Here is a 57,671-nt window from a genome sequence, read left to right as displayed (position 1 = left end):
TAATCTGGCAATAGCGTCTTGGCTCCCCTTGCTGCTGGGGTAGCCGGCTGGCTAAACAGGCGCGCATCGGATCGCGAGGGGTGGGAACAGATGGCAGACACAGCGGTCATGGTCACGGGCGCAGCAGGCTTCATCGGCTATCATGTCGCCCGGGCGCTGCTGGACGCGGGACGCACGGTCGTCGGCCTCGATAGCCTCAACCACTATTATGATCCGGCCCTGAAGCAGGCCCGGCTCGATCTGCTGGCACCGTATCCAGGTTTCAGCTTTGTTCGTGCCGATCTGTCCGACCGGACGGCGATTGCGGACCTGTTCGCAAAACACCGCTTTCCGGTCGTGATCCACCTCGCTGCCCAGGCTGGGGTCCGGCATTCGCTCAGCCATCCGCACGATTATGTCGACAGCAATCTCGAGGGCTTCCTCAACGTGCTGGAAGGGTGCCGGCACAATGGTTGCGAGCATTTGATCTATGCGTCGTCGTCGTCGGTCTATGGCGCCAACACCAAGCTGCCGTTCGCGGTGGACGATCCGACAGACCACCCGATCAGCCTGTATGCGGCGACCAAGAAGGCCAACGAGCTGATGGCGCACTGCTACAGCCATCTGTACCGGCTACCGACCACCGGCCTGCGCTTCTTCACCATCTATGGCCCGTGGTACCGACCTGACATGGCGCTGTATTTGTTCGCCAGGGCGATCACCGAGGGCCGTCCGATCAAGCTGTTCAATCATGGCCAGATGCAGCGGGATTTCACCTATATCGACGATGTCACGCAGGTGGTGTCGCGGCTGATCGATCTGGTTCCGCCTGGCCACGCTCGGGCGGCGGGGGCGCCTGCCCAAATCTACAATGTCGGCAATCACAGTCCGGAACAGCTGATGCACGTGGTGGCGCTGCTCGAGACCGAACTGGGGCGCCCGGCCATCAAGGAGATGCTGCCGATGCAGCCAGGGGATGTGCCGGCGACCTTTGCGGATGTGGACGGGCTGATGCGAGACGTCGGCTTTCGGCCCTCGACTCCGATCGCGGACGGAATCCGCGCCTTCGCCACCTGGTTTCGCAGCTACCACGGCGCATAGCTTCCTGCGTCTAATTCGCGTCTTGGTTGTTTGGTGTAATCAATTGAATCAAAACGTGTTTGGGAAAGTTTCCCGAACGTTCGCCACATCTGTGGCCGCATGGTAGGAAGCCGCACCTTCAATTTCCCAAGGCGCGATGCCATGACGTCCAGCACAGAACCGTCCAAAACTCCCTCGCTCCGAATCGGCGTGATTGGCGCTGGGGTGATGGGCACGAACCATGGGCGTGTGCTTGCTGGGCTACCGGGCGTTTCGCTGGTCGGGATCGTCGATCCGCTGCCCGAGCACCGCGACCGCGCGGTCGAGCTGATCGGCTGTAAGACCTTCGCAACGCTCGACGAATTGCTGCTGGCCGGGGTCGACGCGGTGACCATCGCGGCGCCCACGCATCTGCATCACGACGTGGCGCTGACCTGCATCGGTCGCGGTATCCATGTGTTGGTCGAAAAGCCGATCGCCTCGACGGTGGCCGAAGGCCGCGAGATCGTCGCCGCCGCCAAAAAGGCCGGCGTCACCTTGATGGTCGGCCATGTCGAACGCTTCAATCCGGCGGTCGCGGCGATCAAGCAGGCGATTCGCGACGAGGACATCCTGTCGATCGGCATCACCCGGGTCGGCCCGTTCCCGCCGCGGATGTCGAATGTCGGCGTGGTGATCGACCTCGCCGTCCACGACATCGACCTGATCCGCTGGTTCACCGACTCGGAAATCACCGAGGTGCAGCCGCAGCTCTCGAGCGCGATCGCCGAGCGCGAGGACATCGCGCTGCTGCAGTTCCGCACCGCTTCGGGCGTGCTCGCCCACATCAACACCAATTGGCTGACCCCGTTCAAGGCGCGCACCGTGACGGTCGCGACCCGCGGCAAATACGTGATGGGCGACCTCTTGACCCGTCAGGTCACCGAGTGCTTCGGCTTCAAGGCCGACGGCAGCTATTCGATGCGGCATCTGCCGGTCGGTCACGACGAGCCGCTGCGCGCCGAGCTGATCGCCTTCGTCAATGCGGTGAGCAGCAACGGCACTCCCGCCGTGACCGGCGAGGAGGGCGTCGCCAGCCTCGAAATCGCGATTCAGTGTCTCGATCAGCCCGCACGGCCCGCGGCGACCGCCGCTGCGCCCCGCCGCGCAGCCGGCTAGACCGAAAACGCCACCGATCTACAGCGTATTCCCGTCATCCGAACCCGGCAAGGCCCCATGAATCAGCATCTCCGCAACGACCCGGTGCCCTTCATCGATGTCGGCGCCCAGCGCCGCAGGTTGGGGGCCGGTATCGACGAGGCGGTCGGCAAGGTGCTGAACCACTGCCAGTTCCTCAACGGTCCGGAAGTGATCGAGCTGGAGGCCAAGCTCGCCGCTTTCGCCGGCGCCCGCCACGTCGTGACCTGCTCCAGCGGCACCGATGCGCTGTTGATGGTGCTGATGGCCAAGGGCATCGGCCCCGGCGACGCGGTGCTGTGTCCCTCGTTCACCTTCTGCGCGACTGGCGAGGCGGTGGCGCTGACCGGTGCGACGCCGCTGTTTGTCGATGTCGACGAGGTCACGTTCAACATCGACATCGCCTCGCTGAAGCGCGGCATCGGCACCGCCAAGAAGCTCGGCCTCAAGCCGCGCGCGATCATTCCAGTCGATCTGTTCGGCCAGGCCGCCGATCACACCGCGGTCGGCGCCGTTGCGGCGGATGAAGGGCTGTTCGTGCTCGACGACGCGGCGCAGGGCTTCGGCGCCAGCCACCGTGGCCAAAAGCTCGGCAGCTTCGGCCTCGCCACCGCCACCAGCTTCTTCCCGGCCAAGCCCCTCGGCTGCTTCGGCGACGGCGGCGCGATCTTCACCGACGATTCCGAGTTTGCCGAGGCACTCAAGAGCGTGCGCGTCCACGGCCAGGGCAGCGACAAATACGACAACGTCCGCCTCGGCCTCACCGGCCGGCTCGACACCATCCAGGCGGCGATCCTGCTGCAGAAGCTGGCGATCTTCGAAGACGAGATCGCCGCGCGCAACGTGGTGGCCGAGCGCTATTCGGCAGCGCTCGCCGATGTCGTGACGGTGCCGCGGCTTGCCGAGGACTGCACCTCGGTGTGGGCGCAGTACACCATCCGGCTGCCGCACGGTGTCGATCGCGACGGTTTTGCCGCGGCGCTGAAGGCGCAAGGCATCCCGACCGCGATCTACTATCCAAAGTCGATGCATCAGCAGACCGCGTATCGCGGTTTTCCGGTCGCCGACGGCGGCCTGCCGGTGTGCGAGCGGCTGTCGCGCGACGTCATCGCCCTGCCGATGCACGCTTATCTCGACGCGCCGACGCAGGATCGTGTGATCCAGGCCGTGCGCGGCGCGGTGGGGCGCTGAGCCTCCCCGTCATTCCGGGGCGCTCGCGATAGCGAGCGAACCCGGAATCTCTGCCTTCACCCCATCGGGATTCCGGGTTCGCGCCCCGACGGGCGCGCCCCGGAATGACTCCCCTGTGAGGGGACTGTAGCCAGCCATTCCTGTTTTGCGGTCTCGCCACTTCCTGTAGAAGCGGGCCATGCTCAAGCGCATTTTCACCGTCGGCGGCTTCACTTTGCTGTCGCGCCTGACTGGGTTTGCCCGCGACATCATGCTGGCGGCCATCCTCGGCGCCGGTCCGGTGGCGGATGCGTTCTTCGTCGCGTTGCGGCTGCCCAACCATTTCCGGGCGATCTTCGCCGAGGGTGCGTTCAACGCTGCCTTCGTCCCGGCCTATGCGCATGTCGGCGGCGAGAAGGGCGAGGCGTCGGCGAAGCTGTTCGCCGATCGCATCTTTACGCTGCTGTTCGTCTCGCAGCTCGTGCTGCTCGCGGTGGCGCTGGTGTTCATGCCGCAGGTGATCAGCATTCTGGCGCCGGGCTTTGCCCAGGAGCCGGAACAACGCTCGCTGGCGATCGAACTGACCCGGATCACCTTCCCGTATCTCTTGCTGATCACGCTGGTGACGCTGTATGGCGGCATCCTCAACGTGATGCAGCGCTTCGCGGCTGCCGCGGCGGCGTCGATCTTCCTCAACATCTCGATGATGGCGACGCTAGCGCTCGCCGCATTCTTCCCGACCGCCGGCCACGCCGCGGCGTGGGGTGTGCTGATCTCCGGCTTTCTGCAGTATTTCCTGCTCGCGGGCGACCTGTCGCTGCACGGCGGGCTGCCGCGGTTCGCGAGGCCAAGGCTCGACGAGGACGTTCGCGGATTTTTTCGCGCGCTGGGCCCGGCGACGATCGGCTCGATGGGCACCCAGATCGCGATGTTCGCCGATACCATCATCGCGACGTTTCTGCCCGTCGGCGCGCTGTCGGCGCTGTACTATGCCGACCGGCTGTACCAATTGCCGATCGGCGTCATCGGGATCGCGATCGGCACCGTGCTGCTGCCGGAGATGTCGCGGCAGCTCACGGCCGGTGACGATGCCGGCGCCAAGGCTTCGCAGCGCCGTGCCTTCGAGTTCGTGTTGTTGTTCTCGGTGCCGTTCGTCGCCGCGTTCCTCACCGTGCCGGACGTGATCATGCGCGCGCTGTTCGCGCGCGGCGCATTCTCCAGTGCCGACGCGCTGGCGGCCGGCGCGACGCTGGCGGCCTATACGGTGGCGCTGGTGCCGGCGGTGATGATCCGCAGCGCGGTGGCGCCGTTCTACGCCCGTAAAGACACCGCGACCCCGGTGAAGGCGTCGCTGATCGGCATCGGCGCCAATGTGGTGTTGAAATTCCTGCTGATGGCGCCGCTCGCGCAGGTCGGCCTCGCGCTCGCCACGGCGGCCGGCACCTGGATCAACCTGTTGCTGGTGATGTTCTTCTCGGTCCGCGCCGGCTACTTCGCGTTCGATCGCGAACTGGTGTGGGCGATCATCAAGTTCCTGCTGGTCGGCGTCGTGCTCGGCGCGGCACTGTGGCTGACGGCGCATTTCGCCGCGCCGTACCTCGCGCAACTACCGATGCTGCACAGCGAGGCGGCGCTGGCGCTGCTCATTGTGGTCGGCGCCGTAATCTACGGCGCCGCGATCCTGGTCCTGTTCGGTCCGCGCTGGATCAAGGCACTGCTGCGCGGCTGATCACGCCGCGGTGGTCGAGCGCACCAGGCTGGTGACGTCGGAATACACCTGCAGCACCGGATTGATGAAACGGTGCGCCTTGTTCTTCGACACGATGGTGTCGTGCATCACCAGATGATCGATGCCGGTGGTGAGGAAGCAGGCCATCGCGTCGCGCGGCGTCTCGACGATCGGCTCGCCTTTGATGTTGAACGAGGTGTTGACCAGCACCGGGACGCCGGTCAGTGCCTCGAACTCCTTGAGGATGTAATACAGGTCAGGCGCGGTCTCTTCGTCCACCGTCTGGACGCGGGCCGAGCCGTCGACGTGGACCACGGCCGGAATCTTGTCGCGCCAGGCCGGCGCCACCGGTTTGGCCATCAGCATGAACGGCGAGTCGCCCTTGCCCTCGAAGATCTCGTCGGCGCGCTCCTTCAGCACGATCGGCGCGAACGGGCGGAACGGCTGGCGGTGCTTCACCCGGCTGTTGAGGATGTCCTTCATCTCGGCTTTGCGTGGGTCGGCCAGCAGGCTGCGATGGCCGAGCGCGCGCGGGCCGAATTCGGAGCGGCTCTGGAACCAGCCGATCACCTTCTGGTCGGCGAGTAGCCGCGCGGTCTCCTTGTAGACTTCGCTGGAGCGGACGATGTTGATCTGCGGCTTGACGAAGAAACGCTGCGTCGCTTCCTCGACCTCGGCGTCCGAATACGGCCGGCCGATATAGGCGTGCTTCATTTCGAAGCCGCGCGGCTTCTGCTGGATCACCAGATGGCCGTAATAGGCACAGCCGATCGCGATGCCGTCGTCGCCGGCGGCCGGCTGGATCCACACGTTCTCGAAGCCGGCTTCGCGCGCGATCCGGCCATTGGCGACGCAGTTCAGCGCGACGCCGCCTGCGATGCACAGGTTCTTGGCCCCGGTGGTCTCGCGCAGCCAGCGCGCGCGCTCCAGCAGCACCCGCTCGGTGTCGTCTTGCACCCGCCAGGCGAGATCTTCCCAATGCCGCATCGACGGGTTGTCTTCCCACTTGCCGGGGCTGTCCATGATGTAGGGCTGGTTCAGTTCCGGCGTCCAGCGCGGCACGGTGAGCTCGTTGTTTTCGAACTGCAGCATCGGCGGGATCGCACCGGGTCGGCCGTAAGGCGCCAGCCCCATCAGCTCGCCGCATTTGTTCCAGTCGCCGAACACGTAGGTCGAGGCGCGGCTGTAATACGCGCCTAAGCCCGGCATGTTGTAGAACTCGTCGCTGAGGAAGCCGCGCTCCGGCTCCATCCACACCTTCTTCAGGCATTCCAACTTGGTGCCGCTGAATTTGTAGTAGCTCTCGGATTCGCGGGCGAGCGGCGAGGCGTCGTCGCCGGGGAAGGCTTCCTGGACGTCGGCCCGGTAGCTGCCGACGCCGTCGACGATCATCACGACGCCTTCCTCGAACGGGCACGGCGCGAACGCGCTGTAGGCATGCGCGAGGTGATGCGAGATCGTCGCCACCTTGTCGGTGTGATTGCGGAACAGCGGGTGCTTGCCGGCTTCGCCGCGCTCGTGCTCGGGCAGGAAGCCGGGCATGTCCTGGAAGATCAGCCGGTCTTCCATCTCCGGCACCGGCAGGATGTAGCAGTTGCGCACCACCAGATCGACGTCGGCCATGGTGATGCCTTCGGCGTCCAGGCAGTAGTCGATGACCTCCTTGTAGAAACCGGACGCGTGCTTCTCGCGGGTGATGCGCTCCTTGGCGATGCCGAAAGCGATCTCGCCGTCACGCAGCAGGCAGGCGCTGACGTCGTGGTCGTAGGTGTTGAGGCCGAGAATGTAGGTGTGCTGACGGGGCATGGGCTACTTTTCTGAAGGTGTGGCGTCACCGCGGACAAGGCGAAGGGCGTCTCTTCTGGCTGTCGGCTTGCAACGGAATGCGGTTCACTTGAATTGCAGTATAGCCTGCACGCGAAACTTGGACATGGCGAGGCACTCGCCTCGATATTGCGGCGCATCTGCGGATATCGTCGATGCCGCACTGCACGCGCAGCCGCGAATGCACCCTTCGCTCCGTCAAGGAACGACTCGTTCGGTTGCTCGTTGGAGTGCGTCGAGTCCAATCGCGGCTTGACCAAAACCGTAGCTTGATCATAAGCTTGACAGCAGGGGCCGATCAACGGGGGCGCATTGACCCCGTGCATTTGAACCGTCTTCCGCCACAACCTCACCAACAACGGGTACGACGGTGACCTGCTCAACGACCGGGAGAACAATCCATATGGCTCAAACTGCTTCCAAGGCCCGTAAGGGATGGACCACGCGCATTCTCGCCGCAGTCACGCTGACCGCAATCTACTGCTTCAGCCTCGTCGGCACGTCGGCGCTGTTCCTCACGGCCAGCACCAGCAAGGCCGAAGCCCAGCGGGGCCGTGGTCGCGGCCGTGGCCGTGGCTATTACGGCCGCGGACGTGGCCGGGGCTACTATCGCGGCCGTGGTCGCGGTTACTATCGCGGCTATGGCGGTTGCGTGTTCAACCCGGTGTATGGCCGGGTGATCTGCTACTGACGCCGTTTCGGTCGGGCGACAGCGCCCGATAGAAAAGAACCAAGGGTGCATCGGGCGACCGGTGCACCTTTTTTATTCTCGGCTTGTTATTTTTGGACCTGGTTGTTCTCGGTTGAGTAACGGTGCCGGGTGCCGCCGCCAGGTCAACTCAGGCCGCGCCCCGCCGCCGGACCTTGCGGCGCTTGGCCTCGAGCAGGTTCATATTTCGGTGTTCCATCGCGATCAGACGGCCGGCGTGTTTGCTCCGGTCATCGATCCGCTGCAAGATGACGCCAACTCGTATCGGAGGTCACGACCCTATGGCTCCAACCAAGTTGGCTCCCACGAAGTTCGGCGTTGGCCAGAGTGTGCTGCGCAAGGAGGACGATCCCCTGATTCGCGGCAAGGGGCGCTACACCGACGACTACGCGCCGCAATCATCAGTGCAGGCCCTGGTGCTGCGATCCCCACATGCACACGCTACCTTCGAGCTGGATGCCACCGCGGCGCGCGCATTGCCCGGTGTGCTGACGATCCTGACCGCGGACGACGTCGCGGACATCGGCGGGTTACCGTGTCTGTTCAACCTGCCGGACAAGCCATTCAAGAGCCCGGACTATCCGATCCTGGCGCGCGACGAGGTTCGCCATGTCGGCGATGCGATCGCGTTCGTGGTCGCCGATACGCTGGCTCATGCCCGTGATGCGCTGGAGGCGATCGAGGTGGAGTGGACGCCGCTGCCGGCGGCGATCGGCGCCGCCCATGCGGTGAAGCCCGGCGCGCCGCAGGTCTGGCCGGATCACGTCGGCAACGTGCTGTTTGATGCCGGGATCGGCGACAAGAAGGCGACCGAGGAGGCGTTTGCCAAAGCGCACGCGATTGCCGAGATCAGTATCGTCAATCCGCGCGTCGTCACCAACTATATGGAAACCCGTGCCGCGGTTTGTGAGTACGACGCCAAACACGATCACTTCACGCTGACGGTCGGCAGCCAGGGCAGCCATCGGCTGCGCGACATCCTGTGCCAGACTTTGCTGAAGATCCCGACCGACAAGATGCGGGTGATCTGTCCGGATGTCGGTGGCGGCTTCGGCACCAAGCTGTTTCCGTATCGCGAATACGCGCTGCTCGCGGTCGCCGCCAAGAAGCTGCGCAAGACCGTGAAGTGGACCGCCGACCGCGGTGATCACTTCGTCGGCGACTCGCAGGGGCGCGACAATGTCACCACCGCGCGGATGGCACTGGCCGAGGACGGCAGGTTTCTCGGCATGGACGTTGATCTGATCGCCGATCTCGGCGGTTATCTGTCGACGTTCGGCCCGTATGTCCCCTATGGCGGCGTCGGCATGCTGCCGGGGCTGTACGACATCCAGGCCTTCCACTGCCGCATCCGCACCGTGTTCACCCACACCGTCCCGGTCGATGCCTATCGTGGTGCCGGACGCCCCGAAGCGGCCTATGTGGTCGAACGTCTGGTCGACGCCTGCGCGCGCAAACTGTCGATGTCGCCGGATGCGATCCGGCGCAAGAACTTCATTCCGCCGCGCAAGTTCCCCTACACGACTGCGACCGGCAAAGTGTACGACTCCGGCGACTTCGCCGCGCATCTGAAGCGCGCCATGGAGATCGGCGACTGGAAGGAGTTCGGCAAGCGCGCCAAGGCGGCCAAGAAACAGGGGCTGGTACGCGGCATCGGCCTCGCCTCCTATGTCGAGGTCTGCGGCACCATGGGCGAGGAAACCGCCAAGGTGGTGCTGGATCCGGACGGCGACATCACCGTGCTGATCGGCACCCAGTCGAGCGGGCAGGGCCATCAGACCGCGTATGCGCAGATCGTCGCCGAGCAGTTCGGCGTGCCGCAGGAGCGGGTGCGGGTGGTGCAAGGCGACACCGACCGGATCGCCACCGGCCTCGGCACCGGCGGCTCGGCCTCGATCCCGTCCGGCGGCGTCAGCGTGCAGCGCGCCACCCATCAGCTCGGCGAGCAACTCCGCGACATCGCGGCCGATGCGCTGGAGACCAGCGCTGCCGACCTCGAAATCAGCGACGGCATGATCCGGATCGCCGGCACCGACCGTTCGATCTCGTTCACCGACCTCGCCAAGCGGCCCGGCGTCGATCCGGCCAAGCTGAACGCCAGCGCGACGTTTTCCAGCGCCGACGGCACTTTTCCGAACGGCACGCATCTGGTCGAGATCGAGCTCGATCCGGCGACCGGCAAGATCAGGATCGTCAACTACGTCATCGTCGATGATTTCGGCGTGACGCTGAACCCGCTGCTCCTCGCCGGCCAGGTTCATGGCGGCACCATTCAGGGCATCGGCCAGGCGTTGATGGAGCAGGCGGTCTACAACGCCGAGGATGGCCAGCTCGTCACCGGCTCGTTGATGGACTACGCGCTGCCGCGCGCAGCCGATGGCGCTCCGATCACGTTCGAGACTCACAACGTGCCGTGCGCCACCAACCCGATGGGCGTCAAAGGGGCTGGTGAGGCGGGCGCGATCGGCTCGTGTCCGGCGGTGATGAATGCGATCATCGATGCGCTGTGGCGAGAATACCGGATCGACCACATCGACATGCCGGCGACGCCGGAGCGGGTGTGGATGGCGATCCGAGAACACGAACGCCGCCACCGGCTTTAGGCCGGAAGGCGGGGAGGCGACAGACGAAGCGTCAGGATGCGGCACCAAGCCGCCCCTGTGATCAGCCGCGGAACTGGCGGCGCTCGACCAAGTTCAAACACCAGCGGGAGGAATGCCTATGTTGCGAACTGTGATCGTGGCCGGAGCCTTGGTGCTGACGGCGAGCGCCGTGATGGCGCAACAGGACGTGGTCGATAAGACCCAGAAGGTGATGAAGGACAACGGCCGGAACATGATGGTGCTCGGCGCCATGGTCAAGGGCGACAAGCCCTACGATCAGGCCGCGGTCGATGCGGCGCTGAAGCAGTTCGACGAAACCGCCAAGGAGCTGCCCAAGCTGTTTCCGGACAGCGCCAAGGGGCTGAAGCCGTTCGACAGCAAGTACAGCGCTTCGCCGAAGATCTGGACCGAGCGCGCCAAGTTCGATGCGGAGATCGCCGACTTCGCCAAGGCGGTCGACGGCGCCAAGGGCAAGATCAAGGATGTCGACACGCTGAAGGCGGCGATGCAGCCGATCGGCAAAGCCTGCGGCAGCTGCCATGAGACCTTCCGTCAGAAGGATGGTTAGCGCGCGCGGATAAGTGCGCCGCCGGCAGCGGAGATCGCCGTGGCCAGGACAATCGGAGCCGTGCTTCTAGTCGCGGCGCTCATCGGCGGCGCCGCCTTCTGGCTGCTGACGATGCCCGCCACTATATCGGCGGATCGGCTGCCGGCGCGTGCCGCCGATCTCGAGAACGGCCGCACCGTGTTCTACGCCGGCGGCTGCGCCGAATGCCACGCGACGCCCAAGCAGGACGATCGCACGCGGCTCGGCGGTGGGCTCGCGCTCAAATCTGAGTTCGGCACGTTCTACGTGCCGAACATCTCGCCTGATCCGAACGACGGCATCGGCAAATGGACCGAGGCCGAATTCGTCAGCGCGGTGATGCGCGGCACCGCCCCCGGCGGCGTGCATTTGTATCCGGCATTTCCATATCCGTCCTACGCGCACGCGCGGCTCGACGACGTCCGCGATCTGTTCGCCTACATCAAGACGCTGCCGGCGGTGGCCGGCCGGGCGCCGCCGAACGAGGTGCCGTTCCCGTTCAACATCCGCCGCGCGGTCGGGATGTGGAAGCTGCTGTTCTTCGACGACGCGACCTTCACGCCGGATCCGGCGCAATCGGCGCAGTGGAATCGCGGGGCGTATCTGGTGAACAGCTTCGGCCATTGTGCCGAGTGCCACAGCCCGCGCAATGCGCTCGGCGGCATCGTGGCGTCGCAGCGTTTCGCCGGCGGGCCCGATCCCGAAGGCAAGGGCTGGGTGCCGAACATCACCCAGAAGGGACTCGCCGATTGGAGCGCCGGCGACATCGCCTATTTCCTCGAAACCGGCATGACGCCGGAAGGCGACAGCGCCGGCGGTTCGATGGCGCAGGTGATCCGCAACACCTCGCAGCTCGGCAAGGCCGACCGCGAGGCGATCGCCGCCTACATCAAGTCGCTGCCGCCGGTGCAGGGGCCGGTCCGGCCGCCGCGCAAGGCCGAGGCCGGCTGATCGGCGATCACTTCGGGCCGAACGCCTTGAAAGTGATGATGGTGTGGGTGTCCTTGATGCCGGGCACGACCTGGACCTTTTCGGCGACGAAATGGCCGATGTCGGTCGAGCGGTCGACGTAGAACTTCACCAGCAGGTCGTAATCGCCGGCGGTGGAATAGATCTCCGAGGCGATCTCGGCTTCGGCGATCGCGTTGGCGACGGCATAGGACTGGCCGAGCTGGCATTTGATCTGAACGAAAAACGGCACCATCGCGGGTCTCTCCGGCAGCTTGATTTGCGCCATCAAGCCCAAAACACCCTGTCGGCGCAAGCTCTTGCCGCTGCGGTGCGGGCGCGCTACGACCGCGATAGGCTGCTGCGTCCGCAGCTTTGTCAATCGAGCACGTTGATGGCCATTCCGATCGCACTCACCATCGCCGGCTCCGACTCCGGAGGCGGCGCCGGCATTCAGGCCGATCTCAAATCGTTTTCCGCCAACCGCGTCTATGGTGCTTCGGTGATCACGGCGCTGACCGCGCAGAACACCCGCGGCGTCACCGCGATCCACGACGTGCCGGCCGAGTTCGTCACCGCGCAGATCGATGCGGTGTTCAGCGATCTCGCGGTCGCCGCCACCAAGATCGGCATGGTGGCACAGCGCAGCGTGATCGCCGCGATCGCCGAAGGGCTGGACCGCTGGCACGCCGCCAATGTCGTGCTCGATCCGGTGATGGTCGCGACCTCGGGGGATCGGCTGATCGCCGACGACTGCGTCGAGGCGCTGCGCTCGGCGCTGATCCCGCGCGCCCGGATCATCACGCCGAACCTGCCGGAAGCCGCCGCGCTGCTCGACGAAAAGCTCGCCGACGAGCCGGCCGCAATCGAAAGCCAGGGCCGGCGTCTGCTCGCGCTCGGCTGCGAAGCGGTGCTGATCAAAGGTGGCCACGGCACCGGGCCGACCAGCACCGATTACCTGTTTGTTGGAACCGAGGTGCAGGCGCTCGCCGCGCCGCGGATCATCACCGACAACACCCACGGCACCGGCTGCTCGCTGTCCTCCGCGATCGCCGCCAATCTCGCCAAAGGCCAGTCGTTGCAGGCCTCGGTGGCGGCGGCCAAGCAATGGGTGAGTGCCGCGATCGCCGCGGCGGATCGGTTGTCGGTCGGGCACGGTCACGGCCCGATCCATCATTTCCACGCCTTCGACTAAGGCCCAAACCGGGCGACCGTGCGTTGTCGTCCAGTCGTCGTACTCGGCTGATAATCCGAATTCGTAAGTAATTTACGATTCGAACGGAACCGATGACGCCCGACCTCGACAAGTCCCTGATTGAAACCGCCTACGCTCGCTGGGCTCCGATCTACGACGCGGTATGCGGGCCGGTGATGGTGAAGGGACGGCGTGCGGCGGCGGCCGAAGCGCGCGCGCACGGCGGCAAGATTCTCGAAGTCGGTGTTGGTACCGGACTGTCGTTCGACGATTACGACGCCACGACCGAAATCACCGGTATCGACCTGTGCGAGCCGATGCTCGAGAAGGCACGCGCCAAGATGGCGTCGGGCCGCTATCCGTGGGTCAAGGACGTGCGCCAGATGGATGCGCACGCGATGGAGTTCGAAGACGCGACGTTCGATTGCGTCGTCGCGCAATTCGTCATCACGCTGGTGGCTAATCCCGAGCAGGTGCTGTCGGAGTGCCATCGCGTGGTGAAGCCCGGCGGTCGCATCATCCTGGTCAATCATTTGTACTCTGAAGTTGGCGTTGCGGCTGCGGTCGAGCGCTGGGCTGCGCAGAAGACCCGCGCGCTGGGGCTGCGTCCGGAATTTCCGTTCGCCCGGCTGCAGGCCTGGGCGCAGGGCACCTCCGACGCAATTCTGGTCGAGCGGCGCAAGCTGAAGCCGTTCGGTATTTACACGCTGGTGTGTTTCGAGCGGACTGGCACGCCGATGGCGGCCTGAGCCGGGCTTGAAACGTCGCCGCCTGCGGGCGGCCTTGGATGGGACAAGACCGATGAGCGACGACGGTCCGGAACGACGCTTTCGCACCCTGTTCATCTCCGACGTGCATCTCGGCGCGCGAGGATCGCAGGCCAATCTGCTGCTCGACTTCCTCCGCGTCCACGATGCCGACACGATCTATCTGGTCGGCGACATCGTCGACGGCTGGGCGCTGAAATCGAGCTGGTACTGGCCGCAGTCGCACAACGATTTCGTGCAGAAGATGCTACGCAAGGTCCGCAAGGGCGCGCGGGTGATCTACGTGCCGGGTAATCACGACGAATTCCTGCGCTCGTACTACGGCACGCATTTCGGCGGTATCGAGGTGGTCGAGAACGCGATCCACACCGGCGCCGACGGCCGCCGCTATCTGGTGATCCACGGCGACATCTTCGACCTCGTGGTGCAGAACGCCCGCTGGCTCGCCCATGTCGGCGACAAGGCCTACGACCTCGCGATCCGGCTCAACCGCATCGTCAACGCGTTCCGGCGCTGGTTCGGTGTGCCGTATTGGTCGCTGTCGCAATGGGCCAAGCACAAGGTCAAGAACGCGGTGAACTACATCGGCGCGTTCGAAGAGACGCTGGCGCAGGAAGCCCGCCGTCACGGCACCGACGGCGTGATCTGCGGCCACATCCACACCGCAGCGATCCGTGACTTCCACGGCATCAACTACATGAACTGCGGCGACTGGGTCGAAAGCTGCACGGCGCTCGCCGAGCACGAGGACGGCCGGTTCGAGATCATCACTTGGACCGATCTGCTGAAGCGCAATCTGCCGGTGCCGACGGTCGCGGCGCGGGCCGCCTGATGCGCATCCTGATCGCGACCGACGCCTGGCATCCGCAGGTCAACGGCGTGGTGCGGACGCTGACGATGATGGCCGAAGCGGCGAAGTCGCTCGGCGTCGACGTGGTGTTCCTTACGCCCGAGACGTTCCCGACCGTGGCGCTGCCGAGCTATCCGGATCTGCGGATCGCGATCCCGAACCCGATCCGGGTCGCGCATCTGATCAATGCTGCGAAGGCCGATTGCGTCCACATCGCCACCGAGGGGCCGATCGGGCTGGCGGCGCGGCGCTATTGCCGCAAGCGCGGACTGCGCTTCACCACCAGCTTTCACACCCGTTTTCCCGAATACGTCTCGGCGCGGGCGCCGATTCCGGAGTCCTGGGTGTGGTCGCTGCTGCGCCGGTTTCACGGCGCCAGCCATGCGGTGATGGCGGCGACACCGGCGCTGGCGGACGAGCTGCGCGGGCGCGGCTTCAACAACGTGGTGCTGTGGCCGCGCGGCGTCGACGGCCATCTGTTTCATCCGCGCGAGGGCGCCGATCTCGGCCTGCCGCGGCCGGTGTTCCTGTCGGTCGGCCGGGTTGCGGTCGAGAAGAACCTCGAAGCCTTCCTGTCGCTCGATCTGCCCGGCACCAAGGTCGTGGTCGGCGACGGCCCGGCGCGGGCGGCGCTGGAGCGTGACTTCCCGAATGCGGTGTTCCTCGGCGCCAAGCAGGGCGAAGCGCTGGCGCAAGTTTACGCGGCCGCCGACGTGTTCGTATTTCCGAGCAAGACCGACACCTACGGGCTGGTGCTGCTCGAGGCGCTGGCGAGCGGCGTGCCGGTCGCGGCCTATCCGGTCACCGGGCCGCGCGACGTGATCGGCGACGCTCCGGTCGGCGTGCTCAGCGACGATCTTCGCGCGGCGTGCCTCGGCGCGCTGGAGATCTCGCGCGAGGCGTGTCTGGCGTTCGCGGCCGATCACACCTGGGAAGCCTCGGCCCACGCCTTTGTCGACAACGTCCGCCGCGTCGCGATGCTGGAGCCGGCCCGGCTTGGTCCGCACGGTGCCAAGCCGCATCGCCTAGTCGCCTAGCACGGATGTATCATCCCACCTTGTCCGCGTGCGCTGCGGCGCGCTAGATGATGTGCCATGACCAGTTCCCCGGACTTTCCCATCTCCATCGCCGATGTCGACGCAGCTGCGGACGTGCTGGCGCCCGTCGCGGTGCGGACGCCGCTCCTGAGTTCGCCGGCACTCGATGCCGCGACCGGCGGCCGCGTCTTCTTCAAACCGGAAGTCCTGCAGCGCACCGGCTCGTTCAAGTTTCGCGGCGCCTACAACAAACTGGCGTCGCTCTCGCCGGAGCTTCGGCGCGCCGGCGTGGTCGGGTTCAGCTCCGGTAACCATGCCCAGGGCGTCGCCGCGGCGGCGCAGCTGCTCGGCGTCCGCGCCACCATCGTGATGCCGTCGGATGCCCCGGCCTCCAAGCGCGAGCGCACCGCGGGCTATGGCGCCGAGGTGGTGTTGTACGATCGCGACCGCGAGGATCGCGAGGCGATCGCGCGTGACATCGCCGAGCGCAGCGGCGCGACCTTGGTGCGGCCGTTCGACGATCCGATGGTGATCGCCGGGCAGGGCACGGTCGGCCGCGAGATCGCCGAAGACCTCGCTGCTCTCGGTGCTCCCCCGGATCTGGTGATGGCGCCGGCCTCGGGCGGCGGGCTGGTCGCCGGCACCGCGCTGGCGGTCAAGGCTCGGTTTCCGCAGGCGGAGGTGATGTCGGCCGAGCCGGAAGGTTTCGACGATCACGCCCGCTCGCTGCGCGCGGGCCGTCGCGAGTCGATCCCGCCCGGCGGACGCACCATCTGCGATGCGCTGATGATGACGATCCCGGGCGAGGTCACCTTCGCGATCAACCGGGTGCTGCTCGCCGGCGGCGTCGCGGTGTCGGACGCCGAGGTCGCTCGCGCGGTCGGCTTCGCGTTCCGCGAGTTGAAGCTGGTGGTGGAGCCGGGCGGCGCGGTGGCGCTGGCGGCGCTGCTGGCCGGCAAACTGGACGTTCGCCGCAAGACCGCCGCGATCGTGCTGTCGGGCGGCAATGTCGATGCCGATGTGTTCGCCCGCCTGATCGGCTGATCGTCTCGGCGCGAGCGCGATCGCGCCGAATCGCAGGTTACGAAAAGAACGCGATCTTCTCGGACTGGCTCATCCGCCGGAACGGCACCAGCGCGTCGCTGCGCATCGGCGATGGCGCAGCCACGGCACCGCTCGCGAGCGCTGCGGCGCCGAGCGAGGCCGGCGCGGAGGCGATCGCCTGATCCGAAATGGCGGTCGCCGCAGGCATCTGGGCTGCAGCCGTCTCGACCGGGGCCGGCGCCGCCACGGTCATCACCGGCGCGGACTCGCCGATCTCGCCGGTCGGCTCGAACGACGGTTCGGCACTCGCGACGGCGTCGAGTTCGGGCTCGGCGGGCAGATCGAAAGTGTCGGTTGCGAACGCATCGGCGGCGAAGGCATCGGCCGCGAAGGCATCGGCCGAGAAGGCTGGGGCCTCGTCGGCCGGGATCGGCTCCGGCGCAACCGCGATCTCCTCGCTCAGCGCCTGCTGCAGCGCCGCGATATCGGACTCGATCTCCTCCGCGGTGCTGGCCGCGGCCGCCTCATAGGCGTCGTTCTCGGGCCGATACGGCGCCGAGACGTCGGGCGCCGACATCTCGCGCGCGACCAGATCGAGCACCGACTCGTCTTCGGATCCGTCGGCTTCGAGCGCCACCACCTCGTCGAGCAGATCGGCAGCGTCGTTCGGCTGTGCGATCGGACCGGCGTTGGCAGACGCCTCGGCAGCCAGCGCCTGCGGCGCGACGGCCTCCGCGGCAGTCTGTTCCGGCTCTTCTGCCGTTTCGACGAATTCGAGTTCGTCGGCGTCGACACCGGTGACCATCATCACGGCGGCATCGGCCGGGGGCTGCGGCGCGGCGAGGGACGCGGGCGGGGTAGGTTCGGCGGGCTGTTGTGCCGTAGCCTGCGGGGCAGCAGCCTCCGGTGCCGGGCTGTGCTGCTCGGCCGCAGCCGGCGAGGCCGCGTCCGCCGCGGCGGGCGCCGTTGCTCTGGCAGTCGTTTCCGGAGCCGTGTGCGCGGTGGGCGATCCGCCCGAGATCGCCGCGACGTGCTGCAGCATCCGGTCGAACGCCGCTTCGATTGCATTGCGATCGATCGCCGCCACCAGTCGGTGGCCGCCGTCGATCGCCGCGACCTGCTGGTCGAGCAGATCGCAGATCCGCGCGTCGGCGCCGCATTCGCGCAAGGTGGCAGCGACTTCGCTGACGGCGCGGGCGCCGCGATGCGCCGCCGCCAGGGTCGCGGTGTCGTCCAGCGTGGCGATCGCCTTGGCGACGCAGGCGCGTGCTTCGCCGATCACCGCGCGCAGCGCCGCCAGCGATTCGCCGGCGGCTTCGGCCTGGGCCTGCTTCTGTGCGGCGAGCGTTTGTTCGATCCGCGCCACCGCGTCGAGCACCATGGTGGTGTCGGCGTTGCGGTTGCGCTTGGCGTATTCGCTCAGAAACCAGCGCCCGCGCGACGTCTCCATGAACGCTTCGCGGATCGCGTCGTAGTCCGCATCACTCGGCATCGCCGGTCGGGCGGAGATCGGCGAAAGGGCGAATGCTTCGTCGGCCATCATGGACTCGTTGCACAAATCACTGCGTGTCACGATAACGATCACCACGATCCGCGTCGAATCGCAATTGAATTGATGTCTTTCGAATCACAAATCCCCACTCCATCACCAATTGTAAGCCGATTCGCGCTTCGGCTTGCGGTGTTCTACGCGACCACCTTCACCGTCACCGGCACCTATCTGCCGTTCTTCACGGTGTGGCTGAAGGCCGTTGGAATCGAGGCTTCTTGGATCGGCGTGATCGTCGCCGCGCCGGCGGTGACGCGTTTCACGCTGCTGCCTTTCATCACCGCGGCGGCCGAACGGCGCAATGCGATCCGCGCCGCAATGATCACTACCGCACTGATCACCGCCCTCGGATTCTCCCTCCTCGGAATCTTACGTGGACCGCTGCTGATCTTCGTGGTGTTCGTGCTCACCGCCTGTTTCTGGACGCCGATCGTCCCGCTGACCGACGGCTACGCGCTGAAGGCGGTCGCACGCTATGGGCTGAACTACGGGCCGCTGCGGCTGTGGGGCTCGGCCGCCTTCATCGCCGGCGCGCTGATCAGCGGCGTGCTCGCCGATGTGGTGGCGCCTGAGCATCTGATCTGGCTGATAGCCGCCGCCGCATGGCTCGGCGCGATCGCCGGTTTCGGCTTGCGGCCGCTCGATGCCCCGGCCAAACCGGCGACGCCGCAGCGCGGTGCGGCGCTGCTGCGCAGTCCGACCTTCCTGGCGATCATCATCGCTGCGGCGCTGATCCAGGGCAGCCACGCGGCGTACTACACTTTCGCATCGATCGTCTGGCAGGGCGCCGGCTTCAGCGGCACCACGATCGCGGCGCTGTGGGTGCTCGGCGTCGTCGCCGAGATCGTGGTGTTCGCGCTGTCGCCGCGGTTCACCTGGTCGCCGATGTGGCTGATGCTGGGCGGCGCGCTGAGCGCGGTGCTGCGTTGGTCGATCACCGCGCTGGATCCATCGCTGCCGCTGCTCACCGCGGTGCAGTTACTTCACGGCCTGACCTTCGGCCTCACCCAGATCGGCACCATGGGGCTGCTGGTGCGCCATGTGCCCGGCCATGTGATCGCGCGCGGGCAGGGCTACTACACCGCTGCGACCGGACTGGTGATGAGCTCCGCCTCGATCGCCTCCGGCGCGGTGTTCGCGCATTATGGCATGGCGGTTTACGACATGATGGCGGTGATGGGCTTCGCCGGGGCGGTGGTCCTGCTGCTGATGCGCCGCCGGCTGCTCGCGCCGGCGAGCGCTGCTCAGCCCCACAGCGCCGGTTCAGGCGGATAGACGGTACTGCCGTCGTAGCGCAGGGCGTCGTCGCGGTCGCGCGCCAGCAGCAGCGGGCCGTCGAGATCGACGAAGCGGGCGAACGGCGTCAGCAGCATCGCCGGCGCCATCGCCAGCGACGTCGCCACCATGCAGCCGACCATGACCTGCAGGCCGAGCGCCTGCGCGGCCTCGGCCATCGCCAGCGCCTCGGTGAGGCCGCCGGTCTTGTCGAGCTTGATGTTGACCGCATCGTAGCGGCCGCGCAGCGCGGCGAGCGAGGCGCGGTCGTGCACGCTCTCGTCGGCGCACACCGCGATCGGACGCGCGATCTCGCCGAGCGCCTCGTCGCGGCCGGCCGGCAGCGGCTGCTCGACCAGCGTCACGCCGGCACCTGCGCAGGCGGCGAGATTTTGCGCGAGATTGTCCGGCGTCCAGGCTTCGTTGGCATCGACGATCAGTTCGGCATTCGGCGCGGCACGGCGCACGGCGGCGATCCGCTGCGCGTCACCGTCGCCGCCGAGCTTGATCTTGAGCAGCGGCCGGGCCGCCGCTCTGGCAGTGGCCTCGGCCATCGCCTCGGGCGTGCCGAGCGAGATGGTGTAGGCGGTGACGGCGGGCCGCGGCGGCGCGCTGCCGAGCAGCTCCCAGGCGCGCCGGCCGCTCGCCTTGGCTTGAAGATCGACGAGCGCGCAGTCGAGCGCATTGCGGGCGGCGCCGGGCGGCATCGCGGCCTGTAGCGCGGCGCGGTCCAGGCCGGCGGCGAGCGGAGCGCGCATTGCTTCCAGCGCGGCGAGCGCCCCGTCCGGGGTCTCGCCATAGCGCGCATAGGGAACGCATTCGCCGCGGCCGACATAGCCGCCGGACCGCAGCTCGGCCACCACCACGACTGCCTCGGTCTTGGCACCACGGCTGATGGTGAAGGCGCCGGCGATCGGCCAGCGCTCGATGCGGGCCGTCAGCTCCGAGGTGATGGGGGAGGACATTTGCAGGCCTTGTCAGCTCAATCCGAGGGTTGCCCGGAGCTGACAAGTATGGCTGGTAAAGCGCTTGTCCCGCAAGGCGACGGTCGAAACCGGATTGGCTCAAAATGACACAGCAGATAGCGTTGGAGGGCGGCCCGTCGCTCGAACGGATCGCGCGTGGCGAAGGGCTGGCGCTGTGCGCGTCGGGATCCTGGACGGCCCGGTTCGCGCCGGCGCTGGAGCGGCTGGTCGCCGAAGCCGAGCAGATCGCCGGCAGCAAGCCGAACGTGTCGATCGACGTCTCCGGTATCGCGCGGCTCGACACCTTCGGGGCCTGGCTGATCGAGCGGCTGCGGCGCAATCTCGGCCGGGACGGGGCTGAGGCGCTGATTTCCGGCCTGTCGACCAACTACGCCAGCCTGGTCGACGAAGTCCGCCAGGTCGGCGCGGCAGAGCTGCCGCCGAAATCCGGATGGTCGCTGCGCGGACCGGTCGAAAAGCTCGGCCGCACCATGTACGCGTTCTTCGACGACATCGTCGCGCTGATCAGCATGATGGGCGCGGTGCTGGCCGGGCTCGGCCGGATCGTGATCCGGCCGACCTCGTTCCGGCTGACCTCGACGGTGCACCACCTCGAACAGGTATGCTGGCGCGCGGTGCCGATCATCGTGCTGATCACCTTCCTGATCGGCTGCATCGTCGCCCAGCAGGGCATCTTCCATTTCCGCAAATTCGGCGCCGACGTGTTCGTGGTCGACATGCTCGGCGTCCTGGTGCTGCGCGAGCTCGGCGTGCTGCTGGTCTCGATCATGGTGGCCGGCCGGTCGGGGAGCGCCTACACCGCCGAGCTCGGCTCGATGAAGATGCGCGAGGAGATCGACGCGCTGCGCACCATGGGGTTCGATCCGATCGACGTGCTGATCGTGCCGCGGCTGATCGCGCTGGTGCTGGCGGTGCCGATCCTGACCTTCCTCGGCGCGATGGCGGCGCTGTATGGTGGCGGCCTGGTCGCCTGGCTGTATGGCGGCGTCGATCCCGAGGCGTTCCTGCTGCGGCTGCGCGACGCGATCTCGATCGACCACTTTACCGTCGGCATGATCAAGGCCCCGGTGATGGCGGCGGTGATCGGCATCGTCGCCTGTGTCGAGGGGCTGGCGGTGCAGGGCAGCGCCGAGTCGCTGGGCAGCCACACCACCGCGTCGGTGGTGAAGAGCATCTTCTTCGTGATCGTGATGGACGGCGTGTTCGCGATCTTCTTTGCGGGAATTGGAATCTGACGATGACGGCAGCGGCCGATCCGATCATCCGGGTGCGCGACATCACCGTGCAGTTCGGCGCCACAAAGGTGCTGAACGGGCTCGATCTCGATGTGCGGCGCGGGGAGATCCTCGGCTTCGTCGGCCCGTCGGGCGCCGGCAAATCGGTGCTGACCCGCACCATCATCGGCCTGGTGCCGAAGGTGAGCGGCAGCATCGAAGTGTTCGGTATCGACCTCGACAACGCCGGCAAGGCGGAACGCCGCGGCGTCGAGCGGCGATGGGGCATCCTGTTCCAGCAGGGCGCGCTGTTCTCGTCGCTGACTGTGCGGCAGAACATCCAGTTCCCGGTGCGGGAATATCTCAAGCTGTCGCAGCGGCTGCTCGACGAGATCACCATCGCCAAGCTGGTGATGGTCGGGCTGAAGCCGGAAGTGATCGACCGCTATCCGTCGGAACTGTCCGGCGGCATGATTAAGCGCGTGGCGCTGGCCCGCGCGCTGGCGCTCGATCCGGAATTGGTGTTCCTCGACGAGCCGACCTCGGGACTCGACCCGATCGGCGCCGGCGATTTCGACGAGCTGGTGCGGACGTTGCAGCGCACTTTGGGCCTGACGGTTTTCATGGTAACCCACGACCTCGACAGCCTGCACACCGCCTGCGACCGCATCGCGGTGCTGGGGGACGGCAAGGTGATCGCGGCCGGAACCATCGCCGATATGCAGGCGTCGCAGCATCCGTGGCTGCGCTCGTATTTTCACGGCAAGCGCGCCCGCGCAGTGGTCGGTTCGCCATGAGTGGTGCGTGCCTGAAAATTTCGATCGTCGCGCCGTTGGCGCGTCGTTTTGCTTCCGCAATCTGCGCTCAAAGCCTGCCGCGTGGCGCGGCGTGGTGCGGGCCGGCGCAGCCGCGGACTGGTGTGGAGTAAAGGCCAAATGGAAACGCGTGCGAATTACTTCCTGATCGGCACGTTCACCCTCGCGGTGATCGCCGCGGCGTTCGGGTTCGTGTTGTGGTTTCAGAGCCTGCACACCAGCAAGGCGCGCAGCCCGCTGCGAGTAATCTTCGAGGGCGCGGCCTCCGGCCTGCGCAACGGCGGCAGCGTCAATTTCAACGGCGTCCGGGTCGGCGAAGTGGTGTCGGTCAAGCTCGACAATCCGCGCCGCGTGGTGGCGCTGGCGATGGTCGAGAACACCGCGCCGATCCGCAAGGACACCCAGGTCGGCCTGGAATTCCAGGGCCTGACCGGCGTCGCCGCGATCTCGCTGAAGGGCGGCTCGGAGACCGCGCCGCCGGTGCCGCTCGACGACGACGGCACCCCGGTGCTGACCGCTGATCCGGAACTGCTGCAGGACATCTCCGAGTCGATCAAAGCGACGCTGCGCAACGTCAACCGCCTGGTCGCCGACAATCAGGAGTCGGTGAAGACCTCACTGGAGAATCTGCAGACCTTCACCTCGGGCCTGGCGCGCAGCTCTGACAAGATCGACAGCATCGTGTCCCGCGTCGACAGCGTGATCGCCAAGACCGACAGCGTGATGCAGGGCATCGACGCGCTGGCCGGCGGCAAGGACGGCGGCGAGCTGTTCCACGCGGTGAAGTCGTTCCGCGAGCTCGCCGACAATCTCGACCGGCGCTCCGGCGCGCTGATTCTCGACGGCCGCCGCACCCTCGCCGACATCAGCCGCGCGGTGAACAATTTCGACCGCAACCCGACCCGGGTGTTGTTCGGGCCGAGCAATACCGCCCAGCAGGCCCCTCCGGCGGCCGCCCGCGCCGAACAACCACGCCCGCCGCGCCGACGGGCGCAGTAACAAGCGCAGGGCGGAGGCGGCCGTGATCGGCCAGGAGACGGTCAAGCTCTGCGCGCTCGTGGCGTCGCGACCGCCTGCACCATCTGCGCGATCGCGACGCGATGTCGTTCGAAACGTCGCTGGTTTCCCAGGCGTTGCTTGAATCGTTGTAATCGATCGGCAAGACGGTGGATGTCGTAATCCCGGACGTCTAAGACAGCGAACCCCTGAAGACGGTTGCGATCGCGGGAGTGCTGCATGGCCAATAGTTCTGGACCCAGCCCTGCCGTCGAGATCTTGCGCAACCATGTTCGCGAGGACTGGCGATCGCTTTCGGTCGTCGTCGTTATCGCCGTGATCTCCAGCGCAGCCAGCGTCGCGGCGCCTTATCTGTTCTCCCGCGCGATCGACCAATTGCCAAAGGCCGGCGAGTCCGGCGAATTGCTTTACGCGCTGTTTGGTTATGCGGCGCTGATCGGGATCGCGTCCGTCTTGAGCCGGGTGGTCCAGTATCTCTCGGTGATCATCTCCGAGAATCTCGGATATTTCGTCTCCACCGAGCTGTTCGGGCGAATCTTGAGGAAGCGCTCCGAGTTCTTCATCGAGCATAATCCCGCCGAGATTCAGAATGCGGTCCGTCAGGGACAAGGGGCTCTGACGACCATCGCGAACATCGCTCTGATCGTCTGGCTCCCGAGCGCGACGCAAGTCGGGCTGACCCTGTTCACGCTCGGCTATCTGCTCGATCTGCAGATCGTCCTCGCGGTCGCGGCCTACGGCGCGATCGTCGTTTTCGTGACACTCGGGTCGACGCGGCGGTCGCAGCAGCTCCTGGACGCGGCGATGGCTGCCAGCCAGGACAACGCACGGTTCGCCGGCAACGCGATGAACGCGATGGAAACCTTGCGTCAGCTCGGCGGCTCGACCTGGATGAGCCGGCGCTTCGCCGAACGGGCAGGTGCCGTGAGGGACGGGTGGCGGGCCTACATGCTGAGGCGGGCAGGAACTTCGGCTCTGCTCGGCATCGGTCTCGCAACCCAGTTCGCGGTCAACTTCGCGCTGCTGTTGCCGAGATATCAGGCGGGGCTCGTCAGCATCGGGGACATCGTACTGTTCAACGCTCTGCTGCTGCAGCTCAACACCCCGTTCGAAATGATCGCGCAGACCATGGACAGCTTTGCCCGATCACGAGCACAATTGGTGCCGCTGACCCGTCTGTGGAACGCTCCGGAAGAACACGACGATCGATCGTCGGTCCCCTTCGGCATGTCCGACGGAACCATCACATTCGAACAGGTCGGCTACGACTACGGGAATGGCAGAGGCGTATCAGCTGTCGGATTTTCCGCCGGACGCGGCGCTATTACTTTCATTGTCGGCGAGACCGGCTCGGGAAAATCGACGGTCTTCAAGCTCGCCTTGAAGTCCCTCGAGCCGAAGCAAGGCCGGATCACCGTGGACGGCACCGACATCCGGCAGATCGCGCGCGCCGATTGGTTCAGGATGATCGCCGTCGTCCCGCAGGAGGTGATCCTGCTCAACGAGAGTCTGGCCGACAACATCCTGCTCGGCCGGGAGCGGGACGAAGCGCGATTGCGCGATGTGGCGAGCAAGGCCGCGATCCTCGACCTGATCGAATCCCTGCCGGACGGTTTCGACACCGCTGTGGGTGAACGCGGTCTCAAACTCTCCGGCGGGGAGCGCCAGAGGATTGCGATCGCGCGGGCTCTGTACGGCGCTCCGGCGGTGTTGTTTCTCGATGAGGTCAGCTCCGCGCTCGATGAGGACACCGAGCGCGACATCATGGATCACATCCGGGCGATTGCCGCCGACGTCACGGTGCTGGCGATCACCCATCGTCGATCGTTCCTGACGCCGATGGACAACGTCGTGGACCTCAGCCTGAGCCGCGCGGCCGGTGAGCAGCAGACGGTCGACGGCCGCTGAATGTAGCTGTTGCCTGATCTCGAAAGGGCGGGCGCGATCTGATCGTGAGTGCTGGCAGATACCCGTGCCGGGCTGGCACGGACAACTTGAGTCGACGGTCAGGACGCCGCGCCGTCGCTCCGGCGCGGGTTCGGTCTTGCAGCACGCTTGCGCGGAGACGGCGTTTTGGCGGCCGGTGCGCCGGTCGGCTTCAGGCGAATCCGCATCGAGTGTCCGTTCTGCTGCTCCAGCTCGAACGCGTTGGTCTTGCGCACGAGATCGCTCAGCTTGCGGAAGCCGAAGGTTCTCGGATCGAAGTCGGAGGCCAGATTGGACAGGCGTTTGCCGACTTCACCGAGCGATACCCAGCCGTCTTCGCTTTCCATCTGCTTGATCACTCGCTCGATGATCGGCGTGGCCGCGCTTGGAGGCTGCAGCGGCTTCGCGGTCGACGCGGTGCCCTTGCTGTCGGCCGCGCCGGCGATCAGGTTCTCGGTGTAGACGAAGCGCCGGCACGCCTGCCGGAAACTCTCCGGGGTCTTCTGTTCGCCGAAGCCGAACACATCGACGCCCTGCTCGCGAATCCGGGAGGCGAGGCGGGTGAAGTCGCTGTCCGACGAAACCAGGCAGAAGCCTTCGAACCGGCCGCTGAGAAGCAGGTCCATCGCGTCGATCACCAGCGTGATGTCGGACGCGTTCTTCCCGGTGGTGTAGGCGAACTGCTGCTGCGGGATGATGGCGTGCTTCGCCAGAACGTCGGCCCAGCCCTTCGAGCGCGGGGTGGAGAAGTCGCCGTAGATCCGGCGAACGCTGGCTTCGCCGATCTTCGCGATCTCTTCGAACAGGCCGTCGGCGATCTTTGCGGATGCGTTGTCGGCATCGATCAGAACGGCAAGGCGAGGCGAGCGGGGTTCAGAAGGCATGGTGCGTCCTCGGCCTGATGCGGGGCGGAAATCGAAAAGCGTCTCGACGTGAGATAGCGATGCAGCCGGGCTTCCACAACGCCAAACGAAAAGCGGGAGCCGACGGCCCCCGCTTTGGATCGATTACTTAGTCTGCCGCCCGGCCGGGCAGGGGCATATCTTACCCCAGCCGTCCCGCCGCGTGCGCCAGCAGCGTGTAGACCAGGCCGGTCTCGGACGCGAGGTGGTTGCGCAGCGCCTGCGGGGCGTTGTCGTCGCGGGCCACTTCATCGAGCAGGCGCTCGAACTCGGCGATGTAGCGGTCGACGGTCTGCTTGAAGCTGCGGTCGCTGCGATACTTGCGGGCGACCTCGTCGAACGCCTTCTGACCGGCCGGCGTGTACAACCGCTTGGTGAAGGACTTCGCCTCGCCGCGCTGATAGCGCTCCCACATTTCCAGCGCGAGGTTGCGATCCATCAGCCGGCCGATGTCGAGCGACAGCGATTCCAGCGGATTGCCGCTCATCGCAGCCTGCGCGGCGCGGCCCCGCGGCGGCTCGCGCTCGGCGCTGGTGTCGGCACGGTTCAGCAGCTCCGACAGCCAGCCGTCACGGCCCTGGTCGGCGTTGCTCGGGGCGACCGACGGCGCTTCGGTGCGGCGCGGGCCGGCCGGCAGGCCGAGGTCCGGCGGCGGCAGCGTCGCGGCGCTGGAGTCGCGACCGCGCGGTGCCGGGCGGGCGGCGACCGTTTCGGCCCGTCCACCGCTGGCGGCGGCCAGCACCGGCTCCGCCTCGCGGGTGGTGACGGCGGCGGCGCGGGTCGGCGTCACCACGTCCATGCCGCGGCCGTGGCGGGCGACGATGCGGTTGAGCTCGGCCAGCGCCTCGATCTGGTCGACGATCACCTTGCGCATCTGCGCGGTGCTTTCGGCGGCCTCCTGCGGAATTTCGAGCACGCCGCGGCGCAGCTCTTCGCGGGTGGCTTCGAGCTCGTGGTGCATCTCGGCAGCCATCTGCTTGATGCCCTGGACGATCGAGGTGAAGCGGTCGGCCGATTGCTTGAACAGCGCGTCGGCTTCCTGGGTACCCTGCTGATACACCTGGTGCATCGCCTCGACGGTGAGCCGGCGCTCCTGTTCGGCGGCGCTGCGCACCGCTTCGAACTGCTGTGTGATGCTGGCGGAGCCGGCGCCGGCGGTCTCGGCGACGATCCGGGCAACGTCGCGGGCGCGCTCTTCGGCGGCGGCGAGCGATTCATCCAGCAGGTTGGTGAATCGGCCGAGCCGCTGGTCGAGATCGGTGGTGCGCAGATCGATGGTGGTCACCAGCGATTCCAGCGACTCCTTGCGATCGTTCACCGAGCTCGATGCCGCACGGTTGCTGTGCTCGAGCAGGTCGGCCGCATCGGCCAAGGCGCGGCCGTGGGCTTCGAACTGCGCCGACAGCGCGCCGAGATCTTCCAGCGCCTTGGCGGTCTTAGAGTGGAAGCCGGTGAGCTGGTCTTCCAGCGTCCGCGTCGCGTTGCCGCTGCGGGCGTTGACCTCGTTCATGGTGGTGACGAAGTCGGCGACACGGGTGACCAGCGCGCGCTCCAGCGAGTTGAGGTTCTCGTGGGCGCCGGTCAGCACCTCCTGCAGCAGGATGTTGCCTTCACGCAGCCGCTCGAACAGCGCCACCGTGTCGGTGCGCAGGATCTTGCTGGTCTCCTGCATCTCGGTGACCGCAGTGATCGAGACCTGACGCGACTGTTCGATCGCCGACCGCGACGCCAAGTCGAGGTCCTTGAGCGACTTGTTGATCGCGTTGGTGGCGAGATCGCCGGCGCCGGTGATCGAGCGGGCGACCTCGGTGCCGTTGGTCAGGATCGAGTTCGAGAAGGTCTTGCCGCGGGACTCGATGGCGTTCAGCGCATCGCTGGTGACGCGGTCGATCTCGACGGTGAGCTGGCTGGTCTTGCCGCTGATGGCCTCCACCAGCACGCCGCGCTTGCCGTCGATGATCTGCGACAGCCGCTCGGCCTGCTGCTGGACGTAGCCGACGATCTCTTCGCTCTTGGCGGTGATCGTCGAGCCGAAGCTGCCGCTGGCCGCGAACACCGAACGCTCGACGTCGGCCGAGGTCGACTTGATCTTGGCGCTGACCTCGTTCGACATCGCCACCAGGGTCGACTGCGCCGCCGAGGCGCTGACCTGGATGTGGTCGGTGGTGTTGCTCGTCACGGTCGACAGCGTGTGTTCGATCTCGGCGGAGATCGCCTTGATCTGGCTGGCGGCGTCGACCGAGCTCGAGGTCAGCGTCGCCTGCACGTGGCGGGCGCTGTCGAGAATGGTCGAAGCGGTGGCGGCGCCGACGCTGGTGAGCGTGCGTTCGACATCGACCGCCAGCGACTTGACGTGGTTGACGGCTTCGTCGGACGCGGTGGTGAGCGTGGTCTGCGCCTCGCGGGCACCGGCCAGGATCGAGTCTGCGGTGCTGCGTCCGGCGGCCACCAGGGTGCGCTCGACATCGGCGGCGATCGATCGAACCTGATCGGCCGATTCGGTCGTGCTCGACACCAACGTGGTTTGCACTTCGCGCGCACTGGCCAGCAGAGTGCCGGCGGTCGCGCTGCCGGCGGTGGTCAGCGTGCGTTCGATGTCGCCGGCCAGCGATTTGACCTGGTTGGCGGCTTCGGTCGAGGTCGCCACCAGGGTGTTCTGCGCTTCACGCGCACCGGCCACGATGGTCTCGATGGTGCTGGTGCCGGCCGCCGACAGGCGGCGTTCGACGTCGGCCGTGAGCGTCGTCACCTGGCTGGCGGTTTCCGACGACACCGTCACCAGAGTGGTGTGGGCCTCGCGGGCTCCGGCGATGATCGCGCTGGCGGTCGAGCTGCCGGCGTCGGTGAGGGTGCGCTGCACTTCGGCGCTCAGCGCCTTGACCTTCTCGGCAGACTCTTCCGAGGCCGAGACCAGGGTCGACTGCGCCGCGCGGGCGCCGCCGAGCACGGCTTCGGCGGTCGCGTTGCCGGCCGCATACAGCGTGCGCTCGATGTCGGTGGACAGCGAACGGATCTGGCCGGTGACTTCGGACGACGCCGACACCAGCGTGGCGTGGGCCTCGCGGGCGCTCGCCAGTACCGAGGCGGAGGTGGTGTCGCCGGCCCCGGTCAGGGTGCGTTCGATGTCGGTTGCGAGCGACCGGACGTGATTGGCGACCTCGGTGGAGGTGGTGGTCAGCGCGGTCTGCGCCTCGCGGGCGCTGCCGAGCACCGAAGCCGCGGTGGCGCCGCCGGCGTCGGTCAGGGTGCGCTCGATCTCCGAGGCCAGCGACTTCACCTTAGTGACGACTTCGGTCGAGGTGCTCGTGAGTGTGCTCTGCGCCTCGCGGGCGCTGCCGAGCAGCGAAGCCGCGGCGTTGCCGCCCACTTCAGTGAGGGTGCGCTCGATGTCGGACGCCAGCGACTTCACCTGCCTGGTAACGTCGGTGGACGTCGAAACCAGCGTCGTCTGCGCTTCGCGAGCGCCAGCCAGCACGGTGGCAGCCGTCGCGGTGCCGGCAGCCGACAGCGTGCGCTCGATGTCGTCCGACACCGACCGGAATTGCATTGCCGCTTCGCTGGAAACGGTCGCCAGCTTGGCCTGGGCTTCGGTCGCGCTCGACACAACCGTGGCAGCAGCCGTGGTGCCGACCGAGGTGAGGGCGCGTTCGATCTCCGCGGAGGTGACCTGCAGCTGAGCGGAGACATCGCTCGACACCGACAGCATCGAGTCCCGTGCCGTCTGGGTGCTGCTGCGGATGGTGTCGGTGGTGCCGACCACGAGGTTGGTCAGGGTGCGTTCGGCGTCCGCGACGTTGGTCTTGATGCCGAGCGACAGCTCTTCGGCGCGCGCCATCAGCATCTCGCTGGCTTCGCGTCCGCTGGTTTCGAACCGGCCGGCGACCGCTTCGATGCGCGAGCCAAGCAGGTCCTCGAACTGCGTCACCCGCAGATCGACGTCGTTGATCACCGCGGTGACGCGGTTCTCCAGGCCGTCGTGGATCTCCTGGAAGCGGGCGCTGACGGTGGAGCTGAGATTGGCGGTGCGGCCGTCGATCGTTTCGGTAACGGCGCCGATGCGGCGGTCGATCGCGTCGATCGCCTGCGCGGTGCCGTCGGTGAGCGAGTGGGTGAGGTGGGTCAGCCGCGAGTCGATCGCCTCGATCGCCTGCACCGCACCGGTCGACAGCGTCGTGGTCAGCGTGGTGATGCGGTCGTCGATCACTTCGGCGGCGTTGGCCGCACCGGTCGACAACGTGGTGGTCAGCGTCGCGATGCGTCCGTCGATCAGTTCCGCCGCGCTCGAGGTGCCGGTCGACAGCGTGGTGCTGAGCTGCACGATCCTTGTGTCGATGGCTTCCGCCGCAGTGGCGGCGCCGGTCGACAGCGTCGAGGCGAGCTTCTCGATCCGGCCGTCGATGTTGCCGGTGACCGCCTCGGTGCGGGTGTCGAGGATGCGGTCGAGCGAATTGAGGTGATTGCTGACGGTGTCGTCGAGCGCCTTGAGGCGGGTGTCGATCGCGCTGTCGATGCTGCCGACGCGGGTATCGAACAGGCCTTCGAACTGATGCAGACGATCGTCCAGCCGCGCGGTGATCTCGCCGGAGCTGGTGGTCACCCGTTGGTCGAAGCTGTCGACGTAGGTCTTCAGGGTCTCGTTGATGTCCTGGGTGCGCTGGCCCATCCGCTCGACGATCTCGCCGCCGAAGGTCTTCACGGTGCGATCGAACTCGGAGATGTGGCGGGTGATCAGCGCGCCGAGCGTGCCGCTGTCGCGCGCGAACTTCTCGGCGAGCTCGGTGCCCTGCTGCTTCACCAGGTCGTCGAACGCGCTCATCTGGATGCTGAGCGTATCGTGGGCGGTCTCGGTCTGGCTCACCACCTTGGCGACCAGGGTGTTGACGGTGACGTCGAGCGCTTCGCTAGCTTTGTCGCCGCTGGTCAGGATCTGATCGGCGAGGCGATGGCCGGCGTCGTCGATCTTGCTGACGAGATCGGTGCTCCGCAGCTCGAGTTCGAGCAGCAGCGAGTCGCCGGAGTTCTTCAGCGAATCCTGCACCTGTTCGGTGCGCTCCGAAATGCCGTCGATGATGGTCGAGGAGCGCTGCTCGAAATCGGTGGTGATGCGGTCGAGCCGCTCGTTCATCATGTCGTGGACGCGATCGGCCAGTTCGACGAATTCGGCGTGGACGTGGCCGGTCTTGAAATTGAGGCTGGTGGTCAGCCGCTCGCTGGCGTCGAGCACCGCGCGGGTGGTCTCGGAGCTGGCCTCTTCGAGGCGGTCGAGCAGTTCGCCGCCGCGCTCGCCGAGCGCCAGAATCATGTTGTCGCCGGCGTGGCTGAGCGCGCTGGTGATGTGGGCGCCGCGCTCTTCCAGCGCGCTGGTGATGCTCTTGGCGACTTCGTCGACCCGGCTGGCGATCGCGTCCGAGATCAGAGCGATGTCGTGGCGGAGGTCGATCTGCACGCCGGAAATCGCGCTGCGGACCTGCTCGGCCTGGCCGACCAGGTTGTCGCGCTGATGCGCGATGTCCTGCAGCAGCGCGCGAATGCGTACTTCGTTGTCCGAATAGGCGCGCTCCAGTGCCGACACTTCGTTGGCGACCAGGGCTTCGAGTTCGCTGGCGCGCGCGATCGCGCGCTCGACGCCGTCGCCCATCGCGGCGACCTCGCGGCGGATCGCCTGGCCGACCGTCACCACCGAGTCGCTGGCGGCGATCTCGGGTTCGGAAAACCGGATCGCGACCTGCGCCATCGACTGCGCGATCATCCGCAGTTCCTGGCCGCGCCAGGCGAGGCTGGCGAGGAAATAGAACAGCATCACCGGCGCGAAGAACAATGCGGCGAGGCCGGCGAGCGCCAACGTGCCGCCGCTGCCCTGACCGACCAGCGCCTGCAGCGAGGGGAGGAAAGCGACGGTGAGGGCGATGCCGCCGATCAGCCAGACTGCGGTGAAGATGGTGGCGAGGGTGTAGACGTTGCGGGTGGTGCGGCCCTTCTGCAGCGACTGCAGCAGCTGGCCGATGGTTTCGCGGTCGTCGTTGGCGGGGCGGGAGGCAAAGCTGCGGTCGGCGACCGGCTCGAAGCTCGGCGGCGGCGGCGGCGCGATCCGAGGCTCGGCCGTCAGTTCCGGCAGATCGGGCAGGCCAGGCTCGGTGTCCGAAATTGACGCACTTTCCTTCGGCCCTTCGGCCTGATCGTCACCGGCCGGCGGCGCATCGGGGATGTTCAGGGCTTCCTGAATCGCCGACAGCGCGACTTCGGTCGGATCTTTGATCTTCTTAGGATTGTTCGCCATCTTGATTTACGCCCTTGTTACGCATCCGGGGACGTCGGTTCAGTGGAGACCGCAGACAGGCCCCTCGGTGCTCCCCCAGCACGGCGAAGTTGAACCCCATTCCCACCGCGCTTTTGTCCGCCACTTCCTCAAACATCCTATTGGCTGGTTCGAGCGAATGAAATGGTTCGGATTAAGACTTTCTTAATCATCGTTAACGGCATCCGGGGCTAAGCCCTTCGGAGAACGGAAAAATCCTACTTGGCCGAGCGGTAACGGTGGCATTTTAGCGACTTAAGCGCGGCAACTTCGCGACACTGTGCCAAAACGGTGCGCTTGCACCGGCAAGGATACGTTAACCAGACTCATGGTTCGCTTCTCGGCCTGGATTGTCCAGATGTGGAAAACCGCAATTCTGTGCCGAGGTGAATGTGCCGCTACGGGTCGAACGGATCGAATGGATGCCATCACCGCCTCTGGTTCCGGACCTTGAGCCGATCGACGACGCACATCTCTATAAGATGACGCTGGGCGACCCCGCGCTCGAGCGCGAGGTGCTGCTGCTGTTCACCGCGCAGGCGGCCAGTCTGATGGCGCTGCTCGCCTCCTGGCCGCCCGATGCGGCTGCGCTCGCGCATACGTTGAAAGGGTCGGCGCGTGCGATCGGCGCGTTCGGGGTGGCCGACGCCGCCGCTGCGGTCGAAGACGCGCTGAGCCGCAATGATGACGCCGCCGAGCCGCTGATGGTGCTCGAAGCGGCGGTCGAGCACGTCCGCGCCGTGATCGACGCGCGCGCCAAGCCGGCCGGTTCCGGCTTTTGACGGGCGCGACGGCTGGCGGAACGCCGGCCGAGACGCTATAGGACTGGCGCGTCAGCCCATAATTCATAAAACGAGCAAAGCGTCCGACGAGCAATCATGGCCAAGATTCACTTCGTTGATCACACCGGTGAAACACGTACTGTCGACGTCGAGGAAGGCGCGACCGTGATGGAAGCGGCGATCCGCAACGCGATCCCCGGCGTCGAGGCAGAATGCGGCGGCGCCTGCGCCTGCGCGACCTGCCACGTCTATGTCGACGAAGCCTGGCGTGAGAAGGTCGGCGCTCCGTCGCCGATGGAAGAAGACATGCTCGACTTCGGCTACGACGTGCGCCCGAACTCGCGGCTGTCGTGCCAGATCAAGGTCTCGAGCGAACTCGACGGGCTGGTCGTGACCACGCCCGAACGCCAAGCCTGAGCCGCGCTGATCTCATCCACCGGCAGCCGTTGTACAGGCTGTTATGCGACAGCGCGCGGACCGCGGTTTATGTCTCCCACGGATCCTGCGCGCGTCGCGGCCGGCCGATGCGAACTATCATCTGGCCAAGACGCCTCGATCAATCGTGCTCGACGCCGCGGTGCCACCACGGCGCCAGATTGGCGATGATCTGTTCGGTCAGCGGCGCGGGCTTGCGGCTGGTCTCGTCGACCAGCACGGTGACGGCGCGCGCCGAGGCGACGCAGACGCCCTCCGAGAAAACCACCTGATCGAAATGCGTCGAGGTGCGCCCCAGTTTGACCAGGCCGAGCCCGAGCTCGATCTTGCCCGGCCAGTGCAGCTCACTACGGAAGTGAATGTCGAGCCGTACCAGCACCCAGGATAGTCCAGGGGGGATCAGTCCGTTGTTCGGGTCCTTCATCAAGGTGACCCGGCCGGTCTCGAAATAACTGGCGTAAACCGCGTTGTTGACGTGGTTGTTTGGATCGAGGTCGGCGAAGCGGACGTTGTCCGCGAGACGGAACGGGAAGTCGGCGAGCTGCGGCAGCGCGTGGTCACGGGATCGTGCGGTCAAGGGCCATTCTCCGGGCTTTTTAGAACCATTGAACGCAAATCTTGCGCTAGAACAAGATACCAATGGTCTTTTATGGCTTTTCTCCCCCGCCTGGCTTGGTTAGACAGGCCGCGACCGGACGGTCCGCGTCCGAACATCTTCAACCGACAAAGAAGCAAAGATGACCGAAACGATCAAAACCGACGTGCTGATTGTTGGCGCCGGTCCGTGCGGACTATTCGCCGTGTTCGAGCTGGGTCTGCTGGACGTCAAAGCGCATCTCGTCGACATCCTCGACAAAGTGGGCGGCCAATGCGCTGAGCTCTATCCGGAGAAGCCGATCTACGACATTCCCGGCGTGCCGATGATTACCGGCCACGGCCTCACTGAGGCGCTGATGGAGCAGATCAAGCCGTTCAATCCGACCTTCCATCTCAGCGAGATGGTCGAGAACGTCGAGAAGATCGGCGATCCGGGGTTCCGCGTCACCACCAACGCCGGCAATGTGTTCGAATGCACCGTGCTGGTGGTGGCGGCCGGTGGCGGTTCGTTCCTGCCGAAGCGTCCGCCGGTGCCGGGCGTCGAAGCCTACGAGGGCAAGTCGGTGCACTACGCGGTGCGCAAGATGGAAGACTTCCGCGGCAAGGATATCCTGATCGTCGGCGGCGGCGACTCCGCGCTGGACTGGACGCTCAACCTCAACCCGATCGCCAAGAGCATGACGCTGGTGCATCGCCGCGACGATTTCCGCGGCGCGCCGCATTCGGTCGAGCAGATGCGCCAGCTCGTCGCCAACGGCAAGCTCGACCTCAAGATCGGCCAGATCACCGAGCTGCAGGGTGATAACGGCCAGCTCACCGGCGCCACTGTGAAGCTCAACGACAACTCGGTGTCGCAGATCAAGTGCGACGCGATGCTGCCGTTCTTCGGTCTCACCATGAAGCTCGGCCCGGTCGCGAACTGGGGTCTCGATCTCGAGAACAACCTGATCCCGGTCGACACCGGCACGTTCGAAACCAACGTCCCGGGCATCTTCGCGATCGGCGATATCAATACCTATCCGGGCAAGCTGAAGCTGATCCTGTCGGGCTTCCACGAAGGCGCGCTGATGGCGCAGAAGGCCGTCAAGTACGTCTATCCGGACAAGCGCGTCGTGTTCCAGTACACGACCTCGTCGACCAATCTGCAGAAGAAGCTCGGTGTGAACTAATCGCGACGTCCGATACCAGGAAAGCGATTGAAGGGCGCGCCGGCGGGTGCGCCCTTTTTCATTCCATCTATCTGGATTGCTTTGCTCGCTCGTAATGCATGACGAGGCTACTGACTTGCCGTCGTGTTGGGGCTGCTACTTGCCGCCGAGCAGCAATTTTGCCGCTTTGAGCGGCCCGAGCCGGAGCAGAAGTCCCCACAGCGCTGCCCTCGGGATGGTGAGGTCTTCACGGCGCAGCAGGTTCTGAATCGCGGCTCGCGCGAATTTGCGTTCGCCAGCTGTCAGGTTGCGGAGCTGGGAGGCAATGGCGTCGAGATCGATCGCCGAGGCCGGGGTTGCGGCGGCGATGATCGGGTCGGCGAGTTCGAGAATCCGGAACAGCCTTGAGCTGTCGCGCTCGAATCGGCCAGGAGCGGGATCGTGCCAGTCCGGCGGCGCGGTCAGGGCGGTGGATGGGTCCGGCTGGCCGGCGCGTCGGGCCGCAGCGGCGAGTTTGGCGAGGCGGGCGGAGTAGATCTGGCGCAGTTGTCGCGTGCGGGTGACACTGCCGCCGTGCTCGCGGTAGCGGATCGACAGTTCCGGCAGAATCGCCACCTCGCCGACGTCGGCCAGCCGCAGCCAGAAATCGTAGTCCTCGCCGGCTTCGAACGCGGCGTGATAGCCGCCGACCCGGCGCGCGGCCTCGGCGCGGAACATCACGGTCGGATGGATGAACGGGCTTTTCTTCATCAGGGTCGCCCGCAAACCGTCCGGGCTCGGGCGCATGTCGCGGCCCTTGGGCTGACCGTTCTCGTCGATGACAGTGGCCCAGCCGCCGAGCAGAACCACCTCTGGGTGTTGCTCCATATAATCAACCTGCCGCGCCAGCCGGTCGGGCAGGGCGATGTCGTCGGCGTCGAGCCGCGCGATCAGCATGGCCCGTGCAGCCTCCAGCCCGCGGTTGAGGCCAGCCACCAGCCCGTCGCGCCGCTGCTGCAGGATCACCAAGCGCGGATCGGCGGCCGCAGCCTCGGCCAGAATCGCAGGTGTGGCGTCCACGGAACCGTCGTCGATCACCAAAAGCTCGAAGTCGGCAAATGTCTGGTCCCGGACGCTCCGGATCGCCTCGGCGACCCATCGTTCGCCGTCACGAACCGGCATGATCACCGAGACTTCGGGCTGCTCCGGCGGCACGCCATCCCTCATTGCTGTGCAGGCCTTCGACCGGCCAGCGGAGGAACTTAGACTCCGGGCGGGGACGCAATGCAAGCGGTCGGCATTGACGCTGCAAAGCCGAACCCGCTAGACCCGCCGGTCAGCGGCCGCCGGGCCGGACACCAAAGACGGACAGCACCTTGTATCAGCCCGCCGACCGGAACGATCAGCCCTGGCTGTGGATGGACGTCTCGACCAGCGCGCGGGCGCGCTCCGGCCAGATGAACGGTACGCTGCGGGTCGAACAAAGTTACATCCGGGCTCTGTCGGCCGAAATGGCGCCGGGGTTGCGGTTCTGCCGCTACGAGCCGTTGCGGAGCGACTACGTCGCGGTCGCAGTCCCACCCGATCTGAGCGGCAAGCCTGTCGCCGGCAAGGCCAAGGCGAAGCAGGCGAGCGGGATCGCCGCTGTGCTGAAGCCAATCGGCAAGTCCGTCGAGCGCACCGTGAAGACCGCAGTTCGCGGCGCGACCGCGTCGCTGTTGCGCAAGGCGAGCCAGGCCGAGCCGCTGCCGAAGCTCGGCGGCGACGGGCTCGGCGAGGTGCTGTTTCTGGCCGGCGAGAACTGGTCGCGGGTCGATTTTTCTGCTGTCGTCCGGATGCGCCGCGAGCGCGGCACCAAGGTGGCGGCGCTGTGCCAGGACTTCATCCCGGCGGTGGCGCCGCAGTTCTTTGCCGGCGGCGACTTCGTCGCCAAGTTCGACGCCTATGCGCAGTTCCTGATCAAGGAAACCGATCTCGTGGTGTCGATCTCGGAGGCGACCAAGCGCGATATCCTCGGCTATGCGCAGCGCCATGGCGGGATGCGCGGCAACGTCGAGATCGTCCATCTCGGCGCTGATATTCCGGCGCCGCAAACGGCACGGCGGCCGGCGGCGCTGAGCGAGACGCAAGCCGCGCGTTTCGTGATCAGCGTCTCGACCATTCAGTCGCGCAAGAATTTCGATCTCTTGTACCACCTGTGGCACCGGCTCACCCAGCAGAACACGCCCAACCTGCCGACGCTGGTGATCGTCGGCCAGCCTGGATTCGGGAGCGCCGACCTGCTGTGGCAGATCGCCAACGATCCGGTCACGGCGGATTCGATCGTCCATTTGCCGCGCGCCGGCGATGACGAACTGGCATGGCTGTACCAGCACTGCCAGTTCACGTTGTATCCGTCGTTTTATGAGGGATGGGGACTGCCGGTATCTGAAAGCTTGGCCTTCGGCAAATACTGCCTTGCCTCCGATGCCTCGTCGCTCCCGGAAGCCGGTGCAGGTCTCGCCCGCCATCTTGATCCGCTTGATTTTGCAGCCTGGCGGACCGCGATCCTTGACCTGATTGCCGCGCCTGAGCAACTTGCCCATCACGAGGCTGCGATCCGCGCCGGTTATCGCCCGGTGACCTGGGCTCAATCGGCAACTCAGCTCGCCGGCGTGCTGCGCGGTCTGGCCGCGACGGGGTCGTCTGCACACCCCAGATAGAGGTTTCATGGTGTCTGTTGCCGCTCAATCGTCGCCGCCGAATTCGCTGTTCGATCGGAGCCGTGCCTGGCTGTTGGCAGTCAAAGCGCCGGAGCGGCTGTTCGTGCTGGTGATGTGCCTGATGTATCTGATGCACAACATCTGGCTGTCGCGGACCATCCTCTGGTTCCTGGTGTTGCCGACGCTGCTGATCACCGCGCTGCCGCTGCGCAACCTCGTGCCGATCGTCAAGTCCGGGGTCTTCCTCGCCTCGGCCGTCTTTATGGCTGTCATCATCGTCACGTCGCTGCTCGGCGACGGCGTGCCCGGCGCCTTGCTCTGGAAGAACATCCGCTACGTCGCGGCGGTGCTGGTGTTCATCATGATCGTGGCTCATCTCGCCAGCCGTGATGGCGACTTTCTTCGCGTGTTGTTTCTCTGGCTCGCGCCGGTGGCGGCGTTCGCCGCAATTCGCGACGTCGGCACGTTCAGCCATTGGTCGGTATCGGAGATGCTGACGGTGCGGCTGCAGGGCACCAAGGGGTTGAGCCTGTACTACAATTCCAACGTCGTCGGCCTGATGTATGCGATGCCGTGCGTCGGCGCAGTGGCGATGATGGCGACGCGGCGGTTGCGTCCCTGGCAGTTCGTGTTGCTGTTTGTGTCTGCGCTGGTGCTGCTCGCCGCGGTGCTGCTGTCGGGAAGCCGGGGATCATTGATGGCGACGCTCGCCGGCATCGGTGTGGCGGTGCTGCTCGCAGCCAATTGGCGGATCGCAGCGGCGGTCGTTGCGCTCGTCGGGATCGCCGCGGTGGCGACGCTGCTGACGCCGCTTGCGAGTGAATTGGTGCAGCGTAAGGACAGTCTGCGGTTCGAGCTGTGGCCGGTGTATCTTCATATGGTGACGCTGAAGCCGTGGTTCGGCTACGGTCTTGCTTTCGATCCCCGCGTTACGCTGCCGAATGGCATCGAGGTGATGAACGGTCACAACATCTTCATGTGTGCGGCCGTCCGCGGCGGCGTGATCGCGGCGCTTGCGTTGGCGGCGGTGGCGCTCACCGCATTGGTGAGCGGCTGGCGCGCATTCCGCCGTACCGGAAAGGTCGCGGGACTGGCGTTGCTCGCGGCCGGATTGGTGGCGAGTTCGGTCGACTATGAGATCATCCCCAGCGATCTCGGCTATCTCTATGTCCTGCTCTGGTTGCCGGTGGCGATCTGCCTCGGCTCCGCGCTGATCCCAACGGGGCCGGTTCCCGCGACGCGGCCTGTTAGGTCGCCCGCTGACATCGCCACGTCATAAAATCGGTCCCGATCCGCCGCGCTCTGCTCACTGGATTGCCGGATCGATCCGCCATATTGTCGTCTCATCGCGGTGTTTCAGGTGTTGCTATGATCACACATCGACCGACTACACATCGACCGATCCGATTAGTCGCGCAGGCCGCTGTCGCGGCTTTCGCGCTGTTGCTATCCGCGGCCGCCCCGTCGGTTGCCGCGGAACCCACCGCTGCAGGCCTCTGGCAGCGCACCGACACCGGCAAGCCCGGCGGCAAGCCGGTGGTCTGGGTGCTGATGCTCGATCGCGGCAACAACATGTACGAAGGCGTCGTCGCCAAGAGCTTTCCGCAGGCAGGGCAACCCAACCTGACAATTTGCGACGAATGCGAGGACGACCGCAAGAACCAGCCGATCCTGGGCATCTCGCTGATCCGCGACATGAAGCGGAAGGGCCGTGTCTATGAGAACGGCAACATCCTCGATCCGCGCAACGGCGACGTGTGGAAGGCGATGCTGACGGTCAGCCCCGATGGCCAGACTCTGACGCTGCGCGGCTATCTGATGACGCCCGCACTCGGCCAGGACGAGGACTGGTTCAGGTTGCCCGACAGCGCGATCTCTCAACTCGATCCGGAGATCGTCGCCAAGTTCATGCCCGAGCAGGCCGCGACCCAGGCGGCGCAGGCCGGCAAGCCGGCCGCGGTTCCCGGCACCGCCGGCAAGGCCAAGGCTGCCCCGGCACCGGCCCACAAGGGCGGCGCGATGGCGCCGGCCCCGGTGAGATAAGACTGCCCGATCAGCGGCGGCCACGTATCGAGATGGCCGCCGCACTCAGAAATCCACCGTCATCGACAGCCACAACGTGCGTGGCATGCCGAGGATGAGGTAGCCGGACGGGTTGGCGGTCCAATAACGCTTGTCGGCGATGTTGGTCACGCTGGCCCGGAAGGTGGTCGGCCGCCCGCCCAGCTTGGTGAAATAGCGCGCGCCGATATCGAACGTCGTCCAGCTCGGCACGTCCTGCAGATTGTCGGCGCTGACATAGGCCTTGCTGGTATACACCGCGCGCGCGGTTGCGGTGAGACCGGGTACGAACGGCGTATCCCATTCGACGCCGAGATTGCCTTGCAGGTCGGGCGCCGCGATGGCGTGATTGCCGTCGTTGAGATGTCCCGCCGTCTGGGTGAGCCGGGCGTCAAGCCATGTGACGCCGCCGAGAATGCGGACTCCGCTCGCGATCTCGCCGAAGGTCATCAGCTCGATGCCGCGGTTCCTCTGCTCGCCGTCGAGGCTGAAGATCTTGGTGACCGGATCGAGCACGCCGCTCGGCTGACTGATCTGGAACGCCGCCAGGGTGGCGCCGAACCGTCCGAAGTCGAGCTTGGTGCCGACCTCGTATTGCTTGCTCTTGAACGGTGCGAACACCTGATTGGGGTTCGCCGCCCCGGACGGCGCGGTGGGCCCCGCCGACAGGCCTTCGATATAGCTGGCATACAGCGACAGATACTGCAGCGGCCGAATCACCAGAGCCAGCGACGGCGATGTCGCGCTCTGATCGTAAGCCGTCGTGGTGACGCCGGTGATCGGGGCGTAGCTGTTCGAGATCACCTGCTGCTGACGGGCGCCGACGGTCAGTTGGACGGCGCCGTTCAGGATCGACAGCGTGTCGGCCATCCCGATGCTCCGCAGTTCGAGCGTGCTGCCCTTGCTTTCCGGAAAATAAGACGCCGGTCGGCCCGGCCCGGTCAGCATGGTCGGGGCGTAGATGTTGGTGCGATAATTTCCGTACAGCGTTTGTCCGAGCCAATTGGTCTGCGTCAATGCAGAGCCGCTGATGACCACTTCATGGTCGATCGGCCCGGTGGTGAGACGCGACCGCACGCCGGCTTCTCCAGAGACGGCGTCGGACTTGCCGGTCTGAAACGTCGAGGTCGACTGCGCATCGCCGGCCGAGTTGAGAATCGTCGGACCCGGCGACTCGCGTTTGTCGAAGCCGAACAGGTTCCCGCCGACTGCGCCGAACACCGTGACGTCGGGCGTCAAATCGTATTCGGCACGCGTGAGGCCGGTGACGCTCCGCGAACGTGAGTAGTCGAACGGCTGGGACAGGTTGATCCTGGGATCGGGCGCCGCCGGCACGGCGATTCCCGGCACCGGGCCGTAGCCGCGCGTGCCGGACTTGAGCCAATCATCCTGATAGATCAGGTCGGCCGACCACCTGAAGCGTTCACTGCGATAGTCGATGCCGAGCGAGCCGGCCCCGTCACGGATCGACTGTCCGTCGATCGCCGGCCAACCGCCTTCGAATGCGCCGTTGGCGCGCACGCCCCACTGTTTCTGGTCGCCGTAGCGGCGCGAGACGTCGATGTTGTTGGTGAAGCGGGCATCGGACATGTAGCCGGCGGTGTAGCGGGTCAGCGGATCGTCGCCGGCCCGCTTGGTCACGACGTTGACGGTGCCGCCGATGGAGCCGCGCGGCGACATCCCGTACAGGAAAGAGGCGGGGCCCTTGAGCAGTTCGATGCGGGCGATCGGCGCCGGGTTGATGCGATAGTTCGGAACGAGGCCAAACAGCCCGTTCAGCGCGAAGTCGCTGTTGTCGACGCGGAAGCCGCGAATGGTCAGCGCATCGTATCGGTTGCCGGCGCCGATCGCGGCGCGAACCGATGGGTCGCTGTTGGTCAGCACTTCGGCGACGCTGGTGGCCTGCTGATCGCGAACGGTCTGGTCGGTGTAGCTGGTGAGGCTGAACGGCGTCGCCATATAGTCCTTGTTGCCGAGCAGGCCGAGCTGCGCGCCGCGCGCGACCTGGCCGCCCGTGTAGCTGGACGGCTGGGCCGCCCGCTGTGCGCCGAGCGACGGGACCGGCGCTGCGGCGGCATCGTTGCGCGTCGTCCGCCCGCGCGGCGCGGCTGGCTGCGATGCGGCGGCGGGCCTTCGTTGCGCCCGGGCGACCGCGCGCCGCCGCACCGGAGCGTCGACCACGACAGACGGGAGGGCCTGACTCGGGGAGGACGACGGGCCGGCTGCCGTGACGGCCGGGCGTGCCGTTGCGGCGGCGGTCGGACCTGCTTGTTGCGCCTGTGCTGCATGCGCCGTCAGCAGGATCGATACGCAGGCCAGAGGGAGTGCCGCCGCGCGCGGCGAATTCAGGTCGTTCAACATTCCGTCCCCAAGCGTGTTTGCTTCGTGCTTGATTGCGACAGGATCAATCAGAGGTGATCGAGTCCCGCGGTCGTGCGCACGCTAAGGAGGACGGTATCCGGCTCCTAATAGAGCCGTTCCAGTTGAGGTAGCTTCTTAGACTGATCGTCAGGGTTGTGTTTTGTGGCGGGAGTCCGGCAGACGAGAGTGGCCGCAGTGTCCACTCTGCGATGCGGTCACCCAGGATCGTGCGGATGCTCAGTCCGCGCTCGGAACTGGCGCCTGCGGTGGCGGCAGCGGCAGGCTCTCGACGTCGGGGCCGCCGGGCTGCAACGACAGCACGGATTCGACTGCCGGCAACGCGGCGTCGGCCATCGCGGCATGGCCTTCGGCCGTCGGATGGATCGCGCCGCCATACACCGCCGACACCACGCCCCACGTCGCATCGTGGATATCGGCCGGCTGGATCGCCGCGGCCAAGCCTTGCGGGTAGGTCATCGCCGCGAAGTAGCTGTCGTTGGCGTCGCGGATCCAGCGCGCGCGCGGCAGATAGGCGCGGTAGTTGCTGGCGCCGGCGCCGCAGGTCATTGGTGAGCTGCCGGCGGTGACGATGTCGGGGTTGAAGCTGTTGCCGCTCTGCGAGAAGCAGGTGCGATCGAATTCCGGGTCGGTGGCGGCGCGGGCGCAGAAGCCGTGCTCGGCGAACACCCGCTGATGGGAATCGACGAAGGTCATGCGGTCGGCCGACGGATCGCGGCACAGCACCCCGTTGGCGCATTGCGCCAGATCCTTCAGCCGCGGCAGAAATTCGTTGTCGACGAACGAGCTGACGGCGCCGAGCCGGGTCGGGTCGGCGTTGAACGAGGGATGGATGTCGAAACCGGCCGGACCGCCGGGGCATGGCGTACCGCGGCTCGCCAGTGCCGGATTGGCATAGGCGACATAGACCACCCGCGACAGATCCTCGACCATCGGCTTCAGCGCCTCGCGCAGCCGGGCAAAATCCCGCGGCAGGGTGCGGGCCAGCGCGGTGCGCGACTCGTCGACTGAGCCGATCACGCCGGAGCGGCGGAATAGCGCCCGCTCGGTCGGAGAGTCGACGATAACGTCGGCGACCAGACCGGAGAAGTTGATGTCGTTGGCGCCGATCGACAGCAGAACCAGGTCGAGGTTGCGGTTCGGCTGGCGGCGATGCGCTGCGGCGAGCGCGGCGCGCAGTTCGCCGAGCTGACCGTCGACACTGCCCGGGCAGGTCGTTCCGGATTTGGTGCGGATGCACTCGCGGGCGCGCTGCGAACCGAACAGCCCATCGGCGATGGTGGCGCCGGTGCAGGCCAGCGGCAGATAGGTGACGGCGATGTGCGGATGACGAACCGCGAGCGCCAGCGCAGTGCGGGTCTGGTAGCTGTACAGCGAGCGGTGGCAGGCGGCGTTGAACCAGGTCGCCGAATAGCGCTGCCAGTTCGCCAGCGTGTCGGGCGCCTCGCAGGCGCGGCCGCCTTTGAAGCCGGCGCGGCTCGGCCGGTAGAACTGGCCGGTGCCGCTGCCGAGATAGGATTTGAAGCAGAAGCCCTCGTCCGACAGAGCGATCGCGCGGTCGGGGTTGCCTTCGCCCGAGCCGATCGAGTCGCCGAGGCCGGCGATGAAGAAATCGCGCACCCGAATCTGAGTGGTGACGCGCAGCGGCGCGTCGGCGCCGCTGGTGACGTCGACGGTGGCGCTCGTCGGCTTGCCGTAGCGGGCGCGGAAATTGATCGGTTCGGCGCAATCCTGGGTGGCGTTGCGCGGGCCGTCGCCGTCGTCGAACGTCCAGGCACAGATCGCGCCGACCGGGATCGCCCCGGTCAGCCGCACCGTGACCGGATGCTCGGTCGGTGTCAGATAGCTCTCCTTGACGCCGTCGCGGGTGCAAGGCTCGTTGACGCGGCCGGCGAGGTCGATGCACAGCCGGTTGACGGCATTGCGAGCCCAGCCGCGGCCTTCACTTTGCCGGCCGAGCGTCTCCTCCGAGGCCAGCACGGTCAGTCCGTTCAGCGCCTCGACCTGCTCGCGGAAATCGCGCTCCTCCCGGAACAGCCGGAAACGGTTGCGCACTTCCCAACTGATCTGCATCGAGCCGTCGGTGAGCGGCACCGCCGCAATCGGCGGGGCCGCTGCCGGTGGCGCAGTGGGCGCCGGCGCTGCGCCGGGTGGCGCTGTCGTGGGGGGCGCTGCCGTTGGGGGCGTCGCGGGGGCAGCCGGTTCGGGACTGCTCGATCCGCCGAACAGCGAGAACTGAGCCAAAGCGGGGGCCGACCAGGCGCCTGCCGCGCCGGTCAGCAGCAACAACAACGCCAGGAAGCGGAAACGGGACATGTCACCACGCGGTCAACAAGGATCGCGGCCATTGACGCTGCGGTTGAGGCCAAAATATGGGGCCGCCGCGGCGTTGAACGAATCTCGCGATCAGAGCTTCGGAGAACGGTGCAGGGCTTGTCCGACCGGTGCCCGGACCGGAGCTGCGGCAGGGGTGGGCGTTGCGGCGGTGGCCGCGTGGCCGTCGGCGCAGCCGTTGCGGCGCTCTCGCCAGGGCTTGATCACGCTCAGCCAGATCTCGCGGAAGCCCATGATCGAGATTGCGACCCCGAACGGCAGCAGGAAGTACAGCACGCGGTAGATCAACAGCGTCGCGATCACGTCCTCGCGGGCGAACATCGGCAGCGCCACCAGCATCGCGGCGTCGAACACGCCGAGGCTGCCTGGCGCGTGGCTGGCAAAGCCGAGCAGGGTGGCGAGGATGAACACCACCGCCAGCGATACGTAGTCGATATACGGCTCGGAGGGCATCAGCAGGTACATCGCCAGGGCGCAGAAGCCGAGATCGACCACGCCGATCAGCACCTGCACCAGGGTCAGCTTGGCCGATGGCAGCACCACCTTCCAGCCGTTCTGGCCGAGCTCGCGGCGTTTTTTGCCGGTCGCCAGCCAGATGAAATAGGCGGCGATGCCGGCCAGACAGGCGACGCCGATCAGCCGGTTGATCTCGTCGGGCAGCAGATCCATCGCGCTGGCCGCGGCCGGATGCCAGATCATGCCGATGCCGAGCACGAACAGGTTGCCGAGCCAGAACGTCAAACCGGAGATGAAGCAGATCTTGGCGACGTCGATCGCCGACAGGCCGTAGTCGGAATAGATCCGGAACCGGATCGCGCCGCCGGTGAAGACCGTGGCGCCGAGATTGTGGCCGATGACGTAGGAGGTGAACGCCGACATTGCGGCGATGCGGTACGGCACGTGCAGCTTGCCGATCGTGCGCAGCGCGAAGAAATCGTAGAACGTCAGGGTGCAGAACGCACCGACCACGCACAGTGCCGCCAGCCCGATCTGGGTGGGGCTCTTGTCGGTCAGCGCGGTCAGAATGACGGTGTGATCGACCCCTTTGAGGGTTCGGATCAGCGACGAAATCGCGAAGCCGATAATCAGGATGCTGGCGACGATACCGACACGTTTCCAGCCGATATACGTCTTGAAGCCACGCCCCAGCGCGCTCAGCAGTCGATGCATTCGTCCTCCCGGCGGGGCGGCAACGCGACGAACGCCATCTGCAGCGCGACCCTGCTACCGGCGTCCGACTTACTCATCCGTGCAATTCCTTAGGGCATAAAGGGCCCGTCGTGCAATCCGCCGTACTGTCGCGAGCGAACCGCGCATCCATGAGACGGTCGGCGGCTGGCGCCCTTGACGTGGCGCAAACGAGCCGACCGGTGGCTGCATGGCCGCTCCCTGCCGGGGCGCCGTGCTGGCCGAGCCCGCTGGATATAGGGCGCTGGCGCTCTTTGCGCCATCGCGACTGATCGTCCCGCGGAACCGCGGAACGGCGATCGCCGCCGCTGGTTAACGCCTCGAATGCCGTGGAGGGCGCCGGACGGATTGCCGTTCCGACTCGCCTCAGGCCAACCAGAGAGGAACCGCGATGGGACTTTTCACCAAAGACATCAAGACGATGGACGACCTGTTCGTGCACCAATTGCAGGACATCTACTACGCCGAAAAACAGCTCCTGAAGGCGATCCCGAAAATGGCCGACAAGGCCTCGGATCCGATGCTGAAGCAGGGGTTCCTGAGCCATCTCGACGAAACCAAGGGCCATGTGAAGCGGCTGGAGCAGGTGTTCGAAATGCACGGCGTTCGGCCGAAGGCGGTCGATTGCCCGGCGATCGACGGCATCATCGAGGAAGCCGATGAAACCGCCGGTGAAGTCGATGACAAGAAGGTGCTCGACGCCGCACTGATCAATGCAGCTCAGGCGGTGGAGCACTACGAAATCGTCCGCTACGGCAGCCTGGTTTCATGGGCCAAGCTGCTCGGCAGAAATGACTGCGCCGCGGTGCTGCAGAAGACGCTCGACGAAGAGAAGGCGACCGACAAGAAGCTCAATACGCTCGCCGAGAGCCAGATCAACCTGCGTGCGGCGGGGTGAGCCGGTTGGCGACAATCTTGTGACGCGATGATGAGGCCAAAGGCCGCGCGGATGTCCGCGCGGCCTTTGGTGTTTTCAACAGGGTGGTGAGTCCGCCCGCGGTTAGACTTTGCGCAACGCGAAATAAGCGCCGCAGAACGCCATCGCGGCGCCAAGCAGCAGGGTCACCAGACCTGCGATCACGCTGGCTGCGGTCGGTACGGCGGAGGGCGCCGAGGCGGCTTGCCCGGCGGCGGCGAGCACCAACACCATCACCACGATCAGAAACTGACGCAGCCGCGGTGGAATCTGGCCGGCCACGGCGTGGTTCATCAGCCGCGCCGTGAAGTAACCGCCGCTAAATCCGGCGGTCGCAACCAGCCACCACGCCAGCGCCGCGCTCGCCGGCATGAAGTTGCCGGAATCGTTGCGCCATAGGCCGCCGAGATCGAGGCCGATGCGTTGGCCGAGCATATGCAGCGCCAGCGCCAGCAACAGGCCGGACATCAGGGCGCCGCCCAGGATCAGGTGGCGAGGATAGGGAGCGACTCTGGTTTCGGGCATAGTTGGGTCCGTGCGAAAGCCGGATTGTAGAAAGCAGCATCCCCGACGACAAGTTGATGCGGGCAAACCGGGGCGTGCGGGCCGAGGCCGCATTGCGTCGCCGCTTGGGTTCCGGCAATGACGGCGGACCGGCAGAGAGGGCTTTCACCTTGGCTTCACGATCCGATCCAGAAGAGCAGGGCGATGCCGGGGCGGCTTACGCTTACAAAGCCTCGCTGATCGGTGCGGCACAGCAATTCGAACTCGGCGAGGCAGGTCTGATCTGGCGGATCGGGCCGAAAGCCGGGCTTTGGCCTTATGCGACCATCGCCAAGGTGCGGCTGAGCTACCGGCCGGTGTCGATGCAATCACGCCGCTACCGCGCCGACATCGAAGACGTCTCCGGCGGGCGGCTGCGGATCTTGTCGACCACCTGGCAGACCGTCGCGTTGATGGCGCCGCAAGATCAAGCGTATCGGGAGTTCATGCTCGAACTGCACCGCCGGATGCGCGCCGCCGGCAGCCGAGCCGAACTGATCGGGGGGCTGCCGCCGATGGTCCACACCGCTGCTCTGGTGCTGATCGCGCTGGTCGCCGCAGCGCTCACCGGGCTGCTGGCACGTGCGGTGGCGGTCGGGTCATGGTCGGGCGCGCTGTTCCTGGCCGGCTTCGCGCTGCTGTTCGGCTGGCAGATCGGCGGCTTCATCCGCCGCAACCGCCCGCGCCGCTACACCTTCGACGACGTGCCGAAGGATCTACTGCCGTAACCGAATATACCAAGCAGCGCAGGCCAACATTCTGAATCAGGAATTTCACGTCCTTGTTTTTGTGCAATGATTGCATCATATTTGTAGGAGCGTCGCTGTTGAGAGCCTCAATGCATCCCTCAGCAACTGCAAGATCTATGTGTATGCCGGAGATCACAACCCGCCCCATTTTCACCTGAGGGGTCCCAATTCGAGGGCGCTGGTCGATATCGTCACGCTCGAAGTGATCGCCGGACAGGCGTCGAGAAGTGATCTCGAGGAGGCGAGAACGTGGGCGAGGCGGGCCGAAAACCAGGCCGTGCTGATCGCGGAACGGAGGCGGCTGAATGAGCGCGAATGAGGTCGTCGACAGCGGCGTGATCATGCCCCGGATCGCCAAGGTCGAACCGTTGCCCGATGCCACACTCAGGATCGTCTGGGCGGAAGGCCGTCGAGCGGGGCGCGAGGATGTAGTCGATCTCAGCCCTGCGATCTACAGCTACAAGATCTTCAGACCGCTTCGCGGCAACGGAGCGTTGTTCTCGACGGCTCATCTCGTTGAAGACGGCGACGTGGTCGCCTGGAATGGCGATGATCTGGAGATGACGGCCGATCTGTTGCAGGCTCTTGCAGAAGAGACCATGAATCCGAAGGATTTCGTCGCGTTCCTGGCTCGGCACAAGCTGACTCAGGAGGAGGCGGGGGTGTTGCTCGGCCGCAGCCGCAGGCAGATCGCGAACTACGTGTCGGTGGGGCCGATCCCTCGCGTTGTCGCGTTGGCCTGCTACGGATTCGAGGCCAGAAAGCGAGACGCGGTGATTGCGCGGGAGATCCAGACGTCAGCTGCGACGCTGGGTAATCCGGAGCTGACACCGGAGAAGCAAAAAGGCGGCAAGGCCGCGTCAGTCGTGCGGGAGCCGACTTAGTCCCGCACCACCAGCACCGAGCAGGGGGCGTAGCGGACGACGTGGCCGGCATTGGAGCCGAGGAAGTAGCTGCGCATCGCGGGGCGGTGCGAACTCATCACGATCAGATCGGCGCTGATCGCCGCGACCTCTTCGAGGATCTCATGATAGATGCCGCCTTGGCGTACATTGGTCGACAGCCGCTGCGGCGGGATGCCGGAATTGTGTGCGATCTCGGCCAGTGCCGCTTCGGCCGATTGCCGCTGCTGATCGTCGAAATCCGCCGGAACGTATTCGGCCAGCATCACCGGGGTAATCGCCAGCACGTGCAGCAGTCGCACCTTGCCGTCGTAGCTTTCGGCCAGCTTGGCGGCGGTCGCGATCGCCGGCTGCGCCAGGGCGGTCTCGACCAGATCGATCGGCACCAGGATGGACTTGAACATCGCCGTCACCTCCTGATCAACGGAAGGGCGGGCTCATCGTCTTCCGTCAGCTCGCCTCGCGCAACACTTTCGGGCTGACGAAATGCTGCAGCTTGCCGGTGCCGAACGAGGCGTCGGCCCAATCCGCGATCGGGAAATCGATCACCGCCACCGCGGCGGTGGGCATGCTGCCGGATATCTGTCGCCGCTGCGCCTCGTTGCAGGTGCAGGTCAGCGCCAGCGCCAATTCGTGCAGGCCTGGATTGTGCCCGATCAGCATCAGCCGGTTGATGCCGGCCGAGACCTCGTGGATCGCCTGCAGCAGCTGCGAGGCGCTCGCGCTGTACAGCTCCGGCAGGTATTCGACCTGCGGCGCCGCGTTCGCCGGAAACAGTTCGGACAGCACGTCCCAGGTCTGGCGGGTGCGGGTGGCGGTCGAGATCAGCACCTGGTCCGGGACCAGGTGCTCGGCAGCCAGCCAAGTGGCGATCTCGGCGGCGTCGCTGCGGCCGCGGTCTTCCAGGCGGCGATCATGATCCTTGCCGCTCGGCGCGTCCCTCTCGGTTTTGGCGTGTCGCAGCAAAATCAGACGGCGCATGAGTCGTTTCCAACGGGCGGAGCTTGCGGATTAATCGAGACCAGCGGCGAGGACAAGGTGACAACCGCCTGCGCTGTCCGTATTGAACGCGTATCTCGCAAAATCGTAACCCCTGCTTGCGGATGCGCTCTTTAGGAAACGGCATGGATTCGCTCCCGACAAGTGCGACCAATGGACCGGGTTTTACCGCCGAAACCGAGACGGAACCGCATGCGCGGCTCAACTTCGACCTCGATGTCGATCTGTGCGTGATCGGGGCCGGGCTGGCCGGTCTGTCGGTGGCGTTGGAAGCCGCACAAGCCGGGCTCAGCGTCGCGGTTTTGGAGAGCGGCCGGATCGGCTGGGGTGCGTCGGGGTACAATCTGGGCTCGGTCATGCCGGGCTACGGCGTGCCGATCGCCGATCTGATCGCCCGCGTCGGCCTCGATCACGCCAGCGCACTGTGGGCGCTGACGCGCGAGGGCATGGAGATCGTCCGGGCCCGCGCCGCCGACGAGGCGATGACCGACGTCGCGTTGTCGGACGGCGCGCTGGAAGTCTCCAACGTCGATCGCGGCGACCGGCTGGTGGAGCGGCTGCAGACGCTCGGCGTCGATTTCGGCTCCGAAGTCGAAGGCTGGGCCACCGACAAGGTCCGCGATGTCCTGCGGACCGACCGCTATTTCCACGGCATCCACTATCCGACCGCGTTCCAGATCGACGGCCGCAGTTATTTGCGTGGGCTGGAGCGGCTGGCGCGGCGGGCGGGAGCCCGGATCTTTGAAGAGACGCCCGTCGTCGAGATCGATTTTTCCGGCATCCGCAAGCGGATCTTCACGCCCAATGCCCGGCTGCGGGCCTCCGATATCGTGCTGGCCGGGAGCGTGCATTTGGGAGCGCCGTCGCGGCGCGTGGCCGAGACCTTGCTGCCGGTGTGGCGTGCCGCCGCGCTGACGGCACCGCTCGGCGACCGGCTGCCCGAGGTGATCGGCTTCGCTGGCTCGATCGCCGATACCGATGGCGTCGACCACTACCGCATCGTCGGCGGCGACCGGCTGCTGTGGGCGAGCGGCGAAACCACCTTCGAAGTCGCCCCGCAGCGCCTGGAAAGGATCGTGCGGCGCCGGATCCGGACGGTGTTTCCGCAGCTCGGAGGGGTCGCGATCGACCGTAGTTTCAGCGCCGCGGTTGGAGTGACCGTGCACGGCATGCCGCAGATCGGCGAGTTGCGGCCCGGCCTTTGGGTCGCCAGTGGATTCGGCCGCCAGGGGCTCGCCACCACGGCGATCGCCGGCCGCTTGATCGCCCGCGGCCTGTCTCATGCCGACGAGCGCTGGAAGCTGTTTTCGCCGTTTGATCTGGTGTGGGCCGGCGGCAGGATCGGCCGCATCGTCGGGCAGGGCGTGTATCTGGCGGCGCGGGAGGGAGCGCTCGCCGCCGGTGCGCTGGCTCGGTATCGGGAGCGCGCGGCGGATCGGACCCGGGTTCGGGACGCGCGCGCCGAAGTGAAGCGAGAACAGCGTCAGGCCCGGGTCGCGTTGCTCCGATCTGCCGAGACCACGCGTGCACTGCCTCCGAACCCGCCGTCGCGCCGGCCGGTGCCGCCGCCATCGGCCGAATAACTCAGGCTCGGTGCTCGCGACAATGTGAGCGGACCGCGCGGCTGCCGGTGTAACCTGAGGCGCGGCGGCTACGTAACTGACGTAGTGCCGCCGGGGCGCCCGTGCCCGTCACGCAGGGAACTTGACGATGATCGATCGCCGCATGCTGCTCGCTTCCGCCGCCCTTGCCGCCGTATTCGGCTTCCGTTGGCTGCGGCCGGATGCGGCCCGCGCGGCCGAGAAGTTCGAGATCGAAAAGACGCCGGAGGAATGGCGCAAGCAGCTGACGCCGATGCAGTATCACATCCTGCGCGAGGAGGGCACCGAGCGGCCGTTCTCCAGCCCGCTGCTCAAGGAGCATCGCAAGGGCACCTTCGCCTGTGCCGGCTGCGATCTGCCGCTGTTCTCGTCCGATACCAAGTTCGACAGCGGCACCGGCTGGCCGAGCTTCTGGCAGCCGCTGCCGAACGCAGTCGGCGAACGTCGTGACACCACGCTCGGCATGGCGCGGACCGAAGTGCATTGCCGGCGCTGCGGCGGTCATCTCGGTCATGTGTTCGATGATGGACCGAAGCCGACCGGGCTGCGTTACTGCATGGACGGCTACGCGCTGACGTTCCATCCGGCGACGCCGAACCCGAGCTGAGGCAGACCAGCGAGGGAGCCACCGATTGGCGATCGCCCGAAAGGTTTGCTCCTGCGTCTCAAATCCTGCGGCACCCGTCGGCAAGTCGGCGGCGTGTGTTGACAACCATGCGCAGCCCCCGCATATCGCCCGCACGTTAATGTTCAGAAACGTGGCGGCCAGCCCTGATGCAACCTGTGGTGTCGCAGCCAGGGGGCTCTCGTAGCCTGCTGGCTATTCTCGCTGCGGCGATTATTCTTCCAGTCCTGCTCGCGGCGATCGTGTTTCCGACGCCGCTGTACGACACCCGTGAATTGGTCGCCTGGGGGCGGCACTTCCCGCTGATCACGCCGGTGCATCCGCCGATGATGGTGTGGGCCGGCGGCGTGGTCGACCGTCTGTTCGGCCCGTCCGGCACCGCAATCGTCGCCGCCAATCAGGTGCTGATGGCGATCGGATTTGCGTATCTGTATGCGATCCTGCGGCTGCTGGTCGAACGGACGATGGCGATCTACCTGGTCGTGCTCGCCGGCACCTCGTTCTATGCGGTGTTCGCGCCGCTGTCCTGGGCACTGAACGCCGACATCCTGCAGCTCACGTCGTGGCCGGCGGTGATCTATCACTTCCTGCGCGCGCGGCAGAGCGATCGCTGGCTGCATTGGGGTCTGCTCGGCGTTTGGGCGGCAATCGCGGCGCTGACCAAATACAATGCGGCGGTGCTGTTTCTGGCGATGACGATCGGTGTCGTCGCGTTGCCGTCGTTCCGCCGCTGTCTGGCGCGCCCGGGGCTCTATGGGGCGATGCTGATCGCCGCGCTGCTGCTGCTGCCGCACGTCGTCACCGCGCTGAAATTCGGCAGTACCATCGCCTATGGCGAGCGGCACTTCACCGGCTTCGGTTCGATCGGCGACACCGCGCGCCGCATCGGCCTGCTGGCGGCCGGCTATCTGCCGATGCTGTTGCCGGGCGCGGTGATCGTCGCGGTCTCGAGCCTGCGGCGGATGATCGTGGTCCGCCTGCCGCGGTTCGCCGACAGCAGTGACGAATTGAAGTTTCTGGTGATCGTCAACATCGCGATGGTGCTGGTTCTGCTCGGCATGATCGTGGCACTCGGGCTGGAATACATCGCGCGCTACGGCGCGCCGTTTTCGCTGCTGGCGGTGCCGATGCTGGCGCCGCTGCTGCGCTGGAACGAGACCCGGCGCGAGATCTGCGAGCGGCAGACCGGCTGGACGTTGGTCGGGCTGTATGGCGTGCTCAGCGCCGCGGTGATGATCGCCTATCTCGGCCCAGCTTCGCACAGCGGGCTGCAGGAGCCGACCGCCGATGCGGCGCGGCTGATCATGAGCGACTGGCGCAGCCACTACAGCTGCGGGCCGGGCTATTTCCTCGGCGACCGGCAGACCGTGTACGGCATCGGCATCGCTGCGGGGCCGGAAGGCGACTCGGTCACCGTCCAGTTCATTCCGGCGACCCGCTGGTTCGATCCGCGCAAGCTGGAGGATCAGGGCGCTGTGCTGGTGTACACGCTGCCGCAGGTGCCCGCGCATTTCCATGCGGCCTATCCCAATATGGCGATGTCGGACGAAAAGCGCATCGACGTGCCGGTGCTGCGCACCCACAACGGCAAGATCAAAGAGTATTTCTATCGCTTCGTCGCGCCCAAGGCGTGCGGCAAGTAGTGGTCGGGAATTAGCGGCCGGGAATTAGCTCGGAAGCGGCGGCCGGCGGGTCAGCCCGCCAGCGATCGCCATTTTTCGGCGGCGTCGATCGCGGCGGGACGCAGGCTGTCGGCGGGCAGGCCGCGGTGCAGCGCCTTGGCGTATTCGCAGATCGCCATGAAAGTCGATGAGCGGGCCTCGTCGACTTCGCAGGAATGCACGGTCCCGGCGCCATGGATGTAGCTGATCAGACGCTTCAGCGACGACACTGCAGAGTGCGGCTCCGCTGTTTCGGTCTGGTGCAGGCAGGATAACACCTGCTGTGCGATCTCGATCTCGGTCATGGGTACGCTCTTGGCAACGCTCGCGGACAAACATGCTCGGGCCGGAATGAAGGCCTCGATGCCACGCTTGAATGTCTGGAGAAATGATCTGCCTCAATGCGATAGCCGAGGCTCGGCCGGCGGGCGATCACATTGGCGCGAACACTGCCTCTGCTGGCATTCGCCGGTTCCGTGGAACGGAACCTCCTCAGCTCCGCTCGGTCATCGCCTTGCGGAGGGCCTTAGACAGATCCTCGACCGAATACGGCTTGTGCAGCAGGTCGAAGCCGTGGTCCTCGTCGGCCAGCATGTGAGCGTAGCCGGAGTTCAGAACGACCGGCAGTTCCGGCAAACGCTTCTTGATTTCCCGGCCCAGCGTCACTCCGTCCATCCCCGGCATCGCCACATCGCTGAGCACCAGATCGAAGCGCTTGGCGTTATCGGCGAGCAGCGCCAGCGCCTGCTCGCCGGACGAGGCGAGCACGGTCTGGTAGCCGAGATCGTGCAAGAGCTGGGTCGAGAACTCGCCGACCTCGGCATTGTCCTCGACCACCAGAATGCACCCCCGCTGCCGGCCGTCGACGACGTCGGTGCCATTGCCGTTGCGGCGTTGGATCGGCTTGTCGCTGAGCGGCAGCCGCAGCGTGATCGTGGTGCCGCGGCCGATCGCACTGTCGACATTGATGCTGCCGTCGGACTGCTGCACGAAACCGTAGACCTGCGACAGTCCGAGGCCGGTGCCGCGGCCGATGTCCTTGGTGGTGAAGAACGGCTCGAAGATCCGCTCGATCTGCTCGCGTGGAATGCCGCAGCCGGTGTCGGCGATCGACACTTCGACGAAGCCGCGGCGACCCGCGGCGGCTTCGGGCGAAGTCGACGCGGAGCGCTTCACTGAGACGGTGAGGGTGCCGTGGCCGTCCATTGCGTCGCGCGCATTGGCCACCAGATTGACTAACGCCGCATCGAACTGATTGGTGTCAGCCTCGACCGGCAGCGGTCGCTCGGCGATGTTCAGATTGAACACCGCGCGCGAGCCGAGTGCGGTCTTCAGCATGTCGGACACATGCTCGATATGCGCGGCGGCGTCGAACACCTCGCGGTTTTGGGCGTGGCGGCGCGCGAAGGTGAGAAGCTGGCCGGTAAGCTTGGCGGCGCGGTCGGCGGTGTCGGAGATCGCATCGACATAGCGGCGGATCCGTTCGGGCGGCAACTCGCGGCGACGGAGCAGATCCGCCGAAGAGCGGATCACCGTGAGCATGTTGTTGAAGTCGTGGGCGACCCCTCCGGTGAGCTGACCGATCGCTTCCATCTTCTGCGCCTGCCGGAACGCCTCTTCGGCTTTGCGCCGTTCGGTGATGTCGACCGCTTCTGGAACGATCGCGATCACTTTGCCTTGCGGGTCCTGCACCGGACGCATCTGCAGGTCGAACCAGCGCCAACCGTTGGCCGGCAGGTTGACGTGGAGTTCGCGTCGCACGGTTTCGCCGGCCGCGACCGCGGCGATATCGCCGCGGATCGTCTCCGGCAGTCCGGGCGTTCCGGCGAACCACGGCGTGGCCCACACCGGCTTGCCGACCACCGCATCGAGTTCGGCATCGATCCCGGCGAGCGCGGTGCGGTTGGCGTCGAGCACCACGCCGTCGACATCGAGCAAGGCCTGGTAGGTGTAGCTGGCGGCGAAGATGGTGCGGAGCCGAGCCTCCTTCTGCTGAAGTTCGGCAGTGCGCTCGGCGACCTGCTCCTCGAGCTGCTCGTTGATGTCGCGCAGCGCAGCTTCGGCCTTCTTCTGCTCGGTGACGTCGCGGAAGTATACCGAAATGCTGTTGCCGTTGGCCGGCGTCACCCGCAATTCGAACCAGCGCCTGCTCGGCGGATCGTAGCTTTCGAACTCGCAGGCGATGCGCTCGGTCATGGCGCGGCGATAGGCTCGCTCGATCTCGGTCCCGAGCATCATCGGGTAGACTTCCCAGCAGACCTTGCCGATGAGGTCTTCGCCGCTGCTTCGGATCAGCCGCTCCGCGGCGGCGTTGACGTAGGTGAATCGGTACTCCTCATCGAGCGCGATGAAGCCGTCGCTGATCGATGCAAGAATGCCCTCTGCATGCTTGCGTGCCGCCTGCGCTTCCTCGCGCAGCGCGTATTCGGTTTGCAGCGCTGTCCGCCGGATCGCGGCGGTATCGAGATTGGTCCGAATCCGGGTGAGAAGCTCGCGGGCGCTGAACGGCTTGCTGAGATAATCGTCGGCGCCAGCCCCGAGTCCTTCCAGTTTGGCTTCCTCGCCAGCGCGCGCGGACAAGAAGATCACCGGCAGGTCGGCAAGCGCCGGATCGCCGCGCAGCGCCTTGAGGAGGCCGAAGCCGTCGAGCCGCGGCATCATGACGTCGCTGAGCATGAGATCCGGCCGACGCCTCTTGGCGGCTTCCAACGCTGCGGCGCCATCGCCGACAGCCTCGACCTCATAAGTCTCACCGAGCAGCCGCGCGACGTAGTCGCGCATGTCATGATTGTCGTCTGCGAGCAGGACGAGCGGGCGGTCCGCCGCGGGCCCGGTGACAATTCCGAGATCCTGCGCGCCGGAGGCCGGCGGCAGGTCGGCGTCGCCGCCATCGTCGAGCCAGCCGATCGCCTCGTCGAGATAGGCCTGGGCGCGGACATTGGTCGAAACCTGCAGAGCGGCGTGCTGCGGCCGGTCGGCGGGAAGGTGAGCGGAGCCGAACGGCAGCATCAGCCGGAAGGTCGAGCCGCGGCCGATCTCGCTGATGACGCTGATCGAGCCGCTGTGTAGCTTGATCAGCTCCTGCACCAGCGCCAGGCCGATGCCGCTGCCTTCGATCGAGCGGCCGCGCGCGCCTTCGACCCGGCGGAATCGTTCGAACAAATAAGGGAGCTCGGCCTGCGGAATGCCGGTCCCGGTGTCGCTGATCTCGATGACGGCGTGAGTGCGGTCGGGATCGGTGCCGACCCGGACCGCGATCTCCCCGTCAAACGTGAACTTGAATGCGTTCGACAGCAGGTTGAGGATGATCTTCTCCCACATGTCGCGGTCGACATAGACCGGCTGCGGCAGCGGGGCCGCATCGATCACGAAGCGGAGGCCGGCGCGGTCGAGC

The 57,671-nt window shown here is 66.2% G+C and carries 47 protein-coding genes (1 of these 47 only partly in view); 31 read left to right on the top strand and 16 right to left on the bottom strand.

All coding sequences use genetic code 11. The features are described from left to right. Positions 1-90 precede the first annotated feature (90 nt). The 4 genes from DNX69_RS24885 to murJ all read left to right on the top strand — a co-directional run bounded on the left by DNX69_RS24885 (position 91) and on the right by murJ (position 5,134). A complete protein-coding gene (locus DNX69_RS24885) occupies positions 91-1,080 on the top strand; it encodes an NAD-dependent epimerase/dehydratase family protein (protein ID WP_110788687.1) in 990 nt (329 codons plus the stop codon). A gap of 141 nt (positions 1,081-1,221) precedes the next feature. Beyond that, the gene (locus tag DNX69_RS24880; protein WP_110788686.1) at positions 1,222-2,217 is read left to right on the top strand and encodes a Gfo/Idh/MocA family protein; all 996 of its coding nucleotides are present in this window, start codon (positions 1,222-1,224) and stop codon (positions 2,215-2,217) included. Positions 2,218-2,274: 57 nt separating this feature from the next. After that, the gene (locus tag DNX69_RS24875; protein ID WP_110788685.1) at positions 2,275-3,426 is read left to right on the top strand and encodes a DegT/DnrJ/EryC1/StrS family aminotransferase; all 1,152 of its coding nucleotides are present in this window, start codon (positions 2,275-2,277) and stop codon (positions 3,424-3,426) included. 178 nt (positions 3,427-3,604) lie between these two features. Next, the gene (gene murJ, locus DNX69_RS24870; RefSeq protein WP_110788684.1) at positions 3,605-5,134 is read left to right on the top strand and encodes a murein biosynthesis integral membrane protein MurJ; all 1,530 of its coding nucleotides are present in this window, start codon (positions 3,605-3,607) and stop codon (positions 5,132-5,134) included. Here murJ and DNX69_RS24865 read toward each other — a convergent pair whose 3' ends face one another. After that, entirely contained in the window at positions 5,135-6,940 is a 1,806-nt protein-coding gene (locus DNX69_RS24865) for a carbamoyltransferase family protein (RefSeq protein ID WP_110788683.1), read from the bottom strand. A 421-nt stretch (positions 6,941-7,361) separates the two neighbouring features. Between DNX69_RS24865 and DNX69_RS24860 the strand changes: the two genes are divergently transcribed. From DNX69_RS24860 to DNX69_RS24845, 4 genes are all read left to right on the top strand, one after another. Continuing rightward, on the top strand, positions 7,362-7,649 hold the full coding sequence (locus DNX69_RS24860; protein WP_110788682.1) for a hypothetical protein: 288 nt from the start codon (positions 7,362-7,364) through the stop codon (positions 7,647-7,649). Positions 7,650-7,948: 299 nt separating this feature from the next. Next, the gene (locus tag DNX69_RS24855; protein WP_110788681.1) at positions 7,949-10,270 is read left to right on the top strand and encodes a xanthine dehydrogenase family protein molybdopterin-binding subunit; all 2,322 of its coding nucleotides are present in this window, start codon (positions 7,949-7,951) and stop codon (positions 10,268-10,270) included. 118 nt (positions 10,271-10,388) lie between these two features. Beyond that, positions 10,389-10,838 (top strand): c-type cytochrome, encoded by a 450-nt coding sequence (locus DNX69_RS24850; RefSeq protein WP_110788680.1) that lies wholly within the window; start codon positions 10,389-10,391, stop codon positions 10,836-10,838. Positions 10,839-10,877: 39 nt separating this feature from the next. Continuing rightward, positions 10,878-11,807 carry a cytochrome c gene (locus tag DNX69_RS24845; RefSeq protein WP_110788679.1) on the top strand — a complete coding sequence of 310 codons (930 nt, stop codon included), beginning with the start codon at positions 10,878-10,880 and terminating at the stop codon, positions 11,805-11,807. A 7-nt stretch (positions 11,808-11,814) separates the two neighbouring features. Here DNX69_RS24845 and DNX69_RS24840 read toward each other — a convergent pair whose 3' ends face one another. After that, entirely contained in the window at positions 11,815-12,060 is a 246-nt protein-coding gene (locus DNX69_RS24840) for an Lrp/AsnC ligand binding domain-containing protein (RefSeq protein ID WP_110788678.1), read from the bottom strand. A gap of 138 nt (positions 12,061-12,198) precedes the next feature. Between DNX69_RS24840 and thiD the strand changes: the two genes are divergently transcribed. The 5 genes from thiD (at position 12,199) to DNX69_RS24815 (ending at position 16,697) form a co-directional block, all read left to right on the top strand. Next, positions 12,199-12,999, top strand: a complete 801-nt coding sequence (gene thiD, locus DNX69_RS24835; RefSeq protein ID WP_110788677.1) for a bifunctional hydroxymethylpyrimidine kinase/phosphomethylpyrimidine kinase — start codon at positions 12,199-12,201, stop codon at positions 12,997-12,999. A 92-nt stretch (positions 13,000-13,091) separates the two neighbouring features. After that, entirely contained in the window at positions 13,092-13,748 is a 657-nt protein-coding gene (locus DNX69_RS24830; protein ID WP_110788676.1) for a class I SAM-dependent methyltransferase, read from the top strand. 52 nt (positions 13,749-13,800) lie between these two features. Beyond that, entirely contained in the window at positions 13,801-14,598 is a 798-nt protein-coding gene (locus tag DNX69_RS24825) for a UDP-2,3-diacylglucosamine diphosphatase (RefSeq protein WP_110788675.1), read from the top strand. Beyond that, a complete protein-coding gene (locus DNX69_RS24820; RefSeq protein ID WP_110788674.1) occupies positions 14,598-15,653 on the top strand; it encodes a glycosyltransferase family 4 protein in 1,056 nt (351 codons plus the stop codon). The genes DNX69_RS24825 and DNX69_RS24820 overlap by 1 nt, the downstream gene beginning before the upstream one ends. A 57-nt stretch (positions 15,654-15,710) precedes the next feature. Beyond that, positions 15,711-16,697, top strand: a complete 987-nt coding sequence (locus DNX69_RS24815; RefSeq protein WP_110788673.1) for a threonine ammonia-lyase — start codon at positions 15,711-15,713, stop codon at positions 16,695-16,697. A 37-nt stretch (positions 16,698-16,734) separates the two neighbouring features. Here the strand turns inward: DNX69_RS24815 and DNX69_RS24810 are convergent, their stop codons facing one another. Further along, complete coding sequence (locus DNX69_RS24810; RefSeq protein ID WP_110788774.1) at positions 16,735-18,237, bottom strand: hypothetical protein; 1,503 nt, start codon at positions 18,235-18,237, stop codon at positions 16,735-16,737. A gap of 75 nt (positions 18,238-18,312) precedes the next feature. Between DNX69_RS24810 and DNX69_RS24805 the strand changes: the two genes are divergently transcribed. Further along, entirely contained in the window at positions 18,313-19,521 is a 1,209-nt protein-coding gene (locus DNX69_RS24805; protein WP_110788672.1) for an MFS transporter, read from the top strand. Here the strand turns inward: DNX69_RS24805 and dgcA are convergent. Next, complete coding sequence (gene dgcA / locus DNX69_RS24800; RefSeq protein WP_110788671.1) at positions 19,491-20,486, bottom strand: N-acetyl-D-Glu racemase DgcA; 996 nt, start codon at positions 20,484-20,486, stop codon at positions 19,491-19,493. The two genes, DNX69_RS24805 and dgcA, sit on opposite strands and share 31 nt — an antisense overlap. A 104-nt stretch (positions 20,487-20,590) precedes the next feature. On the opposite strand from dgcA, the gene DNX69_RS24795 reads away from it, so the two are divergent. The 4 genes from DNX69_RS24795 to DNX69_RS24780 all read left to right on the top strand — a co-directional run bounded on the left by DNX69_RS24795 (position 20,591) and on the right by DNX69_RS24780 (position 25,461). Then, positions 20,591-21,742: an ABC transporter permease gene (locus DNX69_RS24795; protein WP_110788670.1), complete on the top strand. Its 1,152-nt coding sequence runs from the start codon at positions 20,591-20,593 to the stop codon at positions 21,740-21,742. A gap of 2 nt (positions 21,743-21,744) precedes the next feature. Next, positions 21,745-22,518: an ABC transporter ATP-binding protein gene (locus DNX69_RS24790; protein WP_110788669.1), complete on the top strand. Its 774-nt coding sequence runs from the start codon at positions 21,745-21,747 to the stop codon at positions 22,516-22,518. 138 nt (positions 22,519-22,656) lie between these two features. Continuing rightward, positions 22,657-23,535: an MlaD family protein gene (locus DNX69_RS24785; RefSeq protein WP_110788668.1), complete on the top strand. Its 879-nt coding sequence runs from the start codon at positions 22,657-22,659 to the stop codon at positions 23,533-23,535. Positions 23,536-23,772: 237 nt separating this feature from the next. Then, the gene (locus DNX69_RS24780) at positions 23,773-25,461 is read left to right on the top strand and encodes an ABC transporter ATP-binding protein (RefSeq protein ID WP_110788667.1); all 1,689 of its coding nucleotides are present in this window, start codon (positions 23,773-23,775) and stop codon (positions 25,459-25,461) included. 98 nt (positions 25,462-25,559) lie between these two features. On the opposite strand, the gene DNX69_RS24775 is transcribed toward DNX69_RS24780, so the two are convergent. Both DNX69_RS24775 and DNX69_RS24770 read right to left on the bottom strand, forming a co-directional pair. Beyond that, positions 25,560-26,363 carry an NYN domain-containing protein gene (locus tag DNX69_RS24775; protein WP_110788666.1) on the bottom strand — a complete coding sequence of 268 codons (804 nt, stop codon included), beginning with the start codon at positions 26,361-26,363 and terminating at the stop codon, positions 25,560-25,562. 160 nt (positions 26,364-26,523) lie between these two features. Then, a complete protein-coding gene (locus DNX69_RS24770) occupies positions 26,524-32,658 on the bottom strand; it encodes a negative regulator of septation ring formation (protein WP_110788665.1) in 6,135 nt (2,044 codons plus the stop codon). 440 nt (positions 32,659-33,098) lie between these two features. On the opposite strand from DNX69_RS24770, the gene DNX69_RS24765 reads away from it, so the two are divergent. Together DNX69_RS24765 and DNX69_RS24760 are read left to right on the top strand one after the other, a co-directional pair. After that, positions 33,099-33,458, top strand: a complete 360-nt coding sequence (locus DNX69_RS24765) for an Hpt domain-containing protein (RefSeq protein WP_110788773.1) — start codon at positions 33,099-33,101, stop codon at positions 33,456-33,458. A 96-nt stretch (positions 33,459-33,554) separates the two neighbouring features. Then, positions 33,555-33,875, top strand: coding sequence for a 2Fe-2S iron-sulfur cluster-binding protein (locus tag DNX69_RS24760; RefSeq protein ID WP_110788664.1), 321 nt, complete (start codon positions 33,555-33,557; stop codon positions 33,873-33,875). Between the two features lie 139 nt (positions 33,876-34,014). Here DNX69_RS24760 and DNX69_RS24755 read toward each other — a convergent pair whose 3' ends face one another. Continuing rightward, on the bottom strand, positions 34,015-34,470 hold the full coding sequence (locus tag DNX69_RS24755) for an acyl-CoA thioesterase (RefSeq protein ID WP_110788663.1): 456 nt from the start codon (positions 34,468-34,470) through the stop codon (positions 34,015-34,017). Between the two features lie 160 nt (positions 34,471-34,630). Here DNX69_RS24755 and DNX69_RS24750 point away from each other — a divergent pair, with 160 nt between their 5' ends. Further along, the gene (locus DNX69_RS24750) at positions 34,631-35,659 is read left to right on the top strand and encodes an NAD(P)/FAD-dependent oxidoreductase (RefSeq protein WP_110788662.1); all 1,029 of its coding nucleotides are present in this window, start codon (positions 34,631-34,633) and stop codon (positions 35,657-35,659) included. Between the two features lie 135 nt (positions 35,660-35,794). On the opposite strand, the gene DNX69_RS24745 is transcribed toward DNX69_RS24750, so the two are convergent. Continuing rightward, on the bottom strand, positions 35,795-36,844 hold the full coding sequence (locus DNX69_RS24745) for a glycosyltransferase family 2 protein (RefSeq protein WP_110788661.1): 1,050 nt from the start codon (positions 36,842-36,844) through the stop codon (positions 35,795-35,797). Positions 36,845-36,993: 149 nt separating this feature from the next. Between DNX69_RS24745 and DNX69_RS24740 the strand changes: the two genes are divergently transcribed. From DNX69_RS24740 to DNX69_RS24730, 3 genes are all read left to right on the top strand, one after another. Further along, a complete protein-coding gene (locus DNX69_RS24740) occupies positions 36,994-38,319 on the top strand; it encodes a glycosyltransferase family 4 protein (RefSeq protein ID WP_110788660.1) in 1,326 nt (441 codons plus the stop codon). A 7-nt stretch (positions 38,320-38,326) separates the two neighbouring features. Then, positions 38,327-39,598: an O-antigen ligase family protein gene (locus DNX69_RS24735; RefSeq protein ID WP_110788659.1), complete on the top strand. Its 1,272-nt coding sequence runs from the start codon at positions 38,327-38,329 to the stop codon at positions 39,596-39,598. Positions 39,599-39,687: 89 nt separating this feature from the next. Beyond that, positions 39,688-40,362, top strand: coding sequence for a DUF2147 domain-containing protein (locus DNX69_RS24730; RefSeq protein WP_110788658.1), 675 nt, complete (start codon positions 39,688-39,690; stop codon positions 40,360-40,362). 45 nt (positions 40,363-40,407) lie between these two features. Here the strand turns inward: DNX69_RS24730 and DNX69_RS24725 are convergent, their stop codons facing one another. The 3 genes from DNX69_RS24725 to DNX69_RS24715 all read right to left on the bottom strand — a co-directional run bounded on the left by DNX69_RS24725 (position 40,408) and on the right by DNX69_RS24715 (position 46,263). After that, entirely contained in the window at positions 40,408-42,741 is a 2,334-nt protein-coding gene (locus tag DNX69_RS24725; RefSeq protein ID WP_110788657.1) for a TonB-dependent receptor, read from the bottom strand. A 237-nt stretch (positions 42,742-42,978) separates the two neighbouring features. Next, entirely contained in the window at positions 42,979-45,075 is a 2,097-nt protein-coding gene (locus DNX69_RS24720; RefSeq protein WP_110788656.1) for a hypothetical protein, read from the bottom strand. Positions 45,076-45,165: 90 nt separating this feature from the next. Beyond that, positions 45,166-46,263 carry a UPF0104 family protein gene (locus tag DNX69_RS24715; RefSeq protein ID WP_110788655.1) on the bottom strand — a complete coding sequence of 366 codons (1,098 nt, stop codon included), beginning with the start codon at positions 46,261-46,263 and terminating at the stop codon, positions 45,166-45,168. Between the two features lie 409 nt (positions 46,264-46,672). Here DNX69_RS24715 and DNX69_RS24710 point away from each other — a divergent pair, with 409 nt between their 5' ends. Then, a complete protein-coding gene (locus DNX69_RS24710) occupies positions 46,673-47,179 on the top strand; it encodes a ferritin-like domain-containing protein (RefSeq protein ID WP_110788654.1) in 507 nt (168 codons plus the stop codon). Positions 47,180-47,281: 102 nt separating this feature from the next. Here the strand turns inward: DNX69_RS24710 and DNX69_RS24705 are convergent, their stop codons facing one another. After that, positions 47,282-47,722: a hypothetical protein gene (locus DNX69_RS24705; RefSeq protein ID WP_110788653.1), complete on the bottom strand. Its 441-nt coding sequence runs from the start codon at positions 47,720-47,722 to the stop codon at positions 47,282-47,284. Positions 47,723-47,871: 149 nt separating this feature from the next. Between DNX69_RS24705 and DNX69_RS24700 the strand changes: the two genes are divergently transcribed. From DNX69_RS24700 to DNX69_RS24690, 3 genes are all read left to right on the top strand, one after another. After that, the gene (locus DNX69_RS24700; protein WP_110788652.1) at positions 47,872-48,468 is read left to right on the top strand and encodes a hypothetical protein; all 597 of its coding nucleotides are present in this window, start codon (positions 47,872-47,874) and stop codon (positions 48,466-48,468) included. Positions 48,469-48,607: 139 nt separating this feature from the next. After that, positions 48,608-48,808 (top strand): DUF4160 domain-containing protein, encoded by a 201-nt coding sequence (locus DNX69_RS24695; RefSeq protein ID WP_110788651.1) that lies wholly within the window; start codon positions 48,608-48,610, stop codon positions 48,806-48,808. Then, complete coding sequence (locus DNX69_RS24690; RefSeq protein WP_110788650.1) at positions 48,795-49,373, top strand: hypothetical protein; 579 nt, start codon at positions 48,795-48,797, stop codon at positions 49,371-49,373. Before DNX69_RS24695 ends, DNX69_RS24690 begins: the two co-directional genes overlap by 14 nt. On the opposite strand, the gene DNX69_RS24685 is transcribed toward DNX69_RS24690, so the two are convergent. Both DNX69_RS24685 and DNX69_RS24680 read right to left on the bottom strand, forming a co-directional pair. After that, positions 49,370-49,795: a universal stress protein gene (locus DNX69_RS24685; RefSeq protein WP_110788649.1), complete on the bottom strand. Its 426-nt coding sequence runs from the start codon at positions 49,793-49,795 to the stop codon at positions 49,370-49,372. The two genes, DNX69_RS24690 and DNX69_RS24685, sit on opposite strands and share 4 nt — an antisense overlap. 46 nt (positions 49,796-49,841) lie before the next feature. Next, positions 49,842-50,372 (bottom strand): SixA phosphatase family protein, encoded by a 531-nt coding sequence (locus DNX69_RS24680; RefSeq protein ID WP_110788648.1) that lies wholly within the window; start codon positions 50,370-50,372, stop codon positions 49,842-49,844. 143 nt (positions 50,373-50,515) lie between these two features. Between DNX69_RS24680 and DNX69_RS24675 the strand changes: the two genes are divergently transcribed. From DNX69_RS24675 to DNX69_RS24665, 3 genes are all read left to right on the top strand, one after another. Then, complete coding sequence (locus tag DNX69_RS24675; RefSeq protein ID WP_110788647.1) at positions 50,516-51,973, top strand: NAD(P)/FAD-dependent oxidoreductase; 1,458 nt, start codon at positions 50,516-50,518, stop codon at positions 51,971-51,973. Between the two features lie 127 nt (positions 51,974-52,100). Beyond that, a complete protein-coding gene (msrB, locus tag DNX69_RS24670; RefSeq protein WP_110788646.1) occupies positions 52,101-52,598 on the top strand; it encodes a peptide-methionine (R)-S-oxide reductase MsrB in 498 nt (165 codons plus the stop codon). A 179-nt stretch (positions 52,599-52,777) separates the two neighbouring features. Beyond that, complete coding sequence (locus DNX69_RS24665; protein WP_234827070.1) at positions 52,778-54,259, top strand: glycosyltransferase family 39 protein; 1,482 nt, start codon at positions 52,778-52,780, stop codon at positions 54,257-54,259. 50 nt (positions 54,260-54,309) lie between these two features. On the opposite strand, the gene DNX69_RS24660 is transcribed toward DNX69_RS24665, so the two are convergent. Continuing rightward, the gene (locus tag DNX69_RS24660; RefSeq protein WP_110788644.1) at positions 54,310-54,582 is read right to left on the bottom strand and encodes a hypothetical protein; all 273 of its coding nucleotides are present in this window, start codon (positions 54,580-54,582) and stop codon (positions 54,310-54,312) included. A 187-nt stretch (positions 54,583-54,769) separates the two neighbouring features. Further along, positions 54,770-57,671, bottom strand: partial view of an ATP-binding protein gene (locus tag DNX69_RS24655; RefSeq protein WP_110788643.1) — the 3' portion only. It continues 1,331 nt past the right edge of the window; only the last 2,902 of its 4,233 coding nucleotides appear in the window; the start codon falls outside the window, past its right edge — the gene reads right to left on this strand; its stop codon occupies positions 54,770-54,772.

Origin of the sequence: Rhodopseudomonas palustris (genome assembly GCF_003226555.1) — a bacterium.
Lineage (GTDB): Bacteria > Pseudomonadota > Alphaproteobacteria > Rhizobiales > Xanthobacteraceae > Rhodopseudomonas > Rhodopseudomonas palustris_I.
This window is presented reverse-complemented; position numbering and strand designations above follow the sequence as displayed.

Coding starts and splice junctions, on each gene's coding strand:
- DNX69_RS24680 (WP_110788648.1), bottom strand. CDS start 50,372: ATGCGCCGTCTGATTTTGCTGCGACACGCCAAAACCGAGAGGGACGCG.
- dgcA (WP_110788671.1), bottom strand. CDS start 20,486: ATGTCCTCCCCCATCACCTCGGAGCTGACGGCCCGCATCGAGCGCTGG.
- DNX69_RS24730 (WP_110788658.1), top strand. CDS start 39,688: ATGATCACACATCGACCGACTACACATCGACCGATCCGATTAGTCGCG.
- DNX69_RS24885 (WP_110788687.1), top strand. CDS start 91: ATGGCAGACACAGCGGTCATGGTCACGGGCGCAGCAGGCTTCATCGGC.
- thiD (WP_110788677.1), top strand. CDS start 12,199: ATGGCCATTCCGATCGCACTCACCATCGCCGGCTCCGACTCCGGAGGC.
- DNX69_RS24820 (WP_110788674.1), top strand. CDS start 14,598: ATGCGCATCCTGATCGCGACCGACGCCTGGCATCCGCAGGTCAACGGC.
- DNX69_RS24765 (WP_110788773.1), top strand. CDS start 33,099: ATGCCATCACCGCCTCTGGTTCCGGACCTTGAGCCGATCGACGACGCA.
- DNX69_RS24685 (WP_110788649.1), bottom strand. CDS start 49,795: ATGTTCAAGTCCATCCTGGTGCCGATCGATCTGGTCGAGACCGCCCTG.
- DNX69_RS24660 (WP_110788644.1), bottom strand. CDS start 54,582: ATGACCGAGATCGAGATCGCACAGCAGGTGTTATCCTGCCTGCACCAG.
- DNX69_RS24775 (WP_110788666.1), bottom strand. CDS start 26,363: ATGCCTTCTGAACCCCGCTCGCCTCGCCTTGCCGTTCTGATCGATGCC.
- DNX69_RS24855 (WP_110788681.1), top strand. CDS start 7,949: ATGGCTCCAACCAAGTTGGCTCCCACGAAGTTCGGCGTTGGCCAGAGT.
- murJ (WP_110788684.1), top strand. CDS start 3,605: ATGCTCAAGCGCATTTTCACCGTCGGCGGCTTCACTTTGCTGTCGCGC.
- DNX69_RS24725 (WP_110788657.1), bottom strand. CDS start 42,741: ATGTTGAACGACCTGAATTCGCCGCGCGCGGCGGCACTCCCTCTGGCC.
- DNX69_RS24850 (WP_110788680.1), top strand. CDS start 10,389: ATGTTGCGAACTGTGATCGTGGCCGGAGCCTTGGTGCTGACGGCGAGC.
- DNX69_RS24830 (WP_110788676.1), top strand. CDS start 13,092: ATGACGCCCGACCTCGACAAGTCCCTGATTGAAACCGCCTACGCTCGC.
- DNX69_RS24710 (WP_110788654.1), top strand. CDS start 46,673: ATGGGACTTTTCACCAAAGACATCAAGACGATGGACGACCTGTTCGTG.
- DNX69_RS24705 (WP_110788653.1), bottom strand. CDS start 47,722: ATGCCCGAAACCAGAGTCGCTCCCTATCCTCGCCACCTGATCCTGGGC.
- DNX69_RS24875 (WP_110788685.1), top strand. CDS start 2,275: ATGAATCAGCATCTCCGCAACGACCCGGTGCCCTTCATCGATGTCGGC.
- DNX69_RS24745 (WP_110788661.1), bottom strand. CDS start 36,844: ATGAGGGATGGCGTGCCGCCGGAGCAGCCCGAAGTCTCGGTGATCATG.
- DNX69_RS24825 (WP_110788675.1), top strand. CDS start 13,801: ATGAGCGACGACGGTCCGGAACGACGCTTTCGCACCCTGTTCATCTCC.
- DNX69_RS24810 (WP_110788774.1), bottom strand. CDS start 18,237: ATGGCCGACGAAGCATTCGCCCTTTCGCCGATCTCCGCCCGACCGGCG.
- DNX69_RS24675 (WP_110788647.1), top strand. CDS start 50,516: ATGGATTCGCTCCCGACAAGTGCGACCAATGGACCGGGTTTTACCGCC.
- DNX69_RS24735 (WP_110788659.1), top strand. CDS start 38,327: ATGGTGTCTGTTGCCGCTCAATCGTCGCCGCCGAATTCGCTGTTCGAT.
- DNX69_RS24715 (WP_110788655.1), bottom strand. CDS start 46,263: ATGCATCGACTGCTGAGCGCGCTGGGGCGTGGCTTCAAGACGTATATC.
- DNX69_RS24795 (WP_110788670.1), top strand. CDS start 20,591: ATGACACAGCAGATAGCGTTGGAGGGCGGCCCGTCGCTCGAACGGATC.
- msrB (WP_110788646.1), top strand. CDS start 52,101: ATGATCGATCGCCGCATGCTGCTCGCTTCCGCCGCCCTTGCCGCCGTA.
- DNX69_RS24720 (WP_110788656.1), bottom strand. CDS start 45,075: ATGTCCCGTTTCCGCTTCCTGGCGTTGTTGTTGCTGCTGACCGGCGCG.
- DNX69_RS24840 (WP_110788678.1), bottom strand. CDS start 12,060: ATGGTGCCGTTTTTCGTTCAGATCAAATGCCAGCTCGGCCAGTCCTAT.
- DNX69_RS24865 (WP_110788683.1), bottom strand. CDS start 6,940: ATGCCCCGTCAGCACACCTACATTCTCGGCCTCAACACCTACGACCAC.
- DNX69_RS24790 (WP_110788669.1), top strand. CDS start 21,745: ATGACGGCAGCGGCCGATCCGATCATCCGGGTGCGCGACATCACCGTG.
- DNX69_RS24780 (WP_110788667.1), top strand. CDS start 23,773: ATGGCCAATAGTTCTGGACCCAGCCCTGCCGTCGAGATCTTGCGCAAC.
- DNX69_RS24805 (WP_110788672.1), top strand. CDS start 18,313: ATGTCTTTCGAATCACAAATCCCCACTCCATCACCAATTGTAAGCCGA.
- DNX69_RS24785 (WP_110788668.1), top strand. CDS start 22,657: ATGGAAACGCGTGCGAATTACTTCCTGATCGGCACGTTCACCCTCGCG.
- DNX69_RS24760 (WP_110788664.1), top strand. CDS start 33,555: ATGGCCAAGATTCACTTCGTTGATCACACCGGTGAAACACGTACTGTC.
- DNX69_RS24880 (WP_110788686.1), top strand. CDS start 1,222: ATGACGTCCAGCACAGAACCGTCCAAAACTCCCTCGCTCCGAATCGGC.
- DNX69_RS24750 (WP_110788662.1), top strand. CDS start 34,631: ATGACCGAAACGATCAAAACCGACGTGCTGATTGTTGGCGCCGGTCCG.
- DNX69_RS24860 (WP_110788682.1), top strand. CDS start 7,362: ATGGCTCAAACTGCTTCCAAGGCCCGTAAGGGATGGACCACGCGCATT.
- DNX69_RS24770 (WP_110788665.1), bottom strand. CDS start 32,658: ATGGCGAACAATCCTAAGAAGATCAAAGATCCGACCGAAGTCGCGCTG.
- DNX69_RS24815 (WP_110788673.1), top strand. CDS start 15,711: ATGACCAGTTCCCCGGACTTTCCCATCTCCATCGCCGATGTCGACGCA.
- DNX69_RS24690 (WP_110788650.1), top strand. CDS start 48,795: ATGAGCGCGAATGAGGTCGTCGACAGCGGCGTGATCATGCCCCGGATC.